This is a genomic window from Amycolatopsis sp. NPDC003865 (assembly GCF_053605345.1).
The window spans coordinates 167902-223821 of record NZ_JBSGJA010000009.1; the positions used below are offsets into that span (position 1 = coordinate 167902).

53 protein-coding genes (2 of these 53 cut by a window edge) are annotated in these 55920 nt (G+C 70.7%); 31 read left to right on the forward strand and 22 right to left on the reverse strand.

Annotation, left to right across the window (positions count from 1 at the left end; all coding sequences use genetic code 11):
* Positions 1-172, reverse strand: partial view of a DMT family transporter gene (locus tag ACWEVP_RS22400; RefSeq protein ID WP_452064501.1) — the 5' portion only. The gene continues 143 nt to the left of window position 1, outside the view; 172 of the gene's 315 nt are visible here — the first part of the coding sequence; it begins with the start codon at positions 170-172; the stop codon falls past the left edge of the window.
* The gene (locus tag ACWEVP_RS22405) at positions 172-783 is read right to left on the reverse strand and encodes an FMN-dependent NADH-azoreductase (RefSeq protein WP_452064502.1); all 612 of its coding nucleotides are present in this window, start codon (positions 781-783) and stop codon (positions 172-174) included. Before ACWEVP_RS22405 ends, ACWEVP_RS22400 begins: the two co-directional genes overlap by 1 nt.
* Before the next feature lie 77 nt (positions 784-860).
* Here ACWEVP_RS22405 and ACWEVP_RS22410 point away from each other — a divergent pair, with 77 nt between their 5' ends.
* The gene (locus ACWEVP_RS22410) at positions 861-1400 is read left to right on the forward strand and encodes a TetR/AcrR family transcriptional regulator (protein WP_452064503.1); all 540 of its coding nucleotides are present in this window, start codon (positions 861-863) and stop codon (positions 1398-1400) included.
* On the opposite strand, the gene ACWEVP_RS22415 is transcribed toward ACWEVP_RS22410, so the two are convergent.
* The gene (locus ACWEVP_RS22415) at positions 1397-2131 is read right to left on the reverse strand and encodes a ferritin-like domain-containing protein (protein WP_452064504.1); all 735 of its coding nucleotides are present in this window, start codon (positions 2129-2131) and stop codon (positions 1397-1399) included. The two genes, ACWEVP_RS22410 and ACWEVP_RS22415, sit on opposite strands and share 4 nt — an antisense overlap.
* A 101-nt stretch (positions 2132-2232) precedes the next feature.
* Between ACWEVP_RS22415 and ACWEVP_RS22420 the strand changes: the two genes are divergently transcribed.
* The 3 genes from ACWEVP_RS22420 to ACWEVP_RS22430 all read left to right on the forward strand — a co-directional run bounded on the left by ACWEVP_RS22420 (position 2233) and on the right by ACWEVP_RS22430 (position 3722).
* Positions 2233-2391 carry a ribbon-helix-helix domain-containing protein gene (locus tag ACWEVP_RS22420; protein WP_364445769.1) on the forward strand — a complete coding sequence of 53 codons (159 nt, stop codon included), beginning with the start codon at positions 2233-2235 and terminating at the stop codon, positions 2389-2391.
* Positions 2388-2702 carry a VOC family protein gene (locus ACWEVP_RS22425; RefSeq protein WP_452064505.1) on the forward strand — a complete coding sequence of 105 codons (315 nt, stop codon included), beginning with the start codon at positions 2388-2390 and terminating at the stop codon, positions 2700-2702. Before ACWEVP_RS22420 ends, ACWEVP_RS22425 begins: the two co-directional genes overlap by 4 nt.
* A 267-nt stretch (positions 2703-2969) precedes the next feature.
* On the forward strand, positions 2970-3722 hold the full coding sequence (locus tag ACWEVP_RS22430; RefSeq protein ID WP_452064506.1) for a hypothetical protein: 753 nt from the start codon (positions 2970-2972) through the stop codon (positions 3720-3722).
* A 52-nt stretch (positions 3723-3774) separates the two neighbouring features.
* Here ACWEVP_RS22430 and ACWEVP_RS22435 read toward each other — a convergent pair whose 3' ends face one another.
* The gene (locus ACWEVP_RS22435) at positions 3775-4476 is read right to left on the reverse strand and encodes a TetR/AcrR family transcriptional regulator (RefSeq protein WP_452064507.1); all 702 of its coding nucleotides are present in this window, start codon (positions 4474-4476) and stop codon (positions 3775-3777) included.
* 89 nt (positions 4477-4565) lie between these two features.
* Between ACWEVP_RS22435 and ACWEVP_RS22440 the strand changes: the two genes are divergently transcribed.
* On the forward strand, positions 4566-6086 hold the full coding sequence (locus ACWEVP_RS22440; RefSeq protein ID WP_452064508.1) for an FAD-dependent monooxygenase: 1521 nt from the start codon (positions 4566-4568) through the stop codon (positions 6084-6086).
* Between the two features lie 40 nt (positions 6087-6126).
* The gene (locus tag ACWEVP_RS22445; RefSeq protein ID WP_452064509.1) at positions 6127-6918 is read left to right on the forward strand and encodes an isocitrate lyase/PEP mutase family protein; all 792 of its coding nucleotides are present in this window, start codon (positions 6127-6129) and stop codon (positions 6916-6918) included.
* Positions 6919-6952: 34 nt separating this feature from the next.
* Here ACWEVP_RS22445 and ACWEVP_RS22450 read toward each other — a convergent pair whose 3' ends face one another.
* From ACWEVP_RS22450 to ACWEVP_RS22460, 3 genes are all read right to left on the reverse strand, one after another.
* Complete coding sequence (locus ACWEVP_RS22450; RefSeq protein ID WP_452064510.1) at positions 6953-9769, reverse strand: vitamin B12-dependent ribonucleotide reductase; 2817 nt, start codon at positions 9767-9769, stop codon at positions 6953-6955.
* Between the two features lie 31 nt (positions 9770-9800).
* A complete protein-coding gene (gene nrdR / locus ACWEVP_RS22455) occupies positions 9801-10295 on the reverse strand; it encodes a transcriptional regulator NrdR (RefSeq protein WP_452064511.1) in 495 nt (164 codons plus the stop codon).
* 878 nt (positions 10296-11173) lie between these two features.
* Positions 11174-11629, reverse strand: a complete 456-nt coding sequence (locus tag ACWEVP_RS22460; RefSeq protein WP_452064512.1) for a LysM peptidoglycan-binding domain-containing protein — start codon at positions 11627-11629, stop codon at positions 11174-11176.
* 352 nt (positions 11630-11981) lie between these two features.
* On the opposite strand from ACWEVP_RS22460, the gene lexA reads away from it, so the two are divergent.
* The gene (gene lexA / locus ACWEVP_RS22465) at positions 11982-12641 is read left to right on the forward strand and encodes a transcriptional repressor LexA (RefSeq protein WP_051736098.1); all 660 of its coding nucleotides are present in this window, start codon (positions 11982-11984) and stop codon (positions 12639-12641) included.
* Between the two features lie 262 nt (positions 12642-12903).
* Here lexA and ACWEVP_RS22470 read toward each other — a convergent pair whose 3' ends face one another.
* Genes ACWEVP_RS22470 through ACWEVP_RS22480 form a run of 3 tightly spaced genes read right to left on the reverse strand, consistent with a single transcriptional unit; the run spans position 12904 to position 15943 of the window.
* A complete protein-coding gene (locus ACWEVP_RS22470) occupies positions 12904-13902 on the reverse strand; it encodes a hypothetical protein (protein ID WP_452064513.1) in 999 nt (332 codons plus the stop codon).
* Positions 13903-13954: 52 nt separating this feature from the next.
* The gene (gene hflX / locus ACWEVP_RS22475) at positions 13955-15397 is read right to left on the reverse strand and encodes a GTPase HflX (RefSeq protein WP_452064514.1); all 1443 of its coding nucleotides are present in this window, start codon (positions 15395-15397) and stop codon (positions 13955-13957) included.
* A 42-nt stretch (positions 15398-15439) separates the two neighbouring features.
* Complete coding sequence (locus tag ACWEVP_RS22480) at positions 15440-15943, reverse strand: ArsR/SmtB family transcription factor (protein ID WP_452064515.1); 504 nt, start codon at positions 15941-15943, stop codon at positions 15440-15442.
* 64 nt (positions 15944-16007) lie between these two features.
* Here ACWEVP_RS22480 and ACWEVP_RS22485 point away from each other — a divergent pair, with 64 nt between their 5' ends.
* The 3 genes from ACWEVP_RS22485 to ACWEVP_RS22495 all read left to right on the forward strand — a co-directional run bounded on the left by ACWEVP_RS22485 (position 16008) and on the right by ACWEVP_RS22495 (position 20812).
* Positions 16008-17261 carry an MFS transporter gene (locus tag ACWEVP_RS22485; RefSeq protein WP_452064516.1) on the forward strand — a complete coding sequence of 418 codons (1254 nt, stop codon included), beginning with the start codon at positions 16008-16010 and terminating at the stop codon, positions 17259-17261.
* Positions 17262-17270: 9 nt separating this feature from the next.
* A complete protein-coding gene (valS, locus tag ACWEVP_RS22490) occupies positions 17271-19790 on the forward strand; it encodes a valine--tRNA ligase (RefSeq protein WP_452064517.1) in 2520 nt (839 codons plus the stop codon).
* 71 nt (positions 19791-19861) lie between these two features.
* A complete protein-coding gene (locus ACWEVP_RS22495) occupies positions 19862-20812 on the forward strand; it encodes a hypothetical protein (protein WP_452064518.1) in 951 nt (316 codons plus the stop codon).
* 5 nt (positions 20813-20817) lie between these two features.
* On the opposite strand, the gene dapF is transcribed toward ACWEVP_RS22495, so the two are convergent.
* Positions 20818-21645 (reverse strand): diaminopimelate epimerase, encoded by an 828-nt coding sequence (gene dapF, locus ACWEVP_RS22500; RefSeq protein ID WP_452064519.1) that lies wholly within the window; start codon positions 21643-21645, stop codon positions 20818-20820.
* Between the two features lie 9 nt (positions 21646-21654).
* Complete coding sequence (gene miaA / locus ACWEVP_RS22505; protein WP_452064520.1) at positions 21655-22566, reverse strand: tRNA (adenosine(37)-N6)-dimethylallyltransferase MiaA; 912 nt, start codon at positions 22564-22566, stop codon at positions 21655-21657.
* Between the two features lie 219 nt (positions 22567-22785).
* Here miaA and ACWEVP_RS22510 point away from each other — a divergent pair, with 219 nt between their 5' ends.
* On the forward strand, positions 22786-24099 hold the full coding sequence (locus tag ACWEVP_RS22510; protein WP_452064521.1) for a DUF349 domain-containing protein: 1314 nt from the start codon (positions 22786-22788) through the stop codon (positions 24097-24099).
* Positions 24100-24509: 410 nt separating this feature from the next.
* Positions 24510-24962, forward strand: a complete 453-nt coding sequence (locus ACWEVP_RS22515) for a hypothetical protein (protein WP_452064522.1) — start codon at positions 24510-24512, stop codon at positions 24960-24962.
* A 4-nt stretch (positions 24963-24966) separates the two neighbouring features.
* Here the strand turns inward: ACWEVP_RS22515 and ACWEVP_RS22520 are convergent, their stop codons facing one another.
* The 3 genes from ACWEVP_RS22520 to ACWEVP_RS22530 all read right to left on the reverse strand — a co-directional run bounded on the left by ACWEVP_RS22520 (position 24967) and on the right by ACWEVP_RS22530 (position 27800).
* Positions 24967-25440, reverse strand: coding sequence for an Rv2732c family membrane protein (locus ACWEVP_RS22520; protein ID WP_452064523.1), 474 nt, complete (start codon positions 25438-25440; stop codon positions 24967-24969).
* Positions 25437-26930, reverse strand: coding sequence for a tRNA (N6-isopentenyl adenosine(37)-C2)-methylthiotransferase MiaB (gene miaB / locus ACWEVP_RS22525; protein WP_452064524.1), 1494 nt, complete (start codon positions 26928-26930; stop codon positions 25437-25439). The genes ACWEVP_RS22520 and miaB overlap by 4 nt, the downstream gene beginning before the upstream one ends.
* Positions 26931-27146: 216 nt before the next feature.
* Positions 27147-27800 (reverse strand): vWA domain-containing protein, encoded by a 654-nt coding sequence (locus ACWEVP_RS22530; RefSeq protein ID WP_452064525.1) that lies wholly within the window; start codon positions 27798-27800, stop codon positions 27147-27149.
* Between the two features lie 278 nt (positions 27801-28078).
* Between ACWEVP_RS22530 and ACWEVP_RS22535 the strand changes: the two genes are divergently transcribed.
* The gene (locus ACWEVP_RS22535) at positions 28079-31048 is read left to right on the forward strand and encodes a tetratricopeptide repeat protein (protein WP_452064526.1); all 2970 of its coding nucleotides are present in this window, start codon (positions 28079-28081) and stop codon (positions 31046-31048) included.
* On the opposite strand, the gene ACWEVP_RS22540 is transcribed toward ACWEVP_RS22535, so the two are convergent.
* Both ACWEVP_RS22540 and ACWEVP_RS22545 read right to left on the reverse strand, forming a co-directional pair.
* Entirely contained in the window at positions 31045-32355 is a 1311-nt protein-coding gene (locus tag ACWEVP_RS22540) for a helix-turn-helix domain-containing protein (RefSeq protein ID WP_452064527.1), read from the reverse strand. The genes ACWEVP_RS22535 and ACWEVP_RS22540 overlap by 4 nt on opposite strands.
* A 437-nt stretch (positions 32356-32792) precedes the next feature.
* The gene (locus ACWEVP_RS22545; protein WP_452064528.1) at positions 32793-33359 is read right to left on the reverse strand and encodes an NUDIX domain-containing protein; all 567 of its coding nucleotides are present in this window, start codon (positions 33357-33359) and stop codon (positions 32793-32795) included.
* A gap of 384 nt (positions 33360-33743) precedes the next feature.
* On the opposite strand from ACWEVP_RS22545, the gene ACWEVP_RS22550 reads away from it, so the two are divergent.
* The 12 genes from ACWEVP_RS22550 to ACWEVP_RS22605 all read left to right on the forward strand — a co-directional run bounded on the left by ACWEVP_RS22550 (position 33744) and on the right by ACWEVP_RS22605 (position 44270).
* Positions 33744-34346: a toll/interleukin-1 receptor domain-containing protein gene (locus tag ACWEVP_RS22550; protein ID WP_452064529.1), complete on the forward strand. Its 603-nt coding sequence runs from the start codon at positions 33744-33746 to the stop codon at positions 34344-34346.
* Complete coding sequence (locus tag ACWEVP_RS22555; RefSeq protein WP_452064530.1) at positions 34343-34684, forward strand: hypothetical protein; 342 nt, start codon at positions 34343-34345, stop codon at positions 34682-34684. The genes ACWEVP_RS22550 and ACWEVP_RS22555 overlap by 4 nt, the downstream gene beginning before the upstream one ends.
* 138 nt (positions 34685-34822) lie before the next feature.
* Positions 34823-35554, forward strand: coding sequence for a hypothetical protein (locus ACWEVP_RS22560; RefSeq protein ID WP_452064531.1), 732 nt, complete (start codon positions 34823-34825; stop codon positions 35552-35554).
* A 37-nt stretch (positions 35555-35591) separates the two neighbouring features.
* Positions 35592-36104, forward strand: coding sequence for a hypothetical protein (locus ACWEVP_RS22565; RefSeq protein WP_452064532.1), 513 nt, complete (start codon positions 35592-35594; stop codon positions 36102-36104).
* On the forward strand, positions 36101-36946 hold the full coding sequence (locus ACWEVP_RS22570) for a hypothetical protein (protein ID WP_452064533.1): 846 nt from the start codon (positions 36101-36103) through the stop codon (positions 36944-36946). Before ACWEVP_RS22565 ends, ACWEVP_RS22570 begins: the two co-directional genes overlap by 4 nt.
* 201 nt (positions 36947-37147) lie before the next feature.
* A complete protein-coding gene (locus ACWEVP_RS22575; protein ID WP_452064534.1) occupies positions 37148-37789 on the forward strand; it encodes a hypothetical protein in 642 nt (213 codons plus the stop codon).
* 6 nt (positions 37790-37795) lie between these two features.
* Positions 37796-38998: an OmpA family protein gene (locus tag ACWEVP_RS22580; protein WP_452064535.1), complete on the forward strand. Its 1203-nt coding sequence runs from the start codon at positions 37796-37798 to the stop codon at positions 38996-38998.
* A 31-nt stretch (positions 38999-39029) separates the two neighbouring features.
* The gene (locus ACWEVP_RS22585; RefSeq protein ID WP_452064536.1) at positions 39030-40112 is read left to right on the forward strand and encodes a TIR domain-containing protein; all 1083 of its coding nucleotides are present in this window, start codon (positions 39030-39032) and stop codon (positions 40110-40112) included.
* A complete protein-coding gene (locus ACWEVP_RS22590; protein ID WP_452064537.1) occupies positions 40102-42348 on the forward strand; it encodes a hypothetical protein in 2247 nt (748 codons plus the stop codon). Before ACWEVP_RS22585 ends, ACWEVP_RS22590 begins: the two co-directional genes overlap by 11 nt.
* Complete coding sequence (locus ACWEVP_RS22595) at positions 42345-43421, forward strand: hypothetical protein (protein WP_452064538.1); 1077 nt, start codon at positions 42345-42347, stop codon at positions 43419-43421. The genes ACWEVP_RS22590 and ACWEVP_RS22595 overlap by 4 nt, the downstream gene beginning before the upstream one ends.
* A gap of 7 nt (positions 43422-43428) precedes the next feature.
* A complete protein-coding gene (locus ACWEVP_RS22600) occupies positions 43429-43950 on the forward strand; it encodes a hypothetical protein (RefSeq protein WP_452064539.1) in 522 nt (173 codons plus the stop codon).
* A 47-nt stretch (positions 43951-43997) separates the two neighbouring features.
* A complete protein-coding gene (locus ACWEVP_RS22605; protein WP_452064540.1) occupies positions 43998-44270 on the forward strand; it encodes a hypothetical protein in 273 nt (90 codons plus the stop codon).
* A 641-nt stretch (positions 44271-44911) separates the two neighbouring features.
* Here the strand turns inward: ACWEVP_RS22605 and ACWEVP_RS22610 are convergent.
* On the reverse strand, positions 44912-45985 hold the full coding sequence (locus ACWEVP_RS22610) for an FAD-dependent oxidoreductase (RefSeq protein ID WP_452064687.1): 1074 nt from the start codon (positions 45983-45985) through the stop codon (positions 44912-44914).
* A gap of 62 nt (positions 45986-46047) precedes the next feature.
* On the opposite strand from ACWEVP_RS22610, the gene ACWEVP_RS22615 reads away from it, so the two are divergent.
* Entirely contained in the window at positions 46048-46704 is a 657-nt protein-coding gene (locus tag ACWEVP_RS22615; RefSeq protein ID WP_452064541.1) for a TetR/AcrR family transcriptional regulator, read from the forward strand.
* A gap of 27 nt (positions 46705-46731) precedes the next feature.
* Here ACWEVP_RS22615 and ACWEVP_RS22620 read toward each other — a convergent pair whose 3' ends face one another.
* Both ACWEVP_RS22620 and ACWEVP_RS22625 read right to left on the reverse strand, forming a co-directional pair.
* Positions 46732-48093 (reverse strand): beta-1,3-glucanase family protein, encoded by a 1362-nt coding sequence (locus ACWEVP_RS22620; protein ID WP_452064542.1) that lies wholly within the window; start codon positions 48091-48093, stop codon positions 46732-46734.
* A 274-nt stretch (positions 48094-48367) separates the two neighbouring features.
* The gene (locus ACWEVP_RS22625; RefSeq protein ID WP_452064543.1) at positions 48368-49573 is read right to left on the reverse strand and encodes an FAD-dependent oxidoreductase; all 1206 of its coding nucleotides are present in this window, start codon (positions 49571-49573) and stop codon (positions 48368-48370) included.
* 83 nt (positions 49574-49656) lie between these two features.
* Between ACWEVP_RS22625 and ACWEVP_RS22630 the strand changes: the two genes are divergently transcribed.
* A complete protein-coding gene (locus tag ACWEVP_RS22630; RefSeq protein WP_452064544.1) occupies positions 49657-50583 on the forward strand; it encodes a TAXI family TRAP transporter solute-binding subunit in 927 nt (308 codons plus the stop codon).
* Here ACWEVP_RS22630 and ACWEVP_RS22635 read toward each other — a convergent pair.
* Positions 50580-51977 (reverse strand): sensor histidine kinase, encoded by a 1398-nt coding sequence (locus ACWEVP_RS22635; RefSeq protein WP_452064545.1) that lies wholly within the window; start codon positions 51975-51977, stop codon positions 50580-50582. The two genes, ACWEVP_RS22630 and ACWEVP_RS22635, sit on opposite strands and share 4 nt — an antisense overlap.
* A gap of 4 nt (positions 51978-51981) precedes the next feature.
* Positions 51982-52656 carry a response regulator transcription factor gene (locus ACWEVP_RS22640; RefSeq protein ID WP_452064688.1) on the reverse strand — a complete coding sequence of 225 codons (675 nt, stop codon included), beginning with the start codon at positions 52654-52656 and terminating at the stop codon, positions 51982-51984.
* A gap of 275 nt (positions 52657-52931) precedes the next feature.
* Here ACWEVP_RS22640 and ACWEVP_RS22645 point away from each other — a divergent pair, with 275 nt between their 5' ends.
* From ACWEVP_RS22645 to ACWEVP_RS22660, 4 genes are all read left to right on the forward strand, one after another.
* Positions 52932-53660, forward strand: coding sequence for an amino acid ABC transporter ATP-binding protein (locus ACWEVP_RS22645; protein WP_452064689.1), 729 nt, complete (start codon positions 52932-52934; stop codon positions 53658-53660).
* Positions 53661-53713: 53 nt separating this feature from the next.
* Positions 53714-54565, forward strand: a complete 852-nt coding sequence (locus ACWEVP_RS22650; protein WP_452064546.1) for a glutamate ABC transporter substrate-binding protein — start codon at positions 53714-53716, stop codon at positions 54563-54565.
* Between the two features lie 76 nt (positions 54566-54641).
* A complete protein-coding gene (locus ACWEVP_RS22655; protein WP_452064547.1) occupies positions 54642-55328 on the forward strand; it encodes an amino acid ABC transporter permease in 687 nt (228 codons plus the stop codon).
* Positions 55325-55920, forward strand: partial view of an amino acid ABC transporter permease gene (locus ACWEVP_RS22660; RefSeq protein ID WP_452064548.1) — the 5' portion only. Its footprint extends 319 nt past the window's final position; 596 of the gene's 915 nt are visible here — the first part of the coding sequence; the start codon lies at positions 55325-55327; the stop codon falls past the right edge of the window. The genes ACWEVP_RS22655 and ACWEVP_RS22660 overlap by 4 nt, the downstream gene beginning before the upstream one ends.

Consider the following 55920-nt stretch of genomic DNA (forward strand, 5'->3'; position numbering starts at 1 on the left):
CGGTGCCCACCGGGACGGTGTCCATCGCGCGCGAAAGCAGGTAGACGGCGGCGGCGCCGAGCACGAAGCACAGGAGCGTCGGCCAAGGCCGGGTGAAGTTCTCGGTCGGTTTGATGCTCTGCGACCAGGCGATCTCGACGAGCCCGGCCGCGACGAGCGTCACCCAGCCCATCAGAGCGCCTTCAAGGCCGCTTCGCGCGACGCTTTCCGTTCGCCGTCGCGCGGGGCGAGGTGCGGGTCGACGAGCGCGTTGGTCAGCTCGGCGTGCACGAACCGGACGTCGTCGACGTCGTAGTGCCCGGCGATGAAGTCGCGCAGGTAGTGCTCGTGGTGGTCGAACGGTGCTCTCGGCGTGCCCGGCGCGTACGTACCGCCGCGGGCGCCGGCGATGACGAATGCCTTTCCGCGCAGCGACATACGCGGGAACGTCACCTGGTCGATCCACGTCTTGAGCGCGGCCGGGATCGAGAAGTTGTACATCGGCGCGCCGATCAGGACGACGTCGGCTTCGAGCAGCTCGGCCAGCAGCGGCTCGACGATCGCCCAGGCCTGCTTCTGCGAGGGCGTTTCGACGACGTCGGCGTAGTGCGCGGGATCGGTGATGCCGGCGGTGAGCAGGGCGTCGCAGATCTCGGTCCACGCCTCGCCGATCACCGGGACGGGGTCGGCGGCGAGGTCGCGGTAGGTGCGGGTGCCGTCCCAGGTCGCGGCGTAGCGCGCGGTCAGCTCGCGCGAGAACGACGTGCGGCGGGCGCTGGAGTCGAGGTGCAGCAGGTGGGTCACGGTTCCTCCTCAAGTGGACGCGGTGTCCGCTTGAGGTCAACTGGACGCTTCGTCCGCTTATTCCCTAGGCTGCCGCCATGCCCGAACGCGCCGACGCGGCCCGCAACCGCGCGAAGATCCTCGAGGCGGCGGAGGAGCTGTTCACCGCCCGCGGCGCGGCCGACGTGACGATGGAGGACATCGCCCGCGCGGCCGGCGTCGGCCGCGGCACGCTCTACCGTCGTTATCCGGACCGCGCGGCGATCGCGGTCGCGTTGCTGGACGAGCACGAACGCCGGCTCCAGGAGTCCCTGCTGCGCGGCGACCCGCCCCTGGGCCCGGGCGCGCCGCCGGCCGAGCGGCTGGCGGCGTTCTACGCGGCGATGGTGGAGCTGCTGGAGCGGCACGCGCCGCTGGTGCTGGGCACGGAGGTGGGCCACTCCCGCTTCACGACGGGCGCGTACGGCTTCTGGCGCACGCACGTGCGCGTCCTGGCGGCGGACACCCCGGACCCCGACGTCCTGGCCGACGTCCTGCTGGCCCCGCTCGCGCCGGAGCTGTACCTGCACCAGCGCGCGCTGGGCGTGACGCCGGAGCGGATCACGGCGTCGCTTCGCGAACTGGCTCGCCTGCTTTAGACGAGGCCCCGCGGCCGGGCTCGCTTCGGGACGTACCGCGTCTTCGGTTTCGGCTCGTCACCCCGGATCCGCGCGAGCGCGGCTTCGAAGGCGGTGAGCACGTCGGCGACGAAGACGAGCCGTCCGACGCCGAGCCGGTGCAGCGCCGGGCCGTGGTCGGCGGCGACCGTGACCGCGACGCCCAGCAGCAGCACCCGCCAGGCACCGAACACCGCGGCGCGCACGGGTTTCGGGAGGCCGGCGAACCCGATCCGCAGGCGGTGGCAGTGGAAGGGCACGTGCCGCTCTTCGTCGGCGAGGATCCGGCCCGCGACCTGCGTGAGGAGCGGGTCGCCGCCGCCGTCGCGCAGGGCGCGGTAGTACCGCAGCGCGACGACCTCGGCGATGAGCAGGACCATCAGCTCCAGCCGCAGCCCGAGGGCCCGCCGCAGCCGGACGAACACGGTGTCGGACCAGTGCCGCTCTATCGTCGGCACCCCGGCGGCGCGCAGGAGTTCGGCGAGCATGCGCGCGTGGTTCTGCTCCTCGGCGACGAACAGCTTGACGGCGGCGAGGTAGTCGCCGTCGCCGGCCTTCGCGATGAGGTTGGCGCCATCACCGGCTTCGCCGACCTGGAACCGCTGCACGCTTTTCGCGACGTCGGGGTGAAGCCGGGCCCCGCGCGCCCAGGGAGGGTCGTCCCGTTGGCGTCGGCGTTCGGCTTCCGCTTCGAATTCCCGCAACCAGTTCATCGGGGTCGATGATGCCGTGCGGTCGTGGACTTCCCGGGCGGGTCCGGTGGAGATCCGGTGAAAGTTGACGCGCTAGCTATCTATAATGCTAGCATGCTGTCATGGCGGACAAGGACGTCAAGCAGTTCAACGTGTACCTCCCCGTGGACCTGATCCGGGAGGTCAAGCACCACGCCGTCGACCACGGCCAATCCCTGTCGGCCCTCGTGACCGATGCCCTGCGCCAGTACCTGGCCAAGACCGAAGGAGACCAGCGATGACCATCGAAGCCGTGTACCTCGAGACCCACAACTGGGGCAAGGCCGCCCAGTTCTTCCAGGCCCTCGGGTTCGAACTCGACTTCGCCACCGACCACAACTCGGGGCTGCTGCGCAACGGCGACGGGCCTTACGTCTTCGTCGCCGAGGTGCCCGAAAGCCGGCCGACCGGGATGAAGATCGTTCTCAAAGGCAAGGAGGTCACGCCCGACGTCGAGGTCGTCTCACCCTTCGAGGACACCCACTTCGGGACGCGCGAGATGACCGTGCGCGACCCCGACGGGCGGGAGTGGATCCTGCAGGCCGACCGCTGAAGCGCCTTCCGGGATAAACGCCGGACTACCTGAGCGTGTGATTTCACGCTATTCACGCCGACAGCATTTCGCGTCCGGCCTACGCTGTTTCAGCGCTTTTCCGCCGTTGTCCTCCGGCGGGCGGGTTCGCCGCACCGATCGGGTATCCATGCAGGTCAGCTGGCCGGATTGCCGGGTACCGTCCGAAGTGGGCAGATGTTCTGTCCCGGCACCCGGAAACCCCGAGAATTCCCGGGAGCCGCAGCCAGGAAGGAACCCCGATCACTCATGTCCACATTGCGTCGACTCGCCTTGGCGGGCGCATTCGCGGTGCCGATTTCCCTCGTCATCGCCGGCCCCTCGTCGGCCGGCCCGCTCGACGGCCCCTATGAGCCCTGGACCCCTTGGAGCCACTTCGAAACCTCCGGCAGCTACGCCGGGATCGGCGGCGCTGCCACGACCGACACCGAGGGTGGTACCGGCTGGTGGGGCCACCACTGGTCGGAGACCGACGGCGCCTATGCCGGCATCGGCGGCGCGGGCGTGGTCCACAGCGAGGAGTCCGGCACCGGCGACGACACCGACGGGGACGACGGCGACTCGACCGACGACGCGGCCGTGACCCACCACGTCCACCACCACGCCGTGGCCCATCCCGACCCGGTGGAGCCCGCGGAGCACGTCACCCACTCACAGCCGGCGGCCGACACCGACACCGATGACGACGACGATGACGACGCCGGCTACGTCCAGCAGGCCCACTGGGCCGGCGCCGACGGCGCGTCCTCGACACACATCGCGAGTCACGCCGGCGATCACTACGCCGCCTACGACTCGGGCCACCTGACGGCCGGCCCCGACGGCGCGTCGTCCGAGGGCGTCCACTCGCTGGCCGTGCCGGGGTACGCCGGCTACCACAACTGGTACGCGGCGGCCGGCACCGGCGGCACGGCCGTGCACTCGGTGACCGCGGAAGCCGACGCCGACGCCGACGCCGGCGACCACGGCTGGCAGGACTACGACGAGGACTACGACAGCTGACCTCGTGACCGCGCGAGCCGGGCCCGCGGACGTGGGCCCGGCTCGTGCGCGTTCAGCGCCGCGGCGCGCGGGCCGCGATGCCGTCGAGCACGCAGGCCAGCCCGAACTCGAACACCTCCTCGGCGGTCCGCTCCTCCCCCTCGACCACCCGGCGGGAGAACTGCGGGTACTCGCCGCTCGCGATGACTTCGCGGATGTACGGGCCCACGCTCGCCTGCCACTGCTCCTTCGTCAATCCGGACCGGCGCTGGGCCTGCAGCTCCGCCAGCTCCTGCGTCACCGTGCCGAAGACGTACGCGAGCACCACGTCCACCGCTCCCGCCGCGAAGGTGATGTCACCGGTCAGCGCCGCCGCCGCCGCGAGGGCGGCTTCGTGCCGGCGTAGCGAGTTCGTGCCCAGTGCCGGGCGGCCGGGAATCTCGCCGCTCAGCCAGGGGTGCCGCAGCAGCGTCGCGCGGACCTGGTGCGCGACGCTCGCGAGGTCCGCGCGCCAGTCGCCGGTGAGCTCGGTGCGCTCGGCGCCCTTGACCTCGTCGATCATCAGGTCCAGCAGCTCGTCGCGGCTCGCGACGTAGCGGTAGAGCGACGCCGTGCCCGAGCCGAGGTCCGCCGCGACCCGCCGCATCGAGAGCGCGGGCAGGCCTTCCGCGTCCGCGATCGCGATCGCCGTCCGCACGATCTGCTCGACGCTCGGGGCCTGGCGCCGCGGGCTCCGCCGCTCCTTGGCCCAGACCAGCGCCGGCTCGTCCGCCATCGTCGTCCTCCCGTCGTCGTTGCGAACAGCGTACCGGAGTGGCTACGGTGTATCCGTAGTGAGAACACCGTAGCCATATGGGGGTCACCATGTCTCGCGTCCTCGTCGCCGGCGGCGGCACCGTCGGCCTGTCCACCGCGCTCTTCCTCGCCTGCCACGGCGTGCCCGCGCTCGTCGTCGAACGCGCCGACGGGCCGTCCGCGCACCCGCGCGCCACCGGTCTCGGCTTCCGGACCCTGGAGTTCTTCCGCCAGGCGGGGATCGCCGACGCGGTCGAGGCGGTCGCCGTCCGGCGCGCCGCCAGTCTCGGCAAGATCTCCGCGGTCACCCTGGCCACCGCGGAGCTGCCCGACACCCCGCCCGCCACGCCGAACAGCCCGAACGTCGCCGCGTCCCGGCACAGCCCGTGCGTGCTGCGCGGCACCTGCCCGCAGGACCGGCTCGACTCGGTACTGCTGACCGCGGCGCGCGAACGCGGCGCGACGGTCGAGTACTCGACGACGCTCGTCTCGGTCGAGCAGGACGCCACCGGCGTCACCGCGGTCCTCGACGGCCCGGGCGGGCGGCGGACCGAGCGCGCGGACTACCTGGTCGCGGCCGACGGTGGCCGCAGCGAGGTGCGGTCGGCGCTCGGCATCGGCACGACGGGCCCGGGCGCGCTCGGACAGCCGCTGCTCAACATCCTGTTCCGCGCCGACCTGACGCCGTACACGAAGGGCCACCACTTCGCGAACTGCACGATCACGACACCGGACGCGCCCGGGATGCTGGTGACCGTCGACGCCGAGAAGGACTGGATCTTCCACACCGAGCTCGGCGACGAGCCGGTGGAGGCGTTTCCGCCCGCGCGGTGCGTCGCGCTGATCCGGGCCGCGGTCGGCGTCCCGGACCTCGCCGTGGAGGTGCTGAGCGTGCTGCCGTGGCGGGTGCGCGGGCTGCTGGCGGACCGGTTCCGCGCCGGGCGGGTGTTCCTCGCCGGCGACGCGGCCCACGCGGTGCCGCCGCTCGGGGCGTTCGGCGCGAACACCGGCATTGCCGACGCGCACAACCTGGCGTGGAAGCTGGCCGCGGTCCTCGACGGCACCGCGGGCCCGGCGCTGCTGGACACCTACGAGGCCGAACGCCGTCCGGTGGCGGCGCTGGCGCTCGACCAGGCGTTGCGCCGGCTGGAAGATCCTCGCCTGCACTGGGAGCAGGGCCCCGCGGCGGCCGCCGCCCGCGCCGCCGCGGGCGTGGTCAACGCGCCGGTCGTCCACCTCGGGTACCGCTACGACTCGGCCGCGGTGCTCGGCGCCCGGCCCGGCCTGCCGTCCACTGAGGACGTCGTGCTCGACGGGACGCCCGGGTCCCGGGTGCCCCACGCCTGGCTCGCCGCCGATCTGTCCACAGTGGATCTGGTCGGCCGTCGGCTCACGCTGCTCGCCGGGCCCGGCCGTGACTGGCCACGGACGGGTGATTTCGACGTCCACGTCGTCGAGGACGAAGACTGGTTGCGCGCCACGGGCATCGAGGACGGCGGCGCGGTGCTGGTGCGGCCGGACCACTTCATCGCCTGGCGCGGGCGACCGGAGGAGCTGGCGGGGGCGGTGGCGCGGGTGCTCGCCCGCTGAGGCCGTTGTCCGGCGGCCGTCGCGGGAGGAAGCTGAACGCATGACGACCGCCGACGACTTCCGGGCCCTGCACGAGCGGCCCGAGCCCTTCCTGCTGCCGAACCCGTGGGACGCCGGAACGGCCCGGCTGCTGGCCCACCTCGGGTTCCCGGCCCTGGCGACCACGAGCCTGGGCGTGGCCAACGTGGTGGGCCGGCACCGGGCGACCCGGGCGGAAATCCTCGCCAACGTCCGGGAGATCGCCGAGGCGACGCCGTTGCCGGTGAACGCGGACCTCGAGAACGGGTTCGCCGACGACCCGGCCGAAGCGGCGAAGACGATCGCCGCGGCCGCCGACGCGGGCGCGGTGGGCGCGTCGATCGAGGACCACACGGGCGATCGCGCCACGCCGATCTACGAATTCGGGCTGTCGGTGGACCGGGTCCGCGCGGCGGTCGAGACGGCACGGGCGCGTTCGGTGGTGCTGACGGCCCGCTGCGAGAACCTGTGGCTGGGCGTCAACGACCTGGCCGACACGATCAAGCGGCTGCAGGCGTTCGAGGAGGCGGGCGCGGACGTGCTGTACGCGCCGGGCTTGCGGACGCTCGAGGAGATCCGCGCGGTCGTCTCGTCGGTCGGCAAGCCGGTCAACGTGGTGATGGGGTTCGCGGACCCGTCGATCACGCTGGAGCAGCTGGCCGAGATCGGAGTCCGCCGCGTCAGCATCGGCGCGGCGCTGTCCCGGCTGGCGCTGAAGTCCTTCGTGGACGGTGCACGCGAGATGCTCGCCGGGCGGTTCGGGTTCGTCGCCGACCTGCCGCCGGTTTCCGAGCTGCAGCAGGCGTTCCGCTGACCCGGGTGGCGTCCACCCGGGTCAGCGGAGAGCGTCAGCTACAGCCGGACGTCGCTCCGCAGCCTTCGCACGCGTAGCACGAGCCTGCCGGGCGCATCTTCGTTCCGCACGTCATGCACAGCGGGGCGTCCGCCGCCTTGCCCAGGCGCAGCTCCATCAGCTCCGTCGTCGTCTGGGCCTCGCGGTGCGGGTGCTCCGGTTCCCCCGCGTGCGGCTCCGGCGAGGAGTCCACTGTGGTGCTCAGTGCCTCGAGGTCGACGTTCGGCGTGCCGCCGTAGGTGGCCTCGACCTCCGCCGAGCGCTCGTCCGCCGAGAGGATGCCCAGCTGCGAACGCTTTTCGTACGGCAGGTAGTCGAGGGCCAGGCGGCGGAACAGGTAGTCCATCACGCTCGTCGCGATGCGGATGTCCGGGTCGTCGGTCATGCCCGCCGGCTCGAAGCGCAGGTTCGAGAACTTCGAAACGTAGAACTCGAGCGGGATGCCGTGCTGCAGGCCCACCGAGATCGACATCGAGAACGCGTCCATCACGCCGGCCAGCGTCGAACCCTGCTTGCCGAGCTTGACGAAGATCTCGCCGAGGCCGTCGTCCGGGTACGAGCCCGCCGTCAGGTAGCCCTCCGCGCCGCCGACCGTGAACGACACCGTCTGGCTCGGGCGCTTCTTCGGCAGGCGCTTGCGGACCGGCCGGTACTCGACGACCTTCTCCGGTTCGGCGACCGCCGTTTCCTTCTTGGCCGTCGACAGCGGCTGGCCGACCTTGCAGTTGTCGCGGTAGATCGCGAGGGCCTTGAGGCCGAGCTTCCAGCCCTGGAAGTAGATCTCCTCGACCTCTTCGACCGTCGCCGACTCCGGCATGTTGACCGTCTTCGAGATCGCGCCCGACAGGAACGGCTGCACCGCGGCCATCATCCGGACGTGTCCCATCGGCGCGATCGACCGCTCGCCGACCGCGCAGTCGAACACCTCGTAGTGCTCCGGGCGCAAGCCCGGCGCGTCGACGACGTGGCCGTGCTGCGCCACGTACTCGACGATCGCCTCGACCTGCTCGTCCTGGTAGCCGAGCGCGGTCAGCGCGCGCGGCACGGTCTGGTTGACGATCTGCATCGAACCGCCGCCGACGAGCTTCTTGAACTTCACCAGCGAGAAGTCCGGCTCGATCCCGGTGGTGTCGCAGTCCATCATGAAGCCGATGGTGCCGGTGGGCGCGAGCACCGACGCCTGCGCGTTGCGCCAGCCGTGCTTCGTGCCGATGTCGATGCCCTTCTTCCACTCCTCCGTCGCCAGCGCGCGGACCGCGGCGTCGTTGGCGTGGTAGGTGCGGACGAGCTCGTTCGCCGCCGCGTGCTTGCGCATCACGCGCTGGTGCGACTCGGCGTTGCGCGCGTAGCCCTCGTACGCGCCGACGACCTGGGCCAGCTCCGCCGAGCGGCGGTAGGAAACGCCGGTCATCAGCGACGTGATCGCCGCGGCGAGCGCGCGGCCGCCGTCGGAGTCGTACGCGTGGCCCAGCGCCATCAGCAGCGCGCCCAGGTTCGCGTAGCCGATGCCGAGCTGGCGGAACTTGCGCGTGGTGTCGGCGATCGGCTCGGTCGGGAAGTCCGCGAAGCAGATCGAGACGTCCATCGCCGTGATGACGAATTCGACGGCGCGCGCGAACAGCGGCGCGTCGAACGTGCCCTCGGGCGTGACGAACTTGAGCAGGTTCAGCGACGCGAGGTTGCAGCTCGAGTTGTCGAGGTGCATGTACTCGCTGCACGGGTTCGAAGCGGTGATCCGGCCCGACTCGGGGCAGGTGTGCCAGTCGTTGATCGTGCCGTCGTACTGGATGCCGGGGTCGGCGCACTCCCACGCGGCCTGGGCGACGCTGCGGAACAGCTTCTTCGCGTCGGTCCGGTCGATGACCTCGCCGGTGAGCCGGGCGCGCAGGCCGAAGTCGGTGCCGTTCTCGACCGCCTGCATGAACTCGTCGGACACGCGGACCGAGTTGTTCGCGTTCTGGTACTGCACGGAGGAGATGTCCGCGCCGGAGAGGTCCATGTCGAACCCGGCGTCGCGGAGGACCTTGATCTTCTCCTCTTCGCGGGCCTTCGTCTGGACGAATTCTTCGATGTCGGGGTGGTCGATGTCGAGCACGACCATCTTCGCCGCGCGCCGGGTGGCGCCGCCGGACTTGATGGTGCCCGCGGACGCGTCGGCGCCGCGCATGAACGAGACCGGGCCGGACGCGGTGCCGCCGGAGGTCAGCAGTTCCTTGGAGGAGCGGATGCGGGAGAGGTTCAGGCCCGCGCCGGAGCCGCCCTTGAAGATCAGGCCCTCCTCGCGGTACCAGTTGAGGATCGACTCCATGGTGTCGTCGACGGCGAGGATGAAGCAGGCGCTGACCTGCTGCTTCGACGCCGTGCCGACGTTGAACCACACCGGGGAGTTGAAGCTGAAGACCTGGTGCAGCAGCATCCAGGTGAGCTCGTGCTCGAAGATCTCGAGGTCCTGCGGCGAGGCGAAGTAGCCGTGGTCGCGCGCGGCCTTGACGTAGGTCTTCACGACGCGGTCGATGAGCTGCTTGAGGCTGCGCTCGCGCTGCGGGCTGCCGACGGCGCCGCGGAAGTACTTGCTGGTGACGATGTTGGTGGCGTTGACCGACCAGAAGTCGGGGAACTCCACGCCGCGCTGCTCGAAGTTGACCGAGCCGTCGCGCCAGTTCGTCATCACGACGTCGCGCTGTTCCCAGGTCACCTGGTCGTAGGGGTGCTTCCCCTCGGTGGTGAAGACGCGCTTCACGCTCAGCCCGCCGGCTGCCTTGCTCTTCTTGCCGGCGGCCGTGCCGGTCCCGGTTCCCACGGTTTCGGTCATCGGTCGAACCCTCACTCCCGCAGCGGAACGGCTAAGCGCCGTCTGCTCGCTGATCGCTGTCTCCCTGGGCAGCAGAACCCGCTATGGCCTCACGAAGGTCGGCGATCTCCTTCTCGAAGTCCTCGACCGAGGAGAAGGAGCGGTAGACGCTGGCGAACCGGAGGTAGGCGACCCCGTCGAGCTCACGCAGCGGGCCCAGGATGGCCAGGCCGACCTCGTGACTCGGGATCTCCGCCAGCCCGGCGGAGCGGATCGACTCCTCCACGCGCTGCGCGAGCTGCTGCAGCGCGTCGTCGTCGACCGGCCTGCCCTGGCAGGCGCGGCGGACGCCGCTCACCACCTTGTCCCGGCTGAACTGTTCGGTGACCCCGGACCGCTTGACGACGGCGAGCACCATCGTCTCCGAAGTCGTGAACCGCCGTCCGCACGACGCGCACGAGCGCCGCCGGCGGATCGCCTGGCCTTCATCCACCTCTCGGGAGTCGACGACCCGGGAGTCCGCATGCCGGCAGAACGGGCACCTCATCCGCCGATCACCTTCCCCTCCTCGCCGGCTGCCCGCGGTCGACGTCCCCGCGGCCACCATGCACCCCTGCACCTGGTGATCGTTTTGTGGACATCCGGTGGGTAAAAGCCGACCAGCTGTGGACAACTGCTGCCCAGTCTACCCCAACCTGTGGACCAACTACAGCGGTGTAACTACTACATATAGCGGGCGAGCGTAGAACGCGGCGAGGGTGTGCGCAAGCGACGCGGCCGGTGCCGGACCCGCCCGGGTGAGGGCCGGGTGGCGCTTTCCACGGGGGTGGCGCGGCGGCACCGAGGGGCTGCGGGGTGGTCGCCCTGGTCGGAGCCGGGTTGGTCTGTTCGGGTGGCGCGGCGGGGCGCTCTCGCCGGGGGTCCGGACCGGGTGGACGGATCGGCGGTTTCACCGGAGCGGGTGATCTCGTGGACGGTGTTCGCGGCGCTCGACGGGGACAGGACGGCTCGGAACCACCATCCCGGCGGCGGGCCCGGCGCACCACTCGCGCCCGGCAATCACCCCGGCGACGGGCCGGCACACACTCGCCGCCCGGCAACCGTCCCAGCGGCCAACCGGCGCACCACTCGCGCACGGCACCCATCCCAGCGGCCAACCGGCACACACTCACGCCCGGCAACCATCCTGGCGACAGGCCAGCGCAGCACTCACGCCCGCAACCACCCCAGCGGCCAAGCGGCGCACCACTCGCGCACGGCACCCATCCCAGCGGCCAACCGGCACACACTCACGCCCGGCACCCATCCCAGCGGCGAAGCAGCGCACCACTCACGCACGGCAGCCATCGCAGCAACGGCCGAGCACCCGGCTCGGCCGGAGCCATCACCTCGACCGCTCACCCCCGCCCGGGAGCGAGCGGGTGGTCACGGCGCCGAAACCGGGACCGTCAGCGGCAGGCCAGGCACCAGCACGGCATCGTCCAGCCGGTTCAGCTCCTTGATCCGGGCCACGACCGCGCCCGGGTCGCTGTCCGGCGCGAACCTCGCCGCCAGTGAGGAGAGCGTGTCGCCCTGGCCCACCGACACCGTGGCCGTCTGCGCCGGGACCGGCGCGCTCGCCGTGCCGCCGCCGACCAGCCCCAGACCCGTCACCACCAGGCAGCTCGCCACCGCCAGCGCCGCCAGCCACGGCCAGCGCACCGGGACCCGGCGGGGCGCCGCGCAGGGTGCGCCCGCCGGGCGGCGGCCCGCCACGACCCGTGCGCGTGTCGGCGGGCGCTGGACCTCGCCGCGGCGGCCGCGCAGCACGCGGACGGGACGGGGCTGTGCCGGGACCGGGGTCGCCGGGCGGGCGTGCCCGCGTTCGGCCAGAATGGACATCCGAACCTCCTCGAAACCCTGTGTCCGCCCGTTTCCGGGGCCGGTGCCGGCCCGTGGATCAAGGTCGAACAAGCGTTCTATCGAACGCCCGTGCGAAGGTCTACCACCTACCACCGACAAAATCGAGCGGACACGGCGTGTCGATCGAACAGATGTTTGAAATCGTCGTGCCCGGGGGCTAACGTCGGTGACCAGGGCATCTGCCGGGCAGATGCCGCCGGCGAGGCTGCCCGCACCCGGCGGGTGGCGGCCGGCGCGCGATACGTGCAGCGAACGTCTGGGAGGCGACGCAGTGGCGAAGGAGAACAAGGCGGGCAGGACCAGTGGGTCCCCCGGGGGCAGCGTGCACCCCATGCCCGAGGTGTACGACGTGGACGAGACCCTCACCGTCCGCCAGCAGCAGGTCCTCGACGTGATCCGCTCCTGGGTGAGCCGGTTCGGCTACCCGCCGAGCGTCCGCGAGATCGGCGAGGCCGTGGGGCTGACGTCGACGTCGTCGGTGTCGCACCAGCTGCGTGCCCTGCAGCGCAAGGGATACCTGCGCCGGGACGCGAACCGGCCCCGCGCGGTGGGCGTGCTCTCGGCGACCGACGACAACCCCATGGGCATCGAGATGGACCAGCAGCCGGTCATGCCGAAGGCGGCGTACGTGCCGCTGGTCGGCCGGATCGCCGCCGGTGGCCCGGTGCTGGCCGAGCAGGCCATCGAGGACGTGTTCCCGCTGCCGCGGGAGATCGTCGGCGAGGGCGAGCTGTTCCTGCTGAAGGTCACGGGTGACTCGATGGTCGACGCGGCCATCACCGACGGCGACTGGGTCGTGGTCCGCCAGCAGCCGGACGCGGACAACGGCGAGATCGTCGCGGCGATGATCGACGGCGAGGCCACGGTCAAGACGTTCAAGCGCAAGGGCGGCCACATCTGGCTGATGCCGCACAACGAGGCGTACGAGCCGATCCCCGGCGACGACGCCACGGTGCTCGGCAAGGTCGTGGCGGTGCTGCGCCGGTTGTGAGAGGTGCTCCCGGGTTTTCGCACGGCCCGGGAGGTTCACCGGATCGGATGATCTTCGGCTGTGGGGAGCCGGGATCGGGAAGCGAGCCCGGCCGCGACGCGGGGATGGACAGGAAGCCCGGCCCTGTCCGCCACCGCGCCGGCCGAGGTTTCCTTCGCGCGGTGCGCAGGACTGCGCGGCCCGACGGCCGCGCCCCGCACCGCGCGAAGGACGATCCCTGGTGGACACCAGACGGCGCGAGCGGCCCCAAGGCGGACCGCGCTCAGCCCCTCCGGCGGCGCAGCCTGCTGAACCCGAACCAGCCCAGCCCCACCACCGCCACCGCGATCCCCGCCGCCGGCAGCACCGGCACTCCCCCACCGTCCGAACCGGACTCACCGCCCGCGCTCGAAGCCGGCTTCGTGTCCGAAGAAGGCGCAGGCGCCGAGGCGGCCGCCCCACGCACCGCACGGATCGGCTCGCCCACCCCTTCGCTCCCCGACAGCAGCGTCCCGTCGGGGTCGAACGCGATCGCCTCGCCCTGCTTCTCCCCCGGCAACGGGATCCGGACCGGTGTCCGCTGCAACGCGGCCAGCACGTCGCCGTCGGGCGCCGAATACAGATAAGCGTCCGTGTAGGTCCGCAACGCCACGACAGTTCCGTCGGCCGAAGACGCGCCGCCCGTCACCAGCACCGAACCGATCGACCCGACCGGGCCGCCCTGGGTGTCCGTCGTCGCGATCTTCACCGTGCCGACCTTCTCCAGGTTCGTCGGCCCCGGGCTGCCCAACGGCCCCTGCGGCCGGTACACCTTCGCCTCGCCCAGGATGTCCTTGGTGATCAGGTACGGCGTCCCCGCCTTGTCCATGATCAGCGCTTCGGTGTCGTGCTGCCCGTCCGGGTAGGTGAGCCGGTGCAGCGTCAGCTTGCCCGCCGGGCTCAGCTCCAGCAGAGCGACCGTCAGCCGCCCCTTCTTGTTGTCGCCCGTGTCCGACAGCCACAGCGTGCCGTCCGGGGTCCGGGCCAGGTCCTCGACGTCGAAGGGGTCTGTGCGATCCGTCAGGACCTTCTGGACCTTGCAGTCGCGCCCGAGCACGAACACCTGGACCTTGCTGCCGCCGTCGTTGATCGCGTAGAGCTTCGAACCGTCCGACACCAGGCCGGACAGCTCGCCGATGCGCGGATCCTTCATCGTGCACAACGGCTGGGGCGCCTCGGCGGCCGACGCGGGCACCGCCGCGCCCAGCACGGCCATGAAGACGAGAACGACCACCCAGCGCACCCAGCCACCTCCGTAGTGTGCGGACTCCCTGTCCGCACACTACGGAGACGTGTCAGGCCCTGGTCGAGTTGGTCTCGTACTCGCGCAAAGCCGCCGCGAGGTCCGGGCGGACCCGCACCAGCAGGCGCGTGCCGTCCTCGGCGTGCTCCTCCTCGAGCACCTCGCCGTCCGCGTGCGCCCGCGCGACCAGCTCGCCGCGCGAGTAGGGCACCAGGACGTCGACCGTGACCTCCGGCCGCGGCAGGCGGTCGGCGATCACGTCGACGAGCTCCGCGATACCCGCCCCGGTCCGCGCCGACACCGGCACCGAGCCGGCCAGCGCGTGCCGCAGCCGGGCGAGGCTGACCTCGTCGGACGCGTCGATCTTGTTGATCACCAGCAGCTCCGGCGGGAGCGGTTCCTTGCGCTTGCGGGTGATCTCGCCGAGCACCTCGCGCACGGCGCTGACCTGCTCCTCCGGCGCCGGGTCGGACCCGTCCACCACGTGCAGCAGCAGGTCCGCGTCCGCGGCCTCCTCTAGCGTCGAGCGGAACGCGTCCACCAGCTGGTGCGGCAGGTGCCGCACGAACCCGACGGTGTCGGTCAGCGTGTAGCCGCGGCCGTCCGCGGTCTGCGCGCGCCGCGTGGTCGGGTCGAGGGTGGCGAACAGCGCGTCCTCCACCAGCACCCCGGCCCCGGTCAGCGCGTTGAGCAGGCTCGACTTGCCGGCGTTGGTGTAGCCGACGATCGCCACGCTGGGCACCTCGTTGGCCAGCCGCCGCCCGCGCTTGGTCTCGCGGATGGTGTCCATGGCGGCGATCTCGCGACGCAGCTTCGCCACGCGCTTGTTGATCCGCCGCCGGTCGGTCTCGAGCTTCGTCTCACCGGGACCACGCAGGCCGACGCCGCCGTTCGCGCCGCCGGCACGCCCACCGGCCTGCCGGGACAGCGACGCACCCCACCCGCGCAGCCGCGGGATCAGGTACTGCAGCTGGGCCAGCTCGACCTGCGCCTTGCCCTCCTTGGACCGGGCGTGCTGGGCGAAGATGTCGAGGATCAGGGCGGTCCGGTCGATGACCTTGACCTTGACCTTCTCCTCGAGCTGCCGCAGCTGGCCCGGCGAGAGCTCGCCGTCGCAGATCACCGTGTCGGCGCCGGTGGCGGAGACGATGTCCCGCAGCTCCTTCACCTTGCCCGAACCGATGTAGGTGGCCGGGTCCGGCTTCGGACGCCGCTGGATGAGTCCTTCGAGGACCTCCGAGCCCGCTGTCTCGGCCAGGCGCGCCAGCTCGGCCAGCGACGCCTCGGACTGCAGGGCCGTGCCCTCGGTCCACACGCCGACCAGCACGACGCGTTCCAGCCGCAGTTGCCGGTACTCGACCTCGGTGACGTCCTCGAGCTCCGTGGACAGTCCCGCGACGCGCCTCAGTGAAGCGCGGTCCTCGAGCTCCATCTCGCCGGTCGAGGGGTCGTACAGCTCGTCGTCGTGGTCTTCGGTGTGTGTCAGTTCTGTCATCGTGCCTCCATGTTCCCACGTTTCGCCGCGGGAACCGAACTTTTACGTGCTGGGATAGGTGGCGAGGTAGATCGCGGTGCGTTCCGCGCCGGGACGGCGGGGACGCGAACGGAACTCCTCGAGCAGGGCGTTGAGCCGCGTTTCCAACTCCGCCCGTTCCTCGGGGGCCACCTGGACGACCAGGCGCGACTGGTGCACGCCCTCGAATCCGGTCTCGGCGATCTCGGCCAGATAGGCCTCGAGAACCGCCTGTTCCACGCCCTTGTCACCGCATGAGTCGAGTGTCCACGAAAGGCCCGTCGAAAGATACGGGATTTCCTTGGCGCCCCGGGCTCCGCGGCGCGGCGGCTGCGCGGCGAGGAAGCCGGTCTCGACGAGCTTGCGCACGTGGTGCAGCGTCGTCGCCGGGTCCCGGCCGAGCCGCTGCGCGAGCTCCTTGTTCGTCAGCGCCTCCGAGAAGGTCAACCGGATGATGCGCAGCCGTATTCCGGAGGCCAGCGCGGCGGCCTCGGCTTCGGTCGCGGGACGTCGTTTCTCGGGGCGCACGCGGGACAGCTTAGGACGAACAGTGATTGACAGTTTCCAATCACTCCGGCCAGACTCGGGAGCCATGCACAGGGGGTCGCTCTTCCGCCACGCCGACTTCAGGCGGCTCTTCGCCGGTGACACGGCCAGCCAGTTCGGCGTGTTCATCGGGAACACCGCCGTCCCGCTGCTGGCCGCGGTGACACTGGCCGCGACGCCGTTCGAGATGGGCCTGCTCACCGCGGCCGAGACGCTCGCGTTCCTGCTGATCGGGCTGCCCGCGGGCGTGTGGGTCGACCGGATGCGCCGCCGCCGGGTCATGCTCACCGCCGACTTCGCCAGGGCGGCGCTGCTGCTGAGCGTGCCGGTCGCCTGGTGGGCGGGGGTGCTGACGCTCGCCCAGCTGCTCGTCGTCGTGTTATTCGTCGGCATCGCGACGGTGTTCTTCGACATCGCCTACCAGTCGTACCTGCCCTCGCTCGTCGGCCGGGAGCACCTCCTCGAGGGCAACGCCAAGCTGCAGGCCGTCCAGTCGACCGCGCAGATCGCCGGGCCGAGCGCGGCCGGCGTACTGGTCCAGCTGGTGACCGCGGCGAACACCGTGCTGGTCACCGGCCTCGGCTTCCTCACCTCGGCGCTGTGCCTGGCGCGGATCCGCGCGGCGGAGCCCGCGCCGCGGCGCGACGGCCACGCCCGGCTCCTCCCGCAGATCGCCGAGGGCCTGCGGTTCGTCTTCTCCGACAAGCCGTTGCGGGCGATCGTGGGCACCACGGCGACGGCCAACTTCTTCAACGGCGCGTTCGTCGCGGTGCAAGTGCTGTTCCTGACGCGGACCGTCGGGCTGCCGCCGGCCGCGGTGGGCGCGCTCATGGCCGTCGGCGGCGCCGGCGGCATCCTCGGCGCGGTCTGCTCCGGCGCGGTCACCCGCCGGGTCGGCCAGTCCCGGGCGATCTGGCTGGTCCCGCTGGTCACCGCGCCCGGCTACCTGCTGGTCCCGCTCGCCGCGCCGGACTGGCGGCTCGGGCTCTCCGGGTTCGGGCTCGTCTTCAGCGGGTTCGGGATCATCATCTACAACATCGCGCAGGTCTCCTACCGGCAGGCGATCTGCCCGGACCGGCTGCTCGGCCGGATGAACGCGAGCGTGCGGTTCGTCGTCTGGGGCACCATCCCGCTCGGCGGCCTGCTCGGTGGCGCGCTCGGCGAGGGACTCGGGCTGCGCGGCGCGATCTGGGTCGCCGCCGCCGGCGAGGCCGCCGCGGTCCTGTGGGTCGTGTGCTCGCCGTTGCGGCACATGCGCGACCTGCCGACCGAAGCGAAAAGCGGTTCTCCCGCCGCCTAGAGTTGCTTCATGAGTACCCCACACGAGCGCCCACGAGTCCCGGACAAGGTCGGTGTCGACGGTCTGGAGGCCAAGTGGGTACCCGTATGGGAATCCACGGGTGCCTACCGCTTCGACCGGACGAAGACCCGGGAAGAGATCTATTCGATCGACACTCCCCCGCCGACGGTCAGCGGGTCGCTGCACATCGGGCACGTCTTTTCCTTCACCCACACCGACGTCCTCGCGCGGTTCAAGCGGATGCGCGGGCTCGAGGTGTTCTACCCGATGGGGTGGGACGACAACGGCCTGCCGACCGAACGCCGCGTGCAGAACCACTTCGGCGTCCGCTGCGAGCCGTCGCTGCCCTACGACCCGGACTTCCGCGCCCCGGAGAAGCCGGGCAAGGACGTCGTCGCGATCTCGCGGCGCAACTTCATCGAGCTGTGCGAGTCGCTGACCGAGACCGACGAGCAGGTCTTCGAGCACCTGTGGCGGCAGGTCGGGCTCTCGGTCGACTGGACGCTGACCTACCAGACGATCGGGCACGAGTCGCGGCTGATCTCGCAGCGCGCGTTCCTGCGCAACCTCGACCGCGGCGAGGCGTACCAGGCCGAAGCGCCGACGCTCTGGGACGTGTCGTTCCGCACCGCCGTCGCCCAGGCCGAGCTGGAGGACCGCGAACGCCCTGGCGCCTTCCACGACCTCGCGTTCACCGGCCCGGACGGCGCCGACGTCGTGATCGCGACGACCCGGCCGGAGCTGCTTCCGGCGTGCGTCGCGCTGGTGGCGCACCCCGACGACGAGCGCTTCGAGCCGCTCTTCGGCAAGACCGTGCGGACGCCGGTGTTCGGCGTCGAGGTGCCCGTGGTGGCGCACCACCTGGCGGACCCGGAAAAGGGCCGCGGCATCGCGATGGTGTGCACCTTCGGCGACACCACCGACGTCACGTGGTGGCGCGAGCTGCGCCTGGCGACGCGGGTGGTGCTGGGCCGCGACGGCCGGTTCCTGCCCGACGCGCCGCCGGGCGTGCCCGCGGAGGCGTACGCGCCGCTGGTGGGCAAGACCGTCCACACGGGACGGGAAATCCTGGTGCGGCTGCTGCGCGAGGCCGGTGCCCTGCGGGGTGAGCCGCGGCCGATCACGCACTCGGTGAAGTTCTACGAAAAGGGCGACAAGCCGCTGGAGATCGTCGCCAGCAGGCAGTGGTACCTGCGCAACGGCGGCAACGACTCCGCGTTCCGGGAGAAGATGCTGGCCCGCGGCGAAGAGCTGAACTGGGTGCCCAGGCACATGAAGGTGCGCTATTCGTCGTGGGTGGAGAACCTGGCCGGCGACTGGCTGATCAGCCGCCAGCGCTTCTTCGGCGTGCCGATCCCGCTGTGGTACCGCCTCGACGAACACGGCGAGCCCGACTACGACGCGCGCTTGCTGCCGGACACCCTGCCGGTCGACCCGAGCAGCGACGTCCCGCCCGGGTTCACCGAGGACCAGCGCGGCGTTCCGGGCGGCTTCGTGGCCGATCCGGACGTGATGGACACGTGGGCGACGTCGTCGCTGACGCCGCAGATCGTCGGCCGGTGGAGCCTCGACGACGACCTCTTCGCGCGCGTGTTCCCGATGGACCTGCGGCCGCAGGCGCACGAGATCATCCGCACCTGGCTGTTCTCGACGGCGGTGCGCGCGGAGCTGGAGCACGGTGTGCTGCCGTGGCGGGCGGCGTCGATCGCGGGCTGGGTGCTCGACCCCGACCGCAAGAAGATGTCGAAGTCCAAGGGCAACGTGACGACTCCGGTGGACATGCTCGAGCGCTTCGGTTCGGACGCGGTGCGGTACTGGGCGGCGAGCGCGCGTCCCGGCGTCGACACGGCGGTGGACGAGGGCCAGATGAAGGTCGGCCGCAGGCTGGCGACGAAGCTGCTCAACGCGAGCCGGTTCGTGCTGGGCCTCGGCGTGCCCGCTCCGGACGCGGTCGCCACCGAGCCGTTGGACCGGGCCCTGCTGGCGTCGCTGGCCGTCGTCGTCGAGCAGGCGACCGCGGCGCTGGAGGCTCTCGACTACGCCCGGGCGCTGCAGGTGACGGAGACGTTTTTCTGGACGTTCTGCGACGACTACGTCGAGCTGGTGAAGGGCCGCGCGTACGGCGACCTGGGTTCCGCGGCCGCCTCGTCGGCGCAGGCGGCGCTGGTGACGGCGTTGTCGGCGGTGCTGCGGCTGTTCGCGCCGTTCCTGCCGTTCGCGACCGAGGAGGTCTGGTCGTGGTGGCAGGAGGGCTCGGTGCACCGGGCGCCGTGGCCCGTCGCCACGGCCGTCGAAGGCGACCCGGAACTGCTTACGTTGGCGGGCGAGGTCATCGCGGCGGTGCGGCGGGCGAAGACGGACGCGAAGGTGTCGATGCGGACGGCCGTGGAAATGCTGACCGTGACCGGACCGGCCGAGGTACTGGTCCGGTTCGCGGCCATCGAGCCGGACATCCGCGTCGCCGGGGCGATCGCGGACGTCGAAACCCGCGAAGGCGACTTCGCGATCGAAGCGAAGATCGGCGGCTGACCCGGTGGGCCCGGCGGAATTCCTGCCGCGGAAACGGGAATTCCGCCGGGCCGGACCGTTAATCTCTCGCCATGAGTACGGATGCGCCGGGCGGGCAGCGTCCCGCGGCGACCGGAGACGAGTTCGCGTTCGCCGCCGCTGACCTGCTGCGACCGTTCCGGCCCCTGGTCCAACCGGCTGCGGCCGAGGTGTCCCCCGAGCCCGCGCGGCAGCTGGCGGACTCCATCGGACGCGCGATCGACGGGTTCTGGCCCTGGGTCGAACGCACGGCCAGGGCCTCGGGCAAGCGGGTCGACGAGCTCCACCGGCGGGCCGCTCCGCCGAACTGGGTCGCCGACGGCAAAGCCGACGTCGACTACTTCGCGGCCGTCCGGCTCTCGCTGGCGCACGGCGTTCCCCTGGCGTGGGTGCCCGACCCGGAAACCGTCAAGCTGCTCCTGGCCGCGCACGACGACGAGGCGGTCTCGGTCCACGACGTTCTCGTCGACCGGTGCGAGCCGATCCTCGACCACTGCGACAGCCGCCTGGACGAGCTGGACCGGGTCCCCGCGGCGGCACCGTCGGTCCGGGTCGCCCGGGAAGCGGTCCAGGCACTTCGCCTCGATCTTCCGTCACCGGCTCAGTCCGCGGCCGCGAACCTCGTCGACGAGCTCGTCCGCACCGCGTTCACGATCGTCTACGGCGATCGGCACAGCCACGCCCCGGCGCTGAGCCGCGTCCAGACGTTGTCGGAACGCGCCCGCAGCGCGGGGTTGTCCTTCTTCGCTTCGCTCGGCATCTTGCGCGAACTGGCCACCGTGATGCCCTTGCTGAACGCCATGACACCGTGGTCGCCGGGGAGCGGCACGCCCGCCCCGACGAGTTTCAGCCGGCACGTGACCAGCCACCACATCACCGCGCCGGGCCAGGTCACGCGCACCAACGCGCTCGTGGCGGTGCTGACGGCCGTTTCCCTGCTCTGCCAGGAGCACGACTCGCACTGGCACACCTGGAAGATCCTGAACGCCCTCGAAACCGGCTGACGCCGTCAGGAACCGGCGGCGGCCCACCAGGCTTCGTCGATCTCGCCGCGCGCCACGATCTCCGCCGGGCCCGACAGCGTCGAGCCGCCCCGGGACACCGTCACCGACACCCGCCCGCCCGGGATGTCCACTGTGGACGCTCCGGTGTCCGTGCCCGCGAGGTGGAACGCCGCCGCCACCGCGGCGACCGTGCCCGTTCCGCACGCCCGGGTCTCCCCCACCCCGCGCTCGTGGACGCGCATCCGCAGCGCGCCCTCGCCGAGGCGGTTGACGAACTCGAGGTTGACCCCGTGCGGGAAGACGTCGTGGTCGAAGTCGGGCTGGTCGCGCAGGTCCAGGTCCGCCACGTCCTCGTCGATCAGCGACACCAGGTGCGGGTTGCCCACGTTCACCGCGACGCCCGAGAACGGCCGGCCGGCCACCACCGTCACCGACGTGCCGGTGATCGTCGCCGGGCCCATCTGGACCGTCACCGAGCGGTCCGGGTGCACCACGAGCGGGCGGTCGCCCGCGCGCGTGCCGATGACGAACTCGCCCGCGGTCTCCAGGCCGGCGTCGACCAGGTAGCGGGCGAACACGCGGGTGCCGTTGCCGCACATCTCGGCGATCGACCCGTCGGCGTTGCGGTAGTCCATGAACCACTCGCCCGCGGACGGCTCGTCGATCGCCGCGGCGCGGACCACCCGCAGCACTCCGTCGGCGCCGAGGCCGCGGTGGCGGTCGCACAGCGCGGCGACCCGGGCTTCGGTCAGCTCGAGGCGGCCCGCCGGGTCGGGGAGCAGCACGAAGTCGTTCTGCGTGCCGTGCCCCTTGAGGAACTCGATTCCGCCCATGGGGGCAGATTACCGGCCCAGGGTATCCAGGACGCGCGCGGCCAGCCCCGGCTCGGCGCCGTCGAACCAGTGGATCCGCTGGTCGCGCCGGAACCAGGAGCGTTGCTTCCGGACGAAGCGCCGCGTCGCCTGCGCCGTCGCCTCGGCGGCCGCCTCGAAGTCGCCGTCGCCGTCCAGTTCGGCGAGCACCTGCTGGTAGCCGAGCGCCCGCGACGCCGTCTTCCCGTCGCGCAGCCCGCGCTTCTCCAGCTCTCGCACTTCGTCGACCAAGCCGGCCTCGAACATCCGCCGGACGCGCTCGTTCACGCGGTCGTCGAGCTCCTCGGGCGCGCGGTCGACGCCGAGCACGACCGTGCCGTAGCGGGCGGGCCCCGGCTTGGGCAGGTTGGCCGAGAACGGCTCGCCGGTGATCTCGATGACCTCCAGCGCACGCACGATCCGGCGCGTGTTCGTCGGCAGGATCGCGGCCGCGGCGGCCGGGTCGCGTTCACCCAGCCGGGTGTACAACGCGGGCGTGCCGAGCTGCTCGGCTTCCGCGTCGAGCCGGGCCCGGACGACCGGGTCGGTGCCGGGGAACCGCAGGTCGTCGAGCACCGCCTGGACGTAGAGGCCGGACCCGCCGGCCAGCACCGGCACCCGGCCGGCGGCCAGGAGCCGCTCGATCTCGGCGCGCGCGTGCCGCTGGTAGGCCGCGACGGACGCCGTCTCGGTCACGTCCAGGACGTCGAGCAGGTGGTGCGGGACGCCGCGGCGCTCGGCCTCGGTGGCCTTCGCGGTGCCGATGTCCATGCCCCGGTAGAGCTGCAGGGCGTCGGCGTTGACGACTTCCCCGCCCAGTTCCAGCGCCAGCTCGACGGCGAGCGCGGTCTTGCCGGTGGCCGTCGGCCCGACCACCGCGAGCGGGACGACGGGGCTGTTCACGGCGGCTGACGATACCGGCGGGCCGATCGAGAGCGTCCACCGGAAGTAGGATCACGAGCTTCGAGTGGCTCATCCGGTACCACGATGCGCGCTGAGCTGCTTGAATGCCGACTGGAGGCCGTAGCATCCGAGCACGGCCCGTGACGACCGCATTACCCGGCCCCGCTTCCGCGGCGGGGCGCCCGCGCGAGCGGGCGTACAGGCGATAAGGAGCCTGCGATGGCCCAGGAGAACACTTCCACCGGTACCCCGGCCCCGCACCCGGTGCCGCACGCGCTGCACGCCGGGCACGCCGCCCCGCCCGTGCCGCCCGCCGAACCCACCCCGTCGACCTGGGGCCGGATCGACGACGAGGGCACCGTCTACGTCATCACCGCCGAGGGGGAACGCGCCGTCGGCGTCTGGCAGGCAGGCAGCCCCGACGAAGGTCTCGTGCACTACGCCCGCCGCTTCGACGACGTGCGCACCGAGGTCGAGCTGCTGGAGACCCGGCTGGGGTCCGGTGCCGGCGACCCGAAGCACGCGTTGTCGAGCGCCACCCAGATCCGCGACGGGCTGGCCGAGGCCGCGCTGGTCGGCGACCTGGCCGCGCTCGCCGCGCGGCTGGAGTACGTCATCGGGCACGCCGAGAAGGCGCTGGCCAGCGCGAAGGCGGAGCGCGAAGAGGCACGCGCGGCCGCCGTCGCCCGCAAGCAGGAGCTGGCCGAAGAGGCCGAGAAGATCGCCGCCGACTCCACCCAGTGGAAGGCGGCGGGCGACCGGCTGCGCGCGATCCTCGACGAGTGGAAGACGGTCAAGGGCGTCGACCGCAAGACCGACGACGAGCTGTGGAAGCGGTTCTCCAAGGCCCGGGAGGCGTTCAACCGCCGCCGCGGGTCGCACTTCGCCGAGCTGGACAAGCAGCGCGCGTCGGCCAAGCAGCGCAAGGAAGAGCTCATCGCCGAGGCCGAGGCCATCAGCGAGTCCGAGGACTGGGGCGAGACCGCCGGCCGCTACAAGGACCTGATGACCGAGTGGAAGGCCGCCGGGCGCGCGCCCAAGGACAGCGACGAGGCGCTGTGGCAGCGGTTCCGCGCGGCGCAGGACAAGTTCTTCGCCCGCCGGTCCGCGGTGTTCTCCGAGCGCGACGCCGAGTTCACGCAGAACGCGGCCCGCAAGGAAGAGCTCCTGATCGAGGCCGAGAAGATCGACGCGGCGGCCAACCTGGAGGCGGCGAAGAGCGCGCTGCGCAAGATCCAGGAGCAGTGGGACGAGATCGGCAAGGTCCCGCGCGAGCGCATCCGCGAGCTGGACGGCCGGCTGAAGGCGGTCCAGGACGCCGTGAAGTCGGCGGAGGACACCCGCTGGCGCCGCACGGACCCGGAGGCGCAGGCCCGGGCCGCGCAGTTCCGGGAGCGGGTGGAGCAGTTCGAGTCGCAGGCCGCGAAGGCGCGTGCCGCCGGGGACGAGCGCCGGGCCAAGAAGGCCGAGGAGCAGGCCGCCCAGTGGCGGGAGTGGCTGCAGGCCGCCGAGGCGGCGGTCGCCGACCGCTGAGGTTTCGGGCCGGCTTGTCCACATCACGGTGGTGTTGTGGACAAGCCGGCCGCTCGGCCGCGTTTCCCCTTTTTTCGTCGGTCGGCGCCGATACGCTGGAAGCGGGGCCGGCCCCCCAGGGAGGGCGGGGGCTCCGGCAAGGTCGAAGCGCTCTTTTGCTGGTGTTTCACCGGCCCGAACGGCAGGCTGACGGCCGGATCTGCACCCTCATCCAGACCTTCCCCGCCGCCCCGATCCGAAGCCGGAACACGGCCGGTGGTGTCGGGTTGCCGGAACCCTGCCAGGGAGGGCGGGGTCGTGGCGGCCCTCGGGTAATCGGACGGTTAACGGGTCACCCGAAGCGGTCCCGTCGCCACCACGACCGGGGGTTTCGGGGAGCTCTCCGCGGCTGCCGGTGCTCCACTTCGATCATGACCAGGACACTTCTCAGCGCCAGAAGGACCCTCTCCGCGCTGGCGATCGGCATCGCTGTCGCCGGGCTCGCCCCGGCTCTCGCCGCCCCGGCCGTCGCCGCGCCGGTCGCCGCCTCCGCCGAGGCCGGCAAGGGCAAGGTGAAGCTCGACGGCAAGCTCGGCAAGGACCACGTCAAGGTCAACGAAAAAGTCGACCTCAAGGGCAACCTCAAGGTGCTCGACGCGGCCCGCACCGACGGCACCCAGACGCTCGAAACCGTCATCGTGCAGCAGCTGCAGGCGGGTGTCTGGGTCAACCTCGCCGACACGACCTGCCGGCCGAACGGGGGCTTCACGTTCAGCCTCAGCTTCAGCCTGAGCGCCACGGTCTCGCTGCGGCTCTACCACCCCGAAACGACGCTGTACGCCGCCGCGTACTCGTCGAGCACGCTCACCCTCCGGGTGGGCTGAGTCCTCAGGAGCGCGAGAACGCGGTGCGCATCCACTGCACCGCGAGGCAGATCATCGCGATCCAGGCGATGATCAGGCCGTAGCCGGGTCCGCCGCCCGCGGCTCCGCTGGCGTGCGACGACTGCTGCGACCAGATGGCCAGCAGCCCGTCCACCGAAGCGAACCAGCCGCCGGCGGCGCACACCCAGGCCAGCCACCACCGGCGCGTCACCAGCGCCAGCGCCGAGGCGAGGATGCCGACGCCGGTCGACGTCGCCGCGAACAGCTGCGGGATGCCGCCGCCCTCGCCGGCCAGCACCTGCCAGCCCGCCTTGTCGCCGACCCACGGCAGGATCAGGCAGATCAGCAGCACGAACGTGAACACGGCGATCGTGAACCCGCGCCGGCCGAGCTCGACCGTGCGCGAGGCGCGGTTGCCCACCTCGTCGATCTCGGCGGCCAGCTCGGCCAGCTCGCCGTTGCCCTTGGACTCCGTCACAGCGCACACCCGCTCACCGGCTCGGGCTGAGCGGCCGGGGCACCGAAGCCCGGCAGTCCCAGCGTGACGCCGCTCGTCTTCGGCTTCAGCCCGGCCTCCGCGTTGTCGCCGGCCCGCGTCCGCCGGTGGGACAGCAGGTCGCCGTCGGCCACCAGGTGGTGCGGCGCGCCGTAGGTGACGACCGTCTCGACGACGTCGCCCGGGCGCACCGCGCGGTCGACGTGGGCGCCGGTCGGCGTGAAGTGCACCAGCCTGCCGTCGCGGGCGCGGCCGCTCATCCGGTTCGTCTCGGCGTCCTTGCGGCCCTCGCCCTCGGCGACGAGCAGCTCGACCCGGCGGTCGACGATCTTCTTGTTCTCTTCCCAGGAGATGGCGTTCTGCAGCTCGACCAGGCGTTCGTAGCGTTCCTGGACGACCTCCTTGGGCAGCTGGTCCGCCATCGTCGCGGCGGGCGTCCCGGGGCGCTTCGAGTACTGGAAGGTGAAGGCGCTGGAGAAGCGGGCCTGCTCGACGACGTCCAGCGTGGCCTGGAAGTCCTCCTCGGTCTCCCCGGGGAACCCGACGATGATGTCGGTGGTGATGGCCGCGTCCGGCATCGCCGCGCGCACCTCGTCGAGGATCTTCAGGAAGCGCGCCGACCGGTAGGACCGCTTCATTTCGCGCAGCACCCGGTCCGACCCGGACTGCAGCGGCATGTGCAGCTGGTGGCAGACGTTCGGCGTCTCGGCCATCGCCTCGATGACGTCGGAGGTGAACGCGGCCGGGTGCGGCGAGGTGAAGCGCACGCGCTCCAGGCCGTCGATGGCACCGGTCGCGCGCAGCAGCTTGCCGAAGGCGAGCCGGTCGCCGAACTCGACGCCGTAGGAGTTCACGTTCTGGCCGAGCAGCGTGACTTCGAGCACGCCCTCGGCGACGAGCGCCTCGACCTCGCTGAGGATCTCGCCGGGCCGCCGGTCGCGCTCCTTGCCGCGCAGGGCGGGCACGATGCAGAAAGTGCAGGTGTTGTTGCACCCGACGGAAACGGACACCCAGCTCGCGTAGGACGACTCGCGCTTCGCGGGCAGCGTCGAGGGGAAGGTCTCGAGGGACTCGAGGATCTCGACCTCGGCCTCGGCGTTGTGCCGCGCGCGTTCGAGCAGCGTCGGCAGCGACCCGATGTTGTGCGTCCCGAAGACGACGTCGACCCAGGGAGCCCGCTTGACGATCTCCCCGCGGTCCTTCTGCGCGAGACACCCGCCGACGGCGATCTGCAGACCGGGGTTGGCGACCTTGTCCGGGCGCAGGTGGCCCAGGGTGCCGTAGAGCTTGTTGTCGGCGTTCTCCCGCACGGCGCAGGTGTTGAACACGATCAGATCGGGCTTGGCCCCGTGGTCGACGGGGACGTACCCGGCGTCTTCGAGCTGCCCGGCGAGGCGCTCGGAGTCGTGTACGTTCATCTGGCAGCCGAAGGTGCGGATCTGGTACGCCCTGGGTGCCTGTGTCTCGGTCATCGCAGTCCAGGGTAACCCCCGCCTCACCAGGCAAAGCCGCCGCCCGCTGAGCCGGTCGTGCATGCCCGGCAAACGACTCACCGGCAGCCGGCCCTGTCAGCGGCCGCATACCCGCGGAGGACAACCCGACCCGATCGCTATCGCCGATGGTGGCTCCGGAGGGTACGCAACCGGATACAGCGAGAGTGACAGGGTGCCAACCTGGCGCTTCGGAGCTCAGGCCGGTGTCGGCTCCAAGGTGGTATAGCCCGTTACCTGTGCCGGCACGTGCAGCTCTCCCGTGGCCGCGCCGGACAAGATCAGCGAACTGGTCAGCGTCCGCGCGAACTCGCGGATCACGCGGCGGGGCGTCACGCCGGTCCGGCTCAGGTACGCGCGATGGGTGCCGATCCGGCTCATCGTCGTCCGGTCGGCGTCTCCGATGCCGAAGGCGATCATCCGCGGACGCGCCGGCCAGCTCTCGTCCACGAGTCTCGCGTGTGCGGCGGGCCAGTCCGCGTGATCGGTCGGCTGTCCGTCGGACAGGAAGAACACGGCAGGTCGGTACACCGAGCACGATTCGGTCTGAAGCCGCTCGACATCGCGCTCGATCGTTGTGCGGAGAGTGGTGAACACCGCCTTGAAATTGGTCTCCGCTCCGCCTCTGAGCCGCGGCTTGTCGACTCTTTCCGGTCTCCAGGAGAGGGGGGCGACGACGCGGGCTTCACGAGAGAAGCCGATCATCCCCAACCGCGCCCGACCGGCCAGAGCCGGATCCGTGCGGACGACCCGGTACACGTCGTCGAGACAGTCGTTCAGCAGGTCCAGATGATCTGCCATCGAGTAGGACTCGTCGCAGACCACGTAGAAGGGCAGGACTCGATCGGGCATCGGGTTCTCCAGGGGTCGGGGAAGGCGGTGGTTCGCCGTGATCGCGGGACTCGCTCGCCGCTACGCAGGACCGCACCTCGCAGTACCCGCGGACTCTTCGGAAAGTCTCACATCCCGGCTTGGACGAGGCATGGACCGCTCATGGACTTCGAACGCCGGTTCAGGACACGAAAGGACGGAAAGTTGACGAAAAGTGGACCGCCACCCCAACGTGTTTTCGCGCCCCGCAGGGATCGGTTTCACTGAGAGTGTCGTGACACCGCGTCGGAGGAGGCGGCATGGAAGTACTCCTGTTGGGTCCGTTCGAACTGCGAACGAACGGCCATCCCGTCGAGCTCGGTGACCTGCAGCAGCGGTACATCCTCGCCGTCCTCGTCCTGCACGCGAACCGGCCGGTATCGGCCGAGCGGCTCACCGAGATCGTCTGGAACGGAGTGGACAAGCCGAAGACGAATCTGGTGCCCGGCTACGTCGCGCGCCTGCGGAAGATCCTCGAAAGATCCGAGCCGGCCGATCGCCCGGTGATCGAACGCGTCGCTACGGGATACATCCTTCGGATCGCGCCCGAGCGGATCGATCTCGTTCGCTTCCTCACCCTTCGCGACCGGGCGCAGAACTGCTCCGATCGCGCGCAGCGGCTCGCCTTGCTGCGCGAGGCCGCCGGGCTGTGGCACGGCCGATACCTGGAGGACCTCGACCGCGAACGCGTCGGCTCGACCGATCTGTTTTCCCCCGAAGAGGCGTACTTCGATGTCCTGGGGGACCTCTCCGAGCTGGAACTAGCCGAGGGGAACCACCGGTGGGTCCGCGACCGGCTGCGGCAAGTGGTGAGCGCCGAACCGACGCGGCATCGGCTCGCCGGACTGCTGGTGCGAGCGTTGGTCGCCAACGGCGACCGCGTGCAGGCCATGAACGTCTACCACGACACGCGGACGGCGCTGAACGACTACGGCATGGACGTGCCGATCGAGCTGCGGCGGCTGGCGAAGCTGGCTCAGCTGACCGGCCGGCGTGTGCTGCTGCCCGGCCGACCTCCCCGCTTCGGGGGCCGAGGGGACGAACTGGCGACGATCGAGTCGCGGATACTCGTCGCGGCCGCCGCTCAGCGATCGGCGACGCTGTGGATCAGCGGGATGCCGGGGATCGGCAAGACCGCTCTCGCCGTTCAGGCGGCCTACCTTCTGCGGGAACGCTTTCCCGACGGCCAGGTGCTGATTCAGCTCGACGGCTTCACCCCGGGCGTCGCGCCGGTGACGACCGAGGACGCTCTGGCCAGTCTTCTGACGGCGCTCGGAATGCCACCGGAACAGCACCCACCGACGATCAGCCAGCGCATCGCCTGTTACCAGGCCGCATTGGCGGGAACGCGCACGCTCGTCGTACTGGACAACGCAGCGGGCGAAGAGCAGACGCAGCAGCTCCTGCCGGCCGAACCCGGATGTGCCGCGCTGATCACCAGCAGGCGAACCGGAGGTGTGGACATCGCCGACGAAATCCAGCTGGGGCCGCTGCGTCCGGAAGCGGCCATCGAGCTGTTCCACGGGCTGATCGGCGTCGATCGGGTCCGGAGTGAGCCGGCGCTCGTCGACAGCCTCGTGGCACGGTGCGGATACGTCCCCCTCCCCATCAAGATGCTGGCCGCACAGTTGCGGTTGCACAGCTCATGGTCGCTCGCCGACCTGACAGCGCTGGTCGACGAGTCGGGACCGTGGCGGGACGCACCCGGGTTGGCCGGGCGAGCCGCCGGCGCCTGCGCGGTGTCCTACGGACAGCTCGACGAGCTCGAACGACGGCTGTTCCGCCTGTTCGGGCGATTGCCGGGGCACGACTTGACCGTGCCCGCCGCGGCCGCGCTCGTGGGGACCGGCCTCTCGCAGGCACAAGAACTGCTGGACGGCCTGCTGGGTGCGAGCCTGCTGGAGGAGCCCGTGCAGGGGCGGTACCGGATCCTCGATCCGCTCAAGGAATACGCGGGCGGCCTCCACACGCCGGCGAACGCGGACACCGACCGGCTCGAACCCCTTCTCGACTTCTACCTGGTCTCGACCGCCAACGCGATGCGTGCCGCCTACCCGTTTGACCAGGACCGGCAGCCCGCCATCCGCCGTGACTGTGCTTCCGCGGTGCGCTTCGGCGACAACCGGACGGCCCTGACCTGGTTGTCGCAAGAACGACTGAACCTGCTCGCGGCGATCAGGTACGCGGCGCGGCACGACCACCTCGAGCACACCTGGCAGCTGGCCGTGCTCTTGTGGCGCTACTACTACGCGGGCGGGCTCCTCGAGGAATGGACCGAGACGCTCGAGCTCGCCCGGAAGGTCCTCGAGACCGAGCCGGCGAGCCGGCCGGGACTCGCCTACGTCCTGCTGCGGCTGGCCGGTGCCCATCGGACAGCCGGCCGGGCCGCGCCCTCGCTCGAATTGGCCACCGAAGCCTTGCGGCTCTCGACCGAACTGGGCGAGGAGCTCGGCCAGGCCGGCGCGCTGTGCGCCATCGCGACCGTGCACGCGGACCGGGGCGACAACGCTTCGGCGATCACTCACTACGAGTCTGCGCTGACGAAGTACGAGCACATCGGGAACCTCCGCGGACAAGCCCACGTGCTCAGCAACATCGGGCAGCTCCACGAGCTGCGGGGCGATCTCGAGCTCGCCGAGGTACGGCTGATCGCGGCCGCGGCCCTGCTGCGCAGGCTGGACCACACCCAAGGCCTCGCCCATACCTTGGACAACCTGGGCGTGGTGCGGCGACGGCTGGGCCGCCACGCCGACGCACTGGCGAACCACGAAGAAGCCCGGGCGCTGGCCGAGGAGGTGGGCGACCGCAGCTGCCAGGCCTACGCGCTCAGCAACATCGGTGTGGTGCACCGCCTCGAACGACGGCTCGATGACGCCATCCGCCACCACGAACTCGCGCGTGCCGTGGCCGACACCGTCGCGGAGCCCGGCCTTCGCATCCAGCTCTACTTGGATCGGGCGGCGACCCAGCTGGTCCGCGGGGAGTGCGGCCAGAGCCTCACGTCCTGCCTCGCGGCACTGGACCTCGCCCGCGGAACCGGTGACCGGGGCAAGCAGGCTCACGCCCATCGCGGCGCCGCACGGGTGCTGCACCGGACCGGCGAACACGCCGCTGCCGCCGGGCACTGGCGCGCCGCGCTCGCGGCTTTCGACGGACTCGCGTGGGCGGAGGCGGACGAAGTTCGAGCCGAAGTGGCCGGGTACCGGTGCGGATGCACCGCGACGGGCTAGGTGGGCCGGACGCTGTCGACCTTCAGCGCGACAGCCAGTTCGGGCAGCAGCTCGCGCACCGCCCAGTGGTTGTGCCACCGTGCGAGCGTGCGCGAAAGCTGACGGAGATCGATCCGCACGGTGGCGGAGTCGACGTGCGCCGCGTTCGCGAGTACTTCGCGGGCGAGCGAGCAGGCGTGCTCGATCTCACCGTTGGCGGCGTGCGCCAACGCGCGACGCGCCCCGAAGCGGGCGCGGGCCCTCCGCGCGTCCGCGGCGATACCGGGCAGCTCCCGGTCCAAGATCTCCGCGGCTTCGGCGGGGCGGCCGAGGTCGTAGAGCGACCAGCCCTCGGCCAGCGCGACTTCGTCGACAACGCTGGCGGAACCGAGCACCGGGCCCGGCGCCGGGGACGGCGTACCTTCGGACAGATGCATCCTCGCGCGTTCCAGTGCGCGTAGGTAGTCGTCGGGAGCACCGGCCAGCGCGTGGCCCTGCGCTTCACACCGGGCCGCGAGTCCGAGGATCCGCGAACCGGCCGACCGATCCGCCTGAGCACGCAAAGCCAATTCGACAGTGCTGAGTGAATCCTGCTTGTACAGCGCGAGTTCCGCCTGCCGGACCAGCGCGTAACTGCCCAGGTGGCGATCCCCGCCGGAAGCCGCGAAGTCCACCGCCTTCGCGGTCCACCAGGCGGCGGCCCGGTCGTCTCCGGCTTCTTGGCTCATCCAGCCCGCGTACTCCGCGGCGCGCGAAGCGTGGATGAGCAATTCGTCGCGCACTTCGGGCGCGACCGCACCGCCCGCGAGGGCACGCACCGTGTGCACGTGGGCGACGACCTGTGGCAGAACGATGCCCGGACGGCTCGTGGTGCCAAGCCTGCGGTAGTGGTCGAACGCGCCGCGCAGACCTGCGATCGTCGTGGGGTCCACCACCGATCGGGCGCCGCCGGTCAGCGCGTATCCCACCGCGATACCGAATCCGGCGAGGACCTGCCGCCGCGGGAGGCGGTGGAATCCGGACGTCCCTTCGGCATCCATCACCATCACCCAAACTTCCTCGGTCGATCCGTCGTAGCCGGCTTCGGATTCGGCTTCGGTCTCGGGTCGAAGCTCCGGCCTCGCGGACATGATCATCGCGGCGAGCTTGCCACCCGTCTCGAGCGCGCTGTCACACCTTTTCGCGACATCGGCCGTCGGCGCGCTCAAACCGTTCTCGATCTTGCTGAGGTAGCTCTTGCTGTAATTGACCTTGCGGGCGAGCTTTTCCAGCGAAAGACCTCGCCCCTGTCGGAGTTCCCGCAAATCCCGTCCGAACGACTCGACCACGCCAACCTCCCCGTCTCGCGAGGTTCACCTTGCGGCAGTACAGCATCGTCGTCAAGCGAAGGCAATGCGTCAGACGGCTGCGCGGCTCTCCGCCGGAAACCCACGAGACGAGCCGGGCAGCCGTCCGCACCGTTCAGTCAATCCACGAATGCCCGTTGGGAGCGGCCGAGGGCGGCGAAGTGACGACCGGAGCCACGGGGGACCCGTCGTCCGCGAGCGGGGCAGCGACTCCGAACCCCGGAACGGCGAGCGCGGTCAGCGCGACCACCGCGGCAGCGGTCTTGACAAGGACACGAAACGACTGCGAAACAGACATGACAACTCCTCGGAATTGATTATCGGAGAGCGCGATCGCGCTTGTTCCGAGGATTCATCCGAGTGGTTCGGGTCTACAACGGGTTGCCTGTCCCCTGCGTTTCAGGAAACGGTCAACTCGCTCATCGCACACCCAGCGCGCGCACCATGAGCAAGGCGAACGAACTGCCGGCGTGGGGCATCAAGCCGTCGATGACCAGTGACAACGCCTCTTCGAAAGGCAGCAGGTACACCCGCAGGTCGGCTTCGCCGGGCTCCAGCCGGGCGGCCCCGCGGTCCAACCCCGTCGCCAGGAAGGCGTGGTCACGATGGTTGGTGAAGGAGTCCGCGCAGTTCACCGTGCCCAGATGACGCCAGCTCTCGGCGGAAATCCCGGTCTCCTCCCGCAGCTCCCTGGCGGCTGCGGCGCGCGGGTCGGAGTCGGCGGGGTCGATCCGGCCGGCAGGCAATCGCCACTGGGTCTCACCGTGGGTGTAGATCCATTGCCTCGTGACGGCCACGCGGCCGTCCTCCGCCAGCGCCACCGCCGTGACGGACCCACTGGAAACGACGTGGTCGTACCGGCCCGTAGAACCGTCAGGCCGTACGGCCGCATCCTTTCTGACATCGAACCACGGCGAAGAGAACACACTGGCGGAGTGCACCCGCGACCAGCTGCGCGGTTGGGACTCCGGGCCGTCGTCGATCACTTCCCGAGTCAATCACAACGTCTCGCCGAGCGATACACGTCCGATCCACGCCCGGTCCAACGACACCCCTCATCATCTTCGCAAACGGGTGAACGCCGTCTCCGCGTACCCGGTAGCGAGCCCGAGGACGGAGCCACCGACATGATCACCGCCTGCGGCACGAAGAGCCGAAGTACCGACTGGTGACGGTCATTCTTCACCGAAGTAACAGTTCCAAAACGCCGTAACGAGGATGCACTCGAGGTCGATCCATAGAGCGTCGAATTCGCTGAGGCGAGTACGAGTTCCGCTTCGAAATCCATTGTCGGTCGGCGCCGGTCGCCATGGACAACCCCTGTGCGTCGGATTTGGCTCGGTCCGGCGCCACAGAAGGAGAAATGATCGATGCGCCGCACATTCATCAGCTACCGCCACGAGGACAGCGCGCACGTGGCACGGGAGATCGCTGCCGGACTCGCGAAGCGATCCGGCTGGCAAAGCGTATTTCGCGACCGAGACTCGCTTCGCCCCGGAGAACTGTATCCGGCGTCCATTCGGGACGCGGTTTCCGTAGCCGACCTCGTAGTGGCGCTCATCGGTCCTCATTGGCTGGATGCTCGTGACGACGACGGAGGATCGCGGCTCGCGGATCCGCGGGACTGGGTCCGGTCCGAGCTGCGCACGGCTTTCGAACGCGCTGTCCCGGTAGTTCCGGTGCTTCTCGACGACACGCGGTTGCCCGCCGCGGCCGAGCTGCCCCCCGACGTCCGCGCACTGTCCAGCTCGACCTACCGGCGGCTTCGCGACCGGAGCTTCACCACCGACCTCCGTGGACTGATCGACGAACTCACGGAAGCCCCGGGCGCAGTCTCCGACGGTGGTCCCGATCGGCCGACACCGGCCGGCCGGCAAAACCAGTACACATCGGTGTCCGGTGGCGGCATCACCTACATCAGCCAGGGCACGCAGACGGTCAACAACCACGGTACCGAAGGAGGCCGGCGATGACGTTCCCGCCCGATCACGGAAACGGCCCGCACGGCCGGCAGTTCAACCACACCGAGGGCGGCACCAACTACATCTCGCAGGGCGGGCAGACGATCCACAACGGGGACTACCTCGACCGGAGCGACCGCCGAACGTATCAGCAGGTCTCGCGAGCCCGCTCCTACGCCGGACGCTGGGTGCTGGGGATCGCGCTCGTGGACATCGTCTTCTTCAGCTACGGAGCGGCGGCGTACACCGGAAAAGCCGACGACCACGGCGACCTCGTCCGGGCAGTGATCTTCTTTGTCCTGCTGGGTCTCACCGGAAGCCTGGTCCGGCGCTGGTTCAGAGCCCGCTGAGTCCAGCGCAACCGAGGTCCACAGTGGACACAGTGGTCCACGAGTGATCCACCGCCGTTCCAAGGAGCCGAGAGAAGCTCGGCGTAACGAGTCTCAGCCGTGCGGCACGCGTCGCACGCCCTTCCGCCAGGAGGCGCGATGTCGAAGAACCCGGACCGAGAAGCCGACAAGCTACGCCGGAAGGCACTTCGCTACGGACCGGTGGCCCGGCTGGCCGACCGCCGAGCCGGGCGGCAGGACGGCAAATCGGGGTTTCCCGCGCTGCCGGTGAACGACGAGTTCGCCGCGACGCCCTACCACGGCGTGCGTCAGCATCACCTCAACGTGTTCGCCGCACGTGAACTGCTCCGCCAGGAGGAGGAGATCCACCCGCTCGTCCGGCGCCGGGAAGAGCTCGAGGGTGAGATCACCAGTGCCGAAGAGAAGGTCGCCGACGCCCGCGCGCGGCTGGCCGCGACGCCGGTGGTGCCACCGGAAGAGGAGCTGACCCGGCGGAACGCGGTCGAATCCGGCGTGGACGAACAACTGGTCCGGACCCGGCGCCAGCGCGAGCACAACCGGCGCCGCAGTCCGCTGGTGCAGGACGCGGAGCGCGCGGTCGAACAGGCCCGCACACTCCACGTCGAGCTGGCCCGGCTGCAAGGAGGGATCGTCGCCAGGAAGAGGCTGACCCTGGCGCGGATCCAGCTTCACCACGAACACGCCCAGCGGCGGTGCCGCACCTACGAACGCCACCTCGTCCGCCGGCACCCCGATGGCGGCGCGCTCATCCCGCTGCTCGAGCTGGCCCGGCCTCAATTGCCGGCCTGGGTTCACGAGCCCGAAACGCTCGTCGTGCCCGTGCCGCCCGAGCCTGCCGCACAGCACTGACCCACCGACCGACCACCACGATCACAAAGGATTCGCCATGTTCCGCCGCCACCGCCGTGGAAGACCCGAACCGGCCGAGCCCACCTGGCAGGACGTCATGCCCGACCGGGCCGGCCCTGACGACAAGCCCGGTCCATTCCTGCAGCTGACCGAGATCGACCGGTGGCGTGCGGTGCCGTTCGACATGCCGCCCGCGCCGGATCGGGGAACCTGCCGCCAGCGCGTGCGCCAGCTGGTGGAACAGCTGGGCGACGCGGTCGACGAGGGCACTGGCGCGGCGCTCGACCTGGTCGTCGAATCGTGGGTGGCCGCGTGGGTCGAGTCCGTGCGCACCGAGTACCTCGACCACCAGACCGTGCTGGCGCTGCACCTCGGTCAGGCGACGCAGTACCGCCGCGAGCTGGAGCTGCAGGCGAGTCACGCGACCGAGGAGCTCGAGCGCCTGAACGAAGCCGGCGAACAGTGCCGCGCCGAGCTCGCCGGCCGCTCGCCGGGCGCCGGCCCGGAACGGCCGGTGCCCGTGCGCGACGACGAGGAGGGCGAGCGATGAACCGGATCTTCGCCGGCCGGCGGAAGAAGCCCGCCGGGTGGGCGGCCCCGGAGCTTCTCGCGGGCCGCGGCTCACTCGGTCTCTTGGCCGCCGGTCTGCTCATTCTCGTCGGCGCGCTGACCGACACCGCCGCGTTCAAGGCGGTGCTCGATCTGCTGCTCAACGAAGCCGAGGTCTTCTCCTGGCTGATGGCGCTGGGCGCGACCGCGCTGGCGCTGATGGCCGCCGCCACCGCCGGGGTGGCGCTCGCCGGGCTGCGCCACGGCCGTACCGGGGTCGTCCCGGCGATCGTGGTCCTCACGATCGCTTGGCTGGCCCTGGGCGTCGTACTCCTGGTGGTCCGCTGGCACAGCGCCGAGCTGACCGGATCCGCGCTCGGCTTCGGCGCGGGAGCCGGACCGGACGCGGCCAAGGTCGAGCGCGGCCACTACGCCGCATGGTTCTTCTTCGCCCTGTACCTCGTCAGCGGGCTGTGCACGGCTTTCGAAGCCGAACGTCTCTACAACCCCGTCTACTTCGCCCACCGCCGCTTCGTCAAGCAGACGGCGCAGCAGAGCGCCGAGGTCGCCCGGCTCGACGCGCTGAAGGTCCGTGCGGACTCCGTCGTCGACCAGTGCGTCGGGGAGTTCGACCGTGAGGACGAGCGGATGACGGCCGCGATCCGCGAGCGCCAGGCGCTCGGTGCCGAACTCGCCAACTACGCGAGGCACTTGATGGCGGTGCACATGCAGGACCCGGCGAAAACCGGCGTGACGGAGACCGGCCCGGTGCCGCTGCCCTCGTCCAGTCCGGCCGCGGAGCCCGAAGAAGACGGTGACGAGGAAATCCGGCGGGCCGGATGAACCGCTGGTACCAGCGGTTCCTCGGCCAGGAAGCCGCGGAGCCGCCCAAGCCCCGCTGCCCGCACTGTCGTCAAGAGCTCGATGTCTGCGGGGCCTGCTCGGGAGCCTACGACCCGGGGCGGCTCTGCCAGGAGTGCATGTCGGGGCTCGTCTGCCCGGCCTGCCGGCGGCACTGGACCTGGAACTGAACGGAGCGAACACATGCGATCCCGCCGAAGCGGCCGGACGTCGATCGGACCGCTGGGCCGGTACCCGGACGTCGTCCTGCGCGCGGCCGGCACACCGGCACCCCCGGTGCCCCTGCCCCCGACCCGGTGGGCCGCTGGACCGCCGCCCCTGGCCCACGGTGTCGACTTCACCTTCACCCGGTGCCGCGGACGACACCCGATCCGCTGGTGTCCGGGACTCTCCGTCACCATCCGGCCGGCCGAGTCCGCGGGGTGGACGCCGCCGGCCGACCTCGAGGAGGTCGTCGCCGAGCTGAGCCTGCTGACCGGGCTCGATCTGCGGACGGCTGCCGCGCACCCGCCGGCGGCGCGCGCTGAGGAGGTGGCGCCGGGCGACATCGTCGTCCGGCCCGCGGCCGCCGGTGAGAACTGCTGCGAGCTCAGCGCGGCCCACGGCGACGCGCACCTCGACCGTGGACTTTGCGTGCTGGGCGGTGGCCCGGCCGCCGCGAACCTGCGCCACCAACTGGGCCATGCCTTGGGACTCGGGCACGCACTGCGGTCCGGCGCCGTCATGCACCCCAGCCCCACCACCGGGTCGTTCGGGCCCGGGGACCGCCACGGCTTGGCGGCCCTCGGGCACGGCGCCACCCGACCGGACATCCGAAAGTTGTGAGGAACCTTGTTCAGATCTCTCCGTCTCCCCCACGTCCTGCTCGCCGCGGTGGTGCTGCTGCCCGCCCTGGCCGCGTGCGACGCCGAATCGGACGCAGCGGCACCCACGGCCGCGCGAATCGGGAAGTGCCAGGCCACCGGACCGTTCGCCGTCGCGGCCGGTGGCCGGGCCGGCAGCCCTCAGCCGGTTCTGCCGGACCAGGTCGGCCTGATCGTCCAGGCGGCGGTCACGGCCGCGCGAGACCACACGCCGGGTCCCAAGGTCTCGGTGGTGACCGTCGACGGACGGCCTGAGGTCACGACGTCCGCGCAGTTCTATTCCGACGCCAACAACACTGCGGCTCTCGAAGACGACCAGGCCCGGTTCATCCGCGAGTTCGCCACCGCCGTGGCTTCGGTGCGGGCCAAGGTTGCCGAAGCGGACGTGCTCGGCGCCCTCGGCGTCGCCGCCCATGCGACCGGGGAAGGCGCGGGCACGGTCGTGCTCGTCGACTCCGGCCTGCAGACCGTGCCACCCCTGGACTTCCGCCAGCCTGGCCTGCTTGACGCCGACCCCGGCGAGGTCGCGAGCGCGCTGGGCGACGCGGTGCCGGACCTGCGGCACAAGACGGTCCTGCTCGCCGGTATCGCCGACACGGCGGCACCGCAAGCCCCGCTCGACACGGCTCGGCACAACCAGCTGACCGAGCTGTACAAGGCGATCGCCAAAGCCGGAAAAGCCGACTGCGTCGACGTTCTGCCAGAGCCCCACGGCGGAGCGGCCCCAGCCGGCGTGCCGCCGGTCGGGGTGGTCCCCGTCCCGCTGCCCGACAACCTCGATCCGGATCAGTTCACCAAGCTGGTGCTGCCCGACGACGGGAAGGTCGGCTTCCAGCCGGACCGCGCGGACTTCCGCGACGCAGCGGCGGCGGGTGAGGTGATCGCGCCGGTCGCCCGCTGGCTCGCCGCCCGGGGTAGCCGCGGCGTGCGGCTGACCGGCACGACCGCCCGCACCGGCGATCGGGCGGGCCAGATCGCCCTGGCCGACGCGCGGGCGAACGCGGTGGCCGGGCTCCTCGTGCAGGGAGGGGCCAAGCGCGAGCAGATCACCACGGCCGGCGTCGGCAGCTACTTCGACGGCTACGTGCCCGACCACAACGCGGACGGCTCGCTGATTCCCGCGGCCGCCGCGCGCAACCGGACGGTGATCGTCGAGGTGACGAGCCGATGAGCCGCCATCCCGGAATCGAACAGGAGGAAGCATGACCGACGGACCGGAGTACGAGTACGACTACTGCCTGTCGTTCGCGGGCGAGGAACGCGACTACGTCGAGGAGGTGGCCAAGCACCTCGTCTCCGCGGGCCTGCGCGTCTTCCTCGATTCCGAGGAGACCGCGGACCTGTTGGGCGCGGACCTTTACACGCGCCTCGACGAGATCTACAACCACCGATCGCGCTACTGCGTCCTGTTCGCCTCCGAGGCGTTCGCGCGCCGGATGTGGACCCGGCACGAACGGCGCTCGGCCCAGGACCGGCAATTCCGGACCGAGGGTGGCTACATCCTGCCGGTGCGGTTCGACGACACCGAGATCCCGGGGCTGCGCACGACCACGGGGCACGTCGACGCGCGGATGACGTCGCCGGCGACCTTGGCAGCTCTCCTGATCGCCAAACTCGGCACCGGGTCCGACGTCACGCCGGTCGCTTCATCGATCGTCGTACTGGCCGGTGGCTTCCCGGATGTCCTCACCGACGTGCTGGAACACGCGCTGGCCGAGTGCCGGATCACGCTGCCGCCGGAACAGCTGTCCCCCGGCGCCTCCCGGGTGGTCGCGGTGGTTCCGGAGCAGGCGCTCCCGGCCCCCGAAGTCGTGACGACGCTGGCCGGCGCGATCGAGCGAATAGCGCGTCAGAGAGGGGTCGCTGCGTTCAGAATCGCCGTGCACCAAGGGCAAATCCCCCTCGTCGGCCACCAGGCGACCCTCGACGTCAACACCGCTGTCGAGGCCGCGCTGTCTGCCGCCGTCACCGACGTGCTGGACCGCGCACCCAACGCCGACTGCGCGATCGTCGCCACCGAACGGGTGTACCGGGCCGTGATCCGCCGGGGCCGAGGGGGCAGCAACCCGTCGCTGTACCGGCTTGTCACCACCGCTACCGGAACGGCCCTGTACGTCAAGGTCCCCGGCTATCCGCGGCCACCCGGCCCTGACTCACCGCCGCCCACGACGGCCCCCACACCTCACCCCACGCCGGTCCGTCGCGGCAATATCTACGAGTTCCGCGGCCCGACAGCCGTTCACCACGCCGGCGACTACTACGAAGGGGCCGGCCGTGACGACTGAACCACCGGACGACCAGGAGACCGACGCATCCGAAAAGACCGAGACGCCGCCGTCACCGTCGGACAACCCTCCGCCCGAAAACACCGCCGAAAAGGACAAGAAAACCGAAGAGAAGTCCGAAGCGAAAGATGGAGAAAAGGACGACGAGGATGGCATCCGGGCCGCACAGGACAAAGCTGCAGACCCGGAGAGCGCACAGTCGTGGGGCCGGTTCAGCGACCAGATCGACGCGGCCGTTCGATCCCTGCTCGGCTGGGGCACCGGTGAACTGGCCGGCTCCTTCGGGACCGCGAACTTCTTCCTTGGTGACACCTCCGTCGGCCACGTCGGCGACCGGCACGGGGCAGCCGGCTACCACGATGTCGACCTGCGGCTCCGCAGCGGCGAGGTGCCCAGGACCGTGCTCGAACGCATCGAAAAATCGTTCGTGGAGCCGGAGGGTTACGCCGAGCTTCGATACCGTCTCGAACAGCGGCAGCTGCTGATCATCCAGGCGAAGAAGGGCACCGGCCGGACGACGACCGCGTTGCGCCTGCTGAACGAAACTTGCCGGGCCGGTGTCCGCAAGCTCGACCCCGACCGTCCGCTCAAGGAGCTGACCGCCAAGTACCTCCAGCCCGCGCACGGTTACCTCCTCGAGTCGCTGGATCCGCTTCAAGCCTCGGAATTCCGGTCGTTCCACGCGGAGCAGCTCGAGCGGACGATGCGCGAACAAGGCTGCATGCTGGTCGTCATCGTCGACAAATCCGTCCGGTTGGTCGACAGCGAAATCAGCGAATTCGTGGTGACGGACTTCGGCCGGATACGACCGAAACCGCTGCTGGAGCGGTACCTCGCGTGGGAACTGGCCGACTCCGCGACGGCTGACCGCGAGCTGCTGACCCGCCCGGAAGTGCGGGAGATCGTGGACCAGCTCGGCGAAGAGCTCCCACCGCGAGAACTCGCGAAACTGGGCCGGCTGCTGATCGACGTCGCGAACAACCGCCTCGACCTCACCTACGTCCGTGACCGCTATTCGCACGCGAGTTCGGTCGACTTCTCCCAGTGGTTCGAGGCGCTGGAGGACTCCGACCAGCGCGCGTTCGTGATCGCCCTCGCCATCTTCAACGACGAGTCCGTGCAAATGGTGTCCACTGCCGCGGGAATGCTCGCCAACCGGTTCCGGCGGCTCGAAGCCCCACGCCGCGAAGATCGCGCACGGCGTGTCTTCGCCACACAGCTCTCCCAGCGGGTCGAGGCAGCCAGGGCCGAATTCGTCGAAAGCTCGCAGGCGACGAACCACGGCGAAGTCCAGGTGAGGAAGGTCCGGTTCCGGGACGACCGGTTCCCCGCACGCGTCCTCGACTGGCTGCGGCTGCAGTACACCGACGCGCTCGAAGTCGTCTTGGACTGGTTGTTCGACCTCGGCGGGGACGACGAGCACGAAGTCCCCGCCCGGGTCGGCGTCGCGGTCGGGGCGTTGAGCCAACACGACTTCACCTACGTTTTCAACCGGATGATCCTCCGCTGGGCCGGTTCCGGCAACGCGGAGGAGCGGCGGGCGGCGGTCGCGGCGCTGCGTGTGCCGGGGCAGCTCCCGGAGCTCGAGCACGTGGTCTCCAGAGTGCTCAAGCAGTGGGCCGAGCGCGGGACGCCCGCGTTGCGCGCGACCGCCGCGGAGGCACTGGGCAGTATGCCGTCGATAAGCACGCGGCAAGCGTTGAAGTTGTTGCGCAAGGCCGCGATCCCGGCCACCGCCTACTCCGTCGGCGTCGGATTGAACGACCTCTTCCTGCGCGCCGATCCCGGTCAAGTTCTCGACGCGCTCGTCCGCTGGTCCGAAGACGGCCGGCCGCCCGACCGGCGGGACACCGCCTTGCTCACGGTGCTGATCCTTTCGCGCTACGTGCGAGTCCGGGTGGACACCAGCTCGGAGCGCTGGCCGGTCCTGCTGTGGCTGGCCGAACAAGACAAAGACCGACGGACACAGATCCTCGTCCTGTTTTCCCGGATGCTCCAGACCGCCGACTTCCTGCGCGACGCCAACCACGTGATCAAGGACTGGGTTCAGATCTCGGGCAAGGACAGCACGCTCGCCCCAGCGTTGGCCGGCCTGCTGTACGACATCGGGCGGTACTCGGGTGACCTCGACGGCATCCGCTACGACCTCGAACAGTGGGCCGACGCCCGGCAAGGCCCCACCGCCGCAGCACGGACCGTGCTCCGGCTCTTCGATGAGAAAGAGGCGAACTCATGACAACACAGTCAGCTTCCCCGAACGACGCCGCACCCGAGAAACCCGACACGCCCGCAGCGGCCGCGCCGAAAACTCCGGCCGAACCGCCGGCCGAACCGCCGGCCGCACCGATCGTCCGGAAGATCGAGGTCAGCCGCACCTCGCTCCGCAAGGACAATCCGGCGACCTCCGGCCATTCGGCGGTCGTCTACGTCACCAAGAGCGGCGAGTACCGGGTCGGCACCGGCCGGCTCACCATGGGTGAGCTGTGGCTGGCCACCCCGCGCGAGATGTTCCTGGTCGACGTCCAACCGCACTACGAGATCTATTCGATGGAACTGCCCTCTCAGGAAGAGGCGTTCTACTTCGCCGCGAACGTCCGGGTGACGTGGCAGGTGCACGACCCGATCGCCGCAGTGAAGGCGCAGACGGTCGAGCCGCGAGCGGTCATCCACGATCTCCTCGAGGAGCGGCTCCGCACCATCACTCGCGGCTTCGAGGTCGAGAAGAGCGCGAGTGCCGAGCGCCAGATCGCCCAAGAGTTCCAGGACCGGGTGATCCGGGTCTCCGACGTCGTCGAGGTCGTCAACTGCTCCGCGGTGCTGGCCCTCGAAGAAAGCACACGCGAACATATCGCCCAGCGGACCCAGTTCATCCGTGATCGGGAGACGGCAGTGGGTGCCCACGAGCTGAACCTGCTGCACGCCGAACACCAACGTGCCTTGGAGCTCATGAAGGAGCAGCACGAACTCGAGCTCAAGCAGGAGCGCCTGAGGTTTTACGCCGAGGTACTGCGCGAAGGCGACATCAACATGCTCGCGCTGCGTCTCTCCGGCAACAAGGAAGACGTCCAAGACGTGCTGGAGCTGTGGAAGGACCAGAAGCAGCTCGACTACGACCGTTCGTTGACGGTGTTGAACACGTTGCTGGAAGCGCGGCTGGTGACCCGGCGGGACGTCGCGGGCCTGTTGTCGGACGCCAACGACACCCTCGTGGGCAAGCCGAGCGTCTCCGACCCACCCAAACCCGTGACGGCGAAGTCCAGCCGTGCCGACTTGGACGACGAGGACGAAGAGGACGAGGACGATGGCTAGGCTTGAGGTGCTCAGTCCGGTCTCCGACGTGCCGGTGCTCGGTGACCTGGTCGGGCTGCTGGACGACGCTGCCACGCAGATCGGCTTCCCGTTCTGGCTCCGGACGTTCGGGGAGCTGATCGTCGCCGTCGTGCTTGCGTTCTTCCTGCTGCGCGTACTCACCGCCAAGCTGCTCCCGTGGCTGGGCGGCGCACTGGTCCACCCACTGACCCTGCTCACCCGCGGGCTGGTGGTCCTGTTGCTGCTGCCCGACCTCGGCGCCAGCCGGCTCGCACGCAGGTTCGGCCGGAAGCCGCCGGAGGTCGTGTACGGCTACGGTGCCGGCGTGATGGCCGTCATCGAAGCAATCGACGACCTGCTCAAGCGAGCACTTCCCAAGCTTTCGTTGACCCGGGCGATCCGCCCGTGGCTTATCGGCGTCATACTGGCCGCTGGATTTCTGCTCTGGAACAACCAAGATTGTGCCTCAGGTACGGCACCACAATGCGCCAGTCCCGTCCAGGTATGGCTGGCGTCGGTCGGCCAGTGATTCCCTGAACCCGGCACCGTCAGTGCCGGAAACCCGAGGAGCGCGAAATGTTCGGTAAATCGTCAGAACAAACACACATGGAGTCCCTACTCGACAGCTTGGCTCGCTCCTATTTGCGAGGCGCGGTCAGAGGAACTCCGGAGGGGCGCCGCGCACTCTGCGCCGAAATCGGTCAAGCGGCGGAAGCCGCGCAGAGCGCCGGAAAGCACAAGGCGATCATCAAGGCCCGGTCTTATCGGCCGATCATCCTCGGAGCGCTTCCCGCGCCTATTCAGCGAGAATTCGAAGAATTACGTTCATCCGCTCTTCAAGGCTTCTGAACAACGGACACACTTCAGAAGCCGGTCGATTCACGGCAGAATCTGGGAAGCAGCATCAGGCCGACAAACACATGGCAAGGCGGTGCTACGTCGGATAACACCAGCCTGACGAGGCAAAGCCGCCACCTGCCGAGTCGGCGCGCACACCGGTGCTGCCTGCGCGCATGCCGGTGACGGGCCCGTGACGCCGAGAGGTGCTTCCGCAACCTGCCGCGTGCCGGCCCGGCCGCACGCTCCGCACCTCAAGGTTCGTGCGCCGCGGCCGGCGAGACCGGTCGCGGCCGCAGTGCCTGGTCTCCGCGCAGCGACTGGCCGGGGCCGGGCTCGGCGCGGGCGCTCGGCCCCTCGAGCAGGCAACGCAGCGGAACGACGAGATCGGCTTCCGGCGGCCGGCTGGCCGCGTCCGCACGTCCACCTCGCGCCGGCCGGCTCGCTCGCCGACGACAACGTCCTCTCCCGCACCTTCCCCGGCGGCTAACGATCGGTGGCGGACCGGTTGGTGTCAACGCGAGTATGGGCGGCGTGGCGGCACTTCTCCTTCGGTCAGCCGGTGACCCTGTCCCACGAGGACCTCGCCTGGCGCGAAGACCACTGGGCGTTTCCCCAAGGCATACCGCGTCTTCGCTGCCGGTCAGAACCAGTCAGGTGAACATCGCCACCATGCTGTGCGGCGCATCCTCTCCCAGCATGACGTCGTAGATGTCCTCCTCCCCCGCTTCGGCCGCCGCGCGGGGGAACATCGCCCCTTCGTACTCCGCCAACGCCTTCTCCGGGTCCTCCGGGTTCGCCGCGATCGTCTGGGCGAGGTCAGCGCCGTCCAGCATGGCCAGGTTCGCCCCTTCGCCGTTCGGCGGCATCAGGTGGGCCGCGTCGCCGATCAGGGTCACCCCCGGCACGCGGTCCCAGCGGTGCCCGGGCGGCAGCGTGTACAGACGGCGCAGGACCGGCGGTACGTCGCTGTCCGTCAGCAACGCCCTCAGCTCCGGGGCCCAGCCGGCGAACTCCCCGGCGACCTGGCCCGAGACCCAGTCCTCGGGCTTGCGCAGCTGCGCGTACGCGTGCAGCGTCCCGCCGCTTTCGCGGTGCGCCAGGATTCCCCTGCCCGGCGCCGGCGCGAACATCGACCCCGCGCCCACGGCTTTCGCGGCGGCGGGGTGGCGGGTGTCCGCGTCGAACAGGAACGTCTCGACCACCGAAACGCCGACGTACTCCGGCACGGCGTCCGACAGCAGCGGGCGGACCCGGGACCACGCGCCGTCCGCGCCGACGAGCAGGTCCGAGACGACGGTGGTGCCGTCCGCGAAGCCCACTTCGTGCCGTCCTTCGCCGAGGGCCCGGACGCCGGTGACCTTCCGTCCCCAGTGGACGGTCCCGGGCGGCAGCGAATCGAGCAGCAGCCGCCGCAGTTCGCCGCGCTGGACCTCGGGGCGCTCGCCGGTTCCGTCGTCGGGCCGGTCGAGCAGGACAGTCCCTGTCCGGTCGAGGACGCGGTAGGACTCCCGGCCCGCCAGGACGAGGGCGCGGAACCCCTCCGTGAGGCCGGCCGCGTCGAGCGCCCGCCGGCCGTTCCACGGGTGGATGTCGAGCATTCCGCCCTGGCGGCGGGCGGCCGGCGAGGTCTCCGCTTCGTAGACCGTCGCCGGGATGCCGTGGACGTGCAGGACGCGGGCCAGGACGAGACCGCCGAGGCCGGCGCCGACGATCGTGCAATGGATTGTCACTCCAACAACGCTACCACGATTTTGGATCGACGATCCAAAGATGGCATGATGAGCCCATGGCGAAACGACGCACGGACGGGCTGTCCCGGGAGGTGATCGTCAAGGCGGCGGCCGAGCTGCTCGACGGCGGCGGCGAGGCCGCGCTGACCTTCCGGGCGCTCACGACGCGCCTGAGCACCGGCTACGGCGCGATCTACCACCACGTGGCGAACAAGAGCGATCTCCTCGCGGCGGCCACCGACGACGTCATCGCGGGCGTGCTGACCGGCGTGGTCGTCACCGGGGACCCGCGAGAAGCCCTGCGCACGGTGGCACTGCGCCTGTTCGACGCGATCGACGCCCACCCGTGGGTCGGCGCCCAGCTCTCCCGGGAGCCGTGGCGTCCCGCGCTCCTGGAGATCTACGAAAGCACCGGACGGCTGCTCGACGCGCTCGGCGTCCCCGCGGCGGCGCTGTTCGACGCCGCGGGCGCGCTCGTGAACTACGTCCTCGGCGTCGCCGGGCAGAACGCCGCGAACGCTCGGGTCCTCGCGTTCGGCGAAGCGGACCGGGCGGCCTTCCTCGCGAAGGTCGCCGCGCAGTGGGCCGAGCTGGACCCGGAGGAGTACCCGTTCGTGCACCGGGTTTCCGCGCAGCTGCGCGAGCACGACGACCGGGCGCAGTTCCTCGCCGGCGTCGACATCTTCCTGGCCGGGATCGCGGCCCTCCGGTAGCCGGTGGCCACCGGAGGGCCGGGCCGGTCACCAGCCGACCGCGACCACCAGCCACTGCGGGTCGCCGTGGGAGACGAACGACGACTGGGCGGCCACGTCGTCGTACGGGAAGCCGTAGGCGAGGTGGTTGATCCCGTGGTCGTGCCAGAACTTCGCGTAGTAGTTCGCCGGGGCCGCCTGGTAGTACCGCGCCGGGTCCTGCCACTGCGACTGCGGCAGGTGCGCGGTGTGGCGGTTCAGCGCCGCGCACATGTCCGGGTTCCCGGCCAGCGAACCGGCGCAGCCGGTGATGTTCGACGTCGGCTCGTTGACGCCGACCGACTGCGCGTAGGCGGTGAAGTAGTTCGCGTACTGGCCGCCGGCCCGGAAGTCCGGCGCGCTGCCCGGGGCCGGGATGCGGTACGGCGCGTTCACCGTCGCCAGGCCCTTGAACTCCGTCGGCACCTCGGACTGGAACCGGGCGAAGGTGGCCGAGCGGTCCTCCTGGAACAGGCCGTAGTCGTCGCCCACCTGGACGTCGTAGCCGTCGTGGGCGTGCAGCCGCATGGCCAGCTTCAGCGCGAACGCGTCGACGCGGGTCGTGTTGCCGTTGAACACGTCCGGCCCGACGGTGAACTCGATGAAGTCGGCGTACTGGCTGTTCGGGCTGCCCAGGTAGAAGTACATCCGCCCGGCGGAGTTGGCGGGCATGTCGAGGTAGGGCTGTTCGGCGATCGAGTGCGTCTGACCGCCGAAGTTCCAGTACACCTGGCTGTCCGGGTACTTGCCGTTGGTGCGGTTGAGCACCTTCACGGTGAGCACGTTGCGCGCAGCCGGGATGCTCGCCGTGTCACCCCAGAACGAGTCCGGCGGGGTGCCCGCGCCGGGTTGCGTCGTCCCGCCGCCGGTGCCGAACACCTGGAACTCCCACAGCGAGACGCCGTACGGGGTGGCGCGCGCGGTCGTGGCGAGCCGGACGTACCGGCCGGAGCCGGTCACGTTCAGCGTCTGCGTGCCGCCGGTGCCGGTGGTCGTCTGGTACACAGTGGACCACGTGGAACCGTTGGCGGACACCTGGATCTGGTACGCGGTCGCGTAGGCGGCCTCCCAGCGGAGCACGACCTGGCTGACGGTCGCCGCCCCGCCTAGGTCGACCTGGAGCCACTGCGGATCGCTGAACTGCGACGACCAGCGCGTGGCGGTGTTGCCGTCCACCGCCGCGCTCGCGGGGGTGCCGGCGTTCTCCACCGACGACGCCGTGGCGGGTTTGCCTTGGGAGATCAAGGCGTCCGCCGCGGTCGCCGAAGGCGCGGCGAGCCCGAGGACGGCGACGGCGAGGGCCGCCGCGAGCGTAGCCAAGCGGGTACCGGGTCCGCGGCGACGGCGCCGCGGCAGGACGTTCGAGGGCATGGTTCCTCCCTGGCCGGGGAAGTGGGGCGGACCCGCCGCCGGTCAGGGGACGGCGTCGTCCGGCTCGTCCCTGAACGCCGGGCGGATGCCCTCGAGGGCCGGCGGGGAACGATCGGTGAAAAGGTTCATACCACCGCACCCGGCCTGTCAACCCTTGACAGTTCGGCGCCGCGGAGCGATCCTCGGAACCGGTTCCACCTCGAACCTCTGCGTGGCGCCGCCACCCGCCCAGGGGCCCATCCCCGGGAGTCAGCCATGCCCGTCCACTGTGGACTTACGCGACGAGGTCGGCCAGCACCGCGGCGGCCGCCCGCTGACCCGACACCAGCGCGCCCTGCACGGACGGCGTGTCCCGGTGGTCACCGCACACGTACCGGCCCGGGCCGATCCGCACCGGCCGGCGCAGCGGTGCGCCCGGGCCGAACACCGGCAGCGCCTTCGGGATCGCGTACGTCTCGAGCAGGTCCCAGCCCCGCGTGTCCGTGTCGTAGATCCGCGCCAGCCGCTGCCGGACCCGCGGTTCCAGGCCCGGGTCGGCGCGGTCGGGCACCGACGCGGAGATCAGCGCCGAGCCCTCCGGGGCGTAGGCGGGGGAGACCTCGCTGAGCACCGCCGTGTTCAGCAGCAGGTCGTCGAGGCCGTCGACCAGCAGGGTCGGCGAGCGCAGCGGCGAGGTGCCCGCGCGGTAGTAGAAGGTCGTGACCGCGTGCCAGCCCGGCGCTTCCACCCCCGGCAGCAGCCGCGCGGCCACGTCCCCGTCGGTCGCCACCACCACGGCCCGCGCGCGGACCTCTTCCCCGTCGCGGGTGCGGACGCCGTCCTCGGTGACCGCGTCGACCTCGACGCCGGTGCGGACGGTCAGCCCGGCCGCCAGCTGGTCCGGCAGGGCCTGCATGCCCTCGGCGGGCAGCGCGCCGCCGCCGCGCAGGAAGCTGCGCCAGATCAGGTGGAACAGGCGGCTCGACGTCGCCAATGCCGGGTCCAGGAACACCCCGGCCAGGAACGGCCGCAGCACCTCCTCGACCGTCGACGGCGAGAGGCCCCAGCGCCGCAGCTCCTCGGCGGTGCTGCGCCCGGTGTCCGTCCGGTCCGCCGCCAGCACGTCCTTGGCCGCCAGCGCCGCCATCCGCGCGCCGTCGGCGGGGCGGCGCACCGCGAACGCCGCGGCCCCGCGCACCGCGGGCAGGCCGTGCCACGGCCCGGCGAGCCAGCGGCGGCCCGAGCCGGTCATCGCGATCGTGCCGCGCGTGAACGGCCGCGGCCGCAGCGCGGCGACGTCGGTCAGCCGCCGCAGCGCCGGGTAGGCGGGCAGCAGCACCTGGAACCCGCGGTCGAGCCGGAACCCGCGGACGACGTCGGTGCGCACCCGGCCGCCGACGGCGTCGCCCGCCTCCAGCACCGTGACCTCGGCCCCGGCCCGGCGCAGCCGCCGCGCCGCGCTCAGCCCGGCCAGCCCGCCACCCACGACGACGACGTCCATGAAGCTCTCCCTTCCTCCGCACCGAGAGTGCCCTGATCGCCGGTGGCCGACCACTCGAGCACCGGATCTGGCACGATCGGGCCGTGGCCACTAAGCGGCGGAGGCAGGCGCTCGCGATGGCGGCCGCCCTGGTCCTGGCGCTCTCGGCGTGCAGCTCCGGGTTCGGCGACCTGAAGCTGCGGATCGCCGCGGGCAACCCCGGCGGCGTCTACGACAAGCTCGCCCAGACCCTCGCCACGGCGTGGGCGGCGGGCCTCGACATCGAGCGGCCCGCTGTGCTGCAGACCCAGGGCTCGCCCGACAACATCGACAAGGTGCTCGCCGGGGCCGCCGACGTCGCGTTCGTCGCCGCCGACGTCGCCGCCGACCGGTACAAGAGCGACCCGCGGCTGACCACCCTCGCCCGCATCCACGACGACTACCTGCACATCGTCGTCCGCGCCGACTCCGACATCAAAACCGTCGGCCAGCTGCGCGGCCGCCGGATCGCGACCGGCGCGAAGTCCTCGGGCGTGGAGTACATCGCCCGCCGGCTGCTGCAGGCGACCGACCTCACCGACTCGGTCACCACCAGTTCCCGCGGGCTCGACGACTCCGTCAAGGCCCTGCTCGACGGCGAGATCGACGCCTTCTTCTGGTCCGGCGGCCTGCCGACGCCCACGCTGGCCGCCTACAACGGCACGCAGTCGCTGCGCCTGCTCGACATCGCCGACGTGATGCCGAAGATGCAGGAGGTCAACCAGGTCTACGGCACCGCGTCGATCCCGGCGAGCACGTACAACCAGCCGGGCCCGGTGACCACGCTGCTGGTGCCCAACTTCCTGATCGTCCCGAAGTCGATGAGCGACGACGTCGCCGAGGCCCTGGTCCGCGGCCTCTTCGACGCGCGCCAGCAGCTGGCGCTGGCGAACCCGGCGGCGCTGTCGATCGACGTCCACCCCGGCATCGAGACCCAGCCGATCCCCCTGCACCCCGGCGCGCTGCGGTACTACCGGGACAAGAAGACCTAGGCGGCCGGGAACGTCATCGTGATCCGCAGGCCGCCGCCGTCGGGCAGGTCCAGCGCCAGCTCGCCGTCGGAGTGCGCGGTCAGCTCGGACACGATCGCCAGGCCCAGCCCCGAGCCCGGCACGTTCTGGTGGGCCGGGCTGCGCCAGAACCGGTCCAGCGCCCGGTCGAGCTCCTCGGGCGGCAGGCCGGGCCCGTGGTCGCGGACGGACAGGCGCACCCGGTCACCGTCGCGTTCGACCGCGACCCGGATCTCGGTGCCGGCCGCGGTGAACTTCAGCGCGTTGTCCAGCAGCGCGTCCAGGATCGTCTCCGCGCCGCGCGGCGGCATCCGGACCCGCGCGCCGTCGCCCGCCGCGTCGACGACCAGCCGCACGTCCCTGGCCTCGCCGACCACCGACCAGTCGGCGACGCGCTCGGCGACGGCGTCGTCGAGCACCACCGGGTCCAGCTCGCCGCCGGACGCCTCCGCGCGGGCCATCGAGAGGAGACCGTCGAGGATCTGGTGCAGCCGCCCGGCGTCCACCCGCGCGGCCTCCAGGTCGGCGGCGGACTGGTCGTCGACGACGTGGCCGTCGAGGTTCCCGAGCCGGATCTTCAGCGCGGTCAGCGGGTTGCGCAGCTGGTGGGAGGCGTCCGCGACGAACGCGCGCTGCGCGGCCAGCGCGCCCGACACGCTCTCGGCCATCCGGTCGAAGGAACGGCCGAGCTGCCGCAGCTCGGGCGGACCGCCGCTCTCCCCCACCGGCTCGGCCTCCCGCCCGCTGACCACGGACGCGACCAGTGCCCCGGTCGCGTCGTCGAGCCGCTTCACCGGCTTGAGGATCCACCGGACGACCGGGATCGCCACGCCCAGCGCGACCACGAACGCGAGGATCCCGCCCGCGGCGAGCAGCAGCCACCACCACAGCACGGCGGCGCGCTCGGAATCGGTGGTGGACACGGTGAGCACCGCGCCACGCACCTCGCCGTCGGCGAGCACCGGCTCGGCGAGCACCAGCGGCGTCGAGTCCCACGGCATCAGCACGCCGGCGGGCTGCGACCGGCGGCCGGCCAACGCCTCGTGGACCGGGTCGCTGATCCGCTCGTCCTTGAGGTCGATCCGCGCCGCGGCCGGGCCGAGCGAGGTGACGACCGGCTTGCCGTCCGGGTCGACGACCACCACCTGGACGCCGTACACCTCGGTGTAGCGGCGGACGTCGGGCTCGATCAGGTACGGCTTGTTGTCCAGCAGCGGCCGCTGCGCCAGCGAGGCGAACCGGGCGGTGTCGGTGAGCCGGTCGAGGAAGAGGTCCTGCTGCGCGCCGGCGGCGATCGAGATGGCCAGCGGGATGCCGAGGCCGAACACCAGCAGCGCCACCAGCGTCAGCACGATGCCCTGCAGCCGGACGCGCACGTCGTCAGCTCCGGGCGGCCGCGCCGCCGAGCCGGTAGCCGACCCCGCGGACCGTTTCGATCAGCGACGGGCGGCCCAGCTTCGTCCGCAGCGTCGCGACGTGGACGTCCAGCGACCGGCTCTCCGCGGCGCCCCGGTGCCCCCACACCTCGGTGAGCACGTGCTCGCGCGAGCACACCGCGCCGCGCGCGCCGGCGACCAGCGCGAGCACCTGGAACTCCTTGCGGGACAACGCGATCGCGCGCCCGTCGACCAGCACCTCGTGCCGGGCGAGGTCGACGCTGACGTCGCCCACCTCGATGACGGCCTGCTCGGTGACGGTGTGCTCCGGACGGCGGCGGCGCACGGCTTCGACGCGGGCGAGCAGCTCCTCGACGTCGTAGGGCTTGACCAGGTAGTCGTCGGCGCCGGCGCGCAGGCCCCGGATCCGGTCGTCGACCTCGCCGCGGGCCGACACGACGATGATCGCCACGTCGCTGACCGCGCGGATCTGGGTGCAGAGCGTGACACCGTCGATGTCCGGCAGCCCCAGGTCGAGCAGGACGACGTCGACCTCGTGCACGCGCTCGAGCACGCCGGCGCCGGTGGCCAGCCGCGCGATCGCCAGGCCGCGGCGGGTCAGCGCCGGGATGAGCGCGCCCGCGACCCGGTCGTCGTCCTCCACCAGCAGCACCCGCACCCGTCCGCCTCCCATGGTGACCCGCTCCACCGGCCGGTAGCGCCGAACTCTAGGACGTCCCGGCCCGCGGCGCACGGGCCACCCGGACGGTGACTGTGGGTTACGCTGACGCCGATACCCCCAAAATGGACATCGATACGCAGTTGAAACCCTAAGTATTGCTCAACTCGGCTTGCCAGCCGGTAAGTCAACGGTAGGTTCTCGCCATCGCGTGGTGACCCACGCCGCATTCGAACGACCCTGGAGGCCAGATGACCGCGGAGGTGGCGGCGCCGATGATCAAGGCGTCCGCCGTGAACAAGTACTTCGGCGACCTGCACGTGCTCAGGGAGATCACGCTCGAGGTGCCTCGCGGCCAGGTCGTCGTGGTGCTGGGTCCGTCCGGGTCGGGCAAGTCGACCCTGTGCCGGGCGATCAACCGGCTCGAGCCGATCAACTCGGGCGAGATCGCCGTCGACGGTGTCCCGCTGCCCGCCGAAGGCAAGGCGCTCGCGGCCCTGCGCGCCGACGTCGGCATGGTGTTCCAGTCGTTCAACCTGTTCGCGCACAAGACCATCCTCGAAAACGTGATGCTGGCGCCGACGAAGGTCCGCAAGGCCTCGAAGGAGGACGCGCGCAAGACGGCGATGGAGCTGCTGGAGCGCGTCGGCATCGCCAACCAGGCCGACAAGTACCCGGCCCAGCTGTCCGGCGGCCAGCAGCAGCGCGTGGCGATCGCCCGCGCGCTGGCGATGCGGCCCAAGGTCATGCTGTTCGACGAGCCGACCTCGGCGCTGGACCCGGAGATGGTCCAGGAGGTCCTCGACGTCATGACCGGCCTGGCCAAGGACGGCATGACGATGCTGGTCGTCACCCACGAGATGGGCTTCGCCCGGCGGGCAGCCGATCGGGTGATCTTCATGGCCGACGGCGAGATCGTCGAGGACACGACGCCGGACGAGTTCTTCACCGCGCCCAAGAGCGAGCGCGCGAAGGACTTCCTCGGCAAGATCCTGACCCACTGAGCACTTTCCCCGGCCACGCGGCCGGACGAGATTCGGAAGGAACCTGAGAGACGATGCGGTTGAACCGAGTTCTGCAGGTCGGCGCGGTCGTGATGGCCGCCGGGCTGGCCCTGACGGCCTGCGGCGGCGGGTCCGGCAGCGGCGCGAGCGGCGACAAGAACCTGGTCCAGCGGGCCAAGGACAACAAGAAGCTGACGATCGGCATCAAGTTCGACCAGCCGGGCCTCGGCCTGAAGAAGCCGGACGGCACCTACGCCGGCTTCGACGTCGACGTCGCGAAGTACATCGCCAAGCAGCTCGGCGTCGAAGAGTCCGGGATCACCTGGAAGGAAGCGCAGTCGGCGCAGCGCGAGGACCTGATCAAGAAGGGTGAGGTCGACTTCATCGTCGCCACCTACTCGATCACCGACAAGCGCAAGAACGACGTCTCCTTCGGCGGCCCGTACTTCGTCGCGCACCAGGACCTGCTGGTCCGGGCGGACAACACCGACATCACCGGTCCCGAGTCGCTGACCGGCAACAAGAAGCTGTGCTCGGTCAAGGGCTCGACCCCCGCGCAGAACGTGAAGTCGAAGTACGCCAAGGACGTGCAGCTGCAGGAGGTCGGCAAGTACACCGACTGCGTGACCGCGCTCCTGAACGGCACCGTCGACGCGATGACCACCGACGACGTCATCCTGGCCGGCTACGCCGCGCAGCAGCCCGGCAAGCTGAAGCTGGTCGGCAAGGGCTTCTCCGACGAGAACTACGGCGTCGGCCTGAAGAAGGACGACGCGGACGGCAAGGCCGCGATCAACAAGGCCATCCAGGCCATGGAGCAGGATGGCTCGTGGGAGAAGGCGCTGCAGACCAACGTCGGCCCGTCGGGCTACAAGATCCCGGCCGCCCCGGCGATCGCTCCCTGATATCCGGTTTGTGAAGTCGAACGGTGCGCCGTGAATGCGGCGCACCGTTCCCATACCGAGGCCAGGTTGGACAACCGTGTTCGAGTTCCTCAACAACCCTGATTACGACCTCGTCGGCGCGTTCTGGACGACGATCCAGCTGACGTTCTTCTCGGCGATCGGCGCGCTCGTGTGGGGCACGATCCTCGTCGCGATGCGGGTCAGTCCCGTGCCGATCATGCGCGGCTTCGCGACGGCGTACGTGAACATCTTCCGGAACACCCCGCTGACCGTGATCATCATCTTCACGTCGCTGGGTCTTTCGTCCACGCTGGGCATCAACCTGGCCGCCGCGGACTCGCCCACCTCGCTGGCCGACAACGCGTTCCGGCTGGCGGTGCTGGGCTTCGTCGTCTACACGGCGACGTTCGTGTGCGAGTCGCTGCGCTCGGGCATCAACACCGTCCCGGTCGGCCAGGCGGAGGCGGCGCGGGCACTGGGGCTCAACTTCCTGCAGGTGCTCACGCTGATCGTGCTGCCGCAGGCGTTCCGCTCGGTGATCGCGCCGCTGGCGAACGTCCTGATCGCGCTGCTGAAGAACACCACCGTCGCCTCGGTGATCGGCGTCGCCGAGGCGTCGCTGCTGATGTCGACGATGGTCGAGAACGAGTCCGACTCGTTGTTCCTGGTCTTCATCCTGTTCGCGCTGGTGTTCGTCGCGCTGGTCCTGCCACTCGGCCTGCTGCTCGGCTGGGTCGCCAAGAAAGCCGAGGTCAAGCGATGAGCACGCAGTCCGTCCTCTACGACGCCCCGGGCCCGAAGGCCAAGACCCGCAACTGGATCTACACGGTCCTGTTCGCGTTGGTGCTGCTGCTGGTGGCGTGGTTCGTCTACACCGGCTTCGACGAGAAGGGCCAGTGGGCGGGCGCGCTCTGGAAGCCGTTCATCGAGGGCTCGACCTGGACGCAGTTCCTGCTGCCCGGTCTGCTGAAGACGCTCGAAGCGGCCGCGCTGTCCATCGTGATCGCGCTGCCGATCGGCGCGTTGCTGGGCATCGGCCGGCTGTCGCAGCACAAGTGGGTGCGGATCCCGGTCGGCGCTGTGGTCGAGTTCTTCCGGGCCATCCCGGTGCTGCTGCTGATGGTGTTCGGGGCGGCGCTGTACGCGTACTACACCCCGATCGAGGCCGACACCCGGCCGCTGTTCGCCGCCGTGACGGGCCTGGTGCTCTACAACGGCTCGGTGATGGCGGAGGTGTTCCGCGCCGGCATCCTGTCCCTCCCGAAGGGACAGACCGAGGCCGCGTCGGCGCTCGGCCTGCGCAAGACCCAGACGATGATCAACGTCCTGCTCCCGCAGGCGATCACGCTGATGCT

Coding starts and splice junctions, on each gene's coding strand:
- ACWEVP_RS22510 (WP_452064521.1), top strand. CDS start 22,786: ATGGCCCAGGAGAACACTTCCACCGGTACCCCGGCCCCGCACCCGGTG.
- ACWEVP_RS22570 (WP_452064533.1), top strand. CDS start 36,101: ATGAACCGGATCTTCGCCGGCCGGCGGAAGAAGCCCGCCGGGTGGGCG.
- ACWEVP_RS22435 (WP_452064507.1), bottom strand. CDS start 4,476: ATGGCGGACGAGCCGGCGCTGGTCTGGGCCAAGGAGCGGCGGAGCCCG.
- ACWEVP_RS22460 (WP_452064512.1), bottom strand. CDS start 11,629: ATGTCCATTCTGGCCGAACGCGGGCACGCCCGCCCGGCGACCCCGGTC.
- dapF (WP_452064519.1), bottom strand. CDS start 21,645: ATGGGCGGAATCGAGTTCCTCAAGGGGCACGGCACGCAGAACGACTTC.
- ACWEVP_RS22560 (WP_452064531.1), top strand. CDS start 34,823: ATGTCGAAGAACCCGGACCGAGAAGCCGACAAGCTACGCCGGAAGGCA.
- ACWEVP_RS22625 (WP_452064543.1), bottom strand. CDS start 49,573: ATGGACGTCGTCGTCGTGGGTGGCGGGCTGGCCGGGCTGAGCGCGGCG.
- ACWEVP_RS22615 (WP_452064541.1), top strand. CDS start 46,048: ATGGCGAAACGACGCACGGACGGGCTGTCCCGGGAGGTGATCGTCAAG.
- ACWEVP_RS22515 (WP_452064522.1), top strand. CDS start 24,510: ATGACCAGGACACTTCTCAGCGCCAGAAGGACCCTCTCCGCGCTGGCG.
- lexA (WP_051736098.1), top strand. CDS start 11,982: ATGCCCGAGGTGTACGACGTGGACGAGACCCTCACCGTCCGCCAGCAG.
- ACWEVP_RS22550 (WP_452064529.1), top strand. CDS start 33,744: ATGCGCCGCACATTCATCAGCTACCGCCACGAGGACAGCGCGCACGTG.
- ACWEVP_RS22645 (WP_452064689.1), top strand. CDS start 52,932: ATGATCAAGGCGTCCGCCGTGAACAAGTACTTCGGCGACCTGCACGTG.
- ACWEVP_RS22415 (WP_452064504.1), bottom strand. CDS start 2,131: ATGAACTGGTTGCGGGAATTCGAAGCGGAAGCCGAACGCCGACGCCAA.
- ACWEVP_RS22650 (WP_452064546.1), top strand. CDS start 53,714: ATGCGGTTGAACCGAGTTCTGCAGGTCGGCGCGGTCGTGATGGCCGCC.
- ACWEVP_RS22595 (WP_452064538.1), top strand. CDS start 42,345: ATGACAACACAGTCAGCTTCCCCGAACGACGCCGCACCCGAGAAACCC.
- ACWEVP_RS22410 (WP_452064503.1), top strand. CDS start 861: ATGCCCGAACGCGCCGACGCGGCCCGCAACCGCGCGAAGATCCTCGAG.
- ACWEVP_RS22605 (WP_452064540.1), top strand. CDS start 43,998: ATGTTCGGTAAATCGTCAGAACAAACACACATGGAGTCCCTACTCGAC.
- nrdR (WP_452064511.1), bottom strand. CDS start 10,295: ATGAGGTGCCCGTTCTGCCGGCATGCGGACTCCCGGGTCGTCGACTCC.
- ACWEVP_RS22535 (WP_452064526.1), top strand. CDS start 28,079: ATGGAAGTACTCCTGTTGGGTCCGTTCGAACTGCGAACGAACGGCCAT.
- miaB (WP_452064524.1), bottom strand. CDS start 26,930: ATGACCGAGACACAGGCACCCAGGGCGTACCAGATCCGCACCTTCGGC.
- ACWEVP_RS22575 (WP_452064534.1), top strand. CDS start 37,148: ATGCGATCCCGCCGAAGCGGCCGGACGTCGATCGGACCGCTGGGCCGG.
- ACWEVP_RS22425 (WP_452064505.1), top strand. CDS start 2,388: ATGACCATCGAAGCCGTGTACCTCGAGACCCACAACTGGGGCAAGGCC.
- hflX (WP_452064514.1), bottom strand. CDS start 15,397: ATGACAGAACTGACACACACCGAAGACCACGACGACGAGCTGTACGAC.
- valS (WP_452064517.1), top strand. CDS start 17,271: ATGAGTACCCCACACGAGCGCCCACGAGTCCCGGACAAGGTCGGTGTC.
- ACWEVP_RS22440 (WP_452064508.1), top strand. CDS start 4,566: ATGTCTCGCGTCCTCGTCGCCGGCGGCGGCACCGTCGGCCTGTCCACC.
- ACWEVP_RS22445 (WP_452064509.1), top strand. CDS start 6,127: ATGACGACCGCCGACGACTTCCGGGCCCTGCACGAGCGGCCCGAGCCC.
- ACWEVP_RS22430 (WP_452064506.1), top strand. CDS start 2,970: ATGTCCACATTGCGTCGACTCGCCTTGGCGGGCGCATTCGCGGTGCCG.
- ACWEVP_RS22620 (WP_452064542.1), bottom strand. CDS start 48,093: ATGCCCTCGAACGTCCTGCCGCGGCGCCGTCGCCGCGGACCCGGTACC.
- ACWEVP_RS22450 (WP_452064510.1), bottom strand. CDS start 9,769: ATGACCGAAACCGTGGGAACCGGGACCGGCACGGCCGCCGGCAAGAAG.
- ACWEVP_RS22585 (WP_452064536.1), top strand. CDS start 39,030: ATGACCGACGGACCGGAGTACGAGTACGACTACTGCCTGTCGTTCGCG.
- ACWEVP_RS22555 (WP_452064530.1), top strand. CDS start 34,343: ATGACGTTCCCGCCCGATCACGGAAACGGCCCGCACGGCCGGCAGTTC.
- ACWEVP_RS22420 (WP_364445769.1), top strand. CDS start 2,233: ATGGCGGACAAGGACGTCAAGCAGTTCAACGTGTACCTCCCCGTGGAC.
- ACWEVP_RS22495 (WP_452064518.1), top strand. CDS start 19,862: ATGAGTACGGATGCGCCGGGCGGGCAGCGTCCCGCGGCGACCGGAGAC.
- ACWEVP_RS22565 (WP_452064532.1), top strand. CDS start 35,592: ATGTTCCGCCGCCACCGCCGTGGAAGACCCGAACCGGCCGAGCCCACC.
- ACWEVP_RS22485 (WP_452064516.1), top strand. CDS start 16,008: ATGCACAGGGGGTCGCTCTTCCGCCACGCCGACTTCAGGCGGCTCTTC.
- ACWEVP_RS22530 (WP_452064525.1), bottom strand. CDS start 27,800: ATGCCCGATCGAGTCCTGCCCTTCTACGTGGTCTGCGACGAGTCCTAC.